The organism is Algoriphagus jejuensis, assembly GCF_039523455.1.
Taxonomy (GTDB): domain Bacteria; phylum Bacteroidota; class Bacteroidia; order Cytophagales; family Cyclobacteriaceae; genus Algoriphagus; species Algoriphagus jejuensis.
In genome coordinates this window covers 1-57,671 of the sequence record NZ_BAAAFI010000012.1, presented here as the reverse complement: position 1 = coordinate 57,671, position 57,671 = coordinate 1, and the positions used below count along the sequence as shown (strand labels likewise).

General features: G+C 48.0%; 43 protein-coding genes. 22 read left to right on the top strand and 21 right to left on the bottom strand.

Going from position 1 to position 57,671, the window contains the following annotated elements; translation table 11 throughout:
* Positions 1-32 precede the first annotated feature (32 nt).
* From ABD031_RS12295 to ABD031_RS12285, 3 genes are all read right to left on the bottom strand, one after another.
* The gene (locus ABD031_RS12295; protein ID WP_343851850.1) at positions 33-1,400 is read right to left on the bottom strand and encodes a cystathionine beta-synthase; all 1,368 of its coding nucleotides are present in this window, start codon (positions 1,398-1,400) and stop codon (positions 33-35) included.
* Positions 1,401-1,729: 329 nt separating this feature from the next.
* Positions 1,730-3,364 carry a putative ABC exporter domain-containing protein gene (locus ABD031_RS12290; protein WP_343851848.1) on the bottom strand — a complete coding sequence of 545 codons (1,635 nt, stop codon included), beginning with the start codon at positions 3,362-3,364 and terminating at the stop codon, positions 1,730-1,732.
* A complete protein-coding gene (locus ABD031_RS12285) occupies positions 3,357-4,073 on the bottom strand; it encodes an ABC transporter ATP-binding protein (RefSeq protein ID WP_343851847.1) in 717 nt (238 codons plus the stop codon). The genes ABD031_RS12290 and ABD031_RS12285 overlap by 8 nt, the downstream gene beginning before the upstream one ends.
* Positions 4,074-4,406: 333 nt before the next feature.
* Between ABD031_RS12285 and ABD031_RS12280 the strand changes: the two genes are divergently transcribed.
* The 4 genes from ABD031_RS12280 (at position 4,407) to ABD031_RS12265 (ending at position 8,015) form a co-directional block, all read left to right on the top strand.
* Positions 4,407-4,739 carry a hypothetical protein gene (locus ABD031_RS12280; RefSeq protein ID WP_343851845.1) on the top strand — a complete coding sequence of 111 codons (333 nt, stop codon included), beginning with the start codon at positions 4,407-4,409 and terminating at the stop codon, positions 4,737-4,739.
* 317 nt (positions 4,740-5,056) lie between these two features.
* The gene (locus tag ABD031_RS12275; RefSeq protein ID WP_343851842.1) at positions 5,057-6,472 is read left to right on the top strand and encodes an AAA family ATPase; all 1,416 of its coding nucleotides are present in this window, start codon (positions 5,057-5,059) and stop codon (positions 6,470-6,472) included.
* Positions 6,469-7,260, top strand: coding sequence for an HNH endonuclease (locus tag ABD031_RS12270; RefSeq protein ID WP_343851840.1), 792 nt, complete (start codon positions 6,469-6,471; stop codon positions 7,258-7,260). The genes ABD031_RS12275 and ABD031_RS12270 overlap by 4 nt, the downstream gene beginning before the upstream one ends.
* Positions 7,261-7,481: 221 nt before the next feature.
* Positions 7,482-8,015, top strand: coding sequence for a hypothetical protein (locus ABD031_RS12265; RefSeq protein WP_343851838.1), 534 nt, complete (start codon positions 7,482-7,484; stop codon positions 8,013-8,015).
* A 683-nt stretch (positions 8,016-8,698) separates the two neighbouring features.
* Here the strand turns inward: ABD031_RS12265 and ABD031_RS12260 are convergent.
* The 4 genes from ABD031_RS12260 to ABD031_RS12245 are packed head-to-tail and all read right to left on the bottom strand — an operon-like array spanning position 8,699 to position 12,222.
* A complete protein-coding gene (locus ABD031_RS12260; RefSeq protein WP_343851836.1) occupies positions 8,699-9,625 on the bottom strand; it encodes an aspartate carbamoyltransferase catalytic subunit in 927 nt (308 codons plus the stop codon).
* Positions 9,626-9,627: 2 nt separating this feature from the next.
* A complete protein-coding gene (pyrR, locus tag ABD031_RS12255; RefSeq protein ID WP_343851834.1) occupies positions 9,628-10,176 on the bottom strand; it encodes a bifunctional pyr operon transcriptional regulator/uracil phosphoribosyltransferase PyrR in 549 nt (182 codons plus the stop codon).
* A gap of 34 nt (positions 10,177-10,210) precedes the next feature.
* Entirely contained in the window at positions 10,211-11,827 is a 1,617-nt protein-coding gene (locus tag ABD031_RS12250; protein WP_343851832.1) for a transcriptional regulator, read from the bottom strand.
* On the bottom strand, positions 11,824-12,222 hold the full coding sequence (locus ABD031_RS12245) for an EVE domain-containing protein (protein ID WP_343851830.1): 399 nt from the start codon (positions 12,220-12,222) through the stop codon (positions 11,824-11,826). Before ABD031_RS12245 ends, ABD031_RS12250 begins: the two co-directional genes overlap by 4 nt.
* A gap of 236 nt (positions 12,223-12,458) precedes the next feature.
* Between ABD031_RS12245 and polX the strand changes: the two genes are divergently transcribed.
* The 7 genes from polX to ABD031_RS12210 all read left to right on the top strand — a co-directional run bounded on the left by polX (position 12,459) and on the right by ABD031_RS12210 (position 19,345).
* Positions 12,459-14,171 carry a DNA polymerase/3'-5' exonuclease PolX gene (polX, locus tag ABD031_RS12240; RefSeq protein ID WP_343851828.1) on the top strand — a complete coding sequence of 571 codons (1,713 nt, stop codon included), beginning with the start codon at positions 12,459-12,461 and terminating at the stop codon, positions 14,169-14,171.
* A gap of 170 nt (positions 14,172-14,341) precedes the next feature.
* On the top strand, positions 14,342-14,629 hold the full coding sequence (locus ABD031_RS12235; protein WP_343851826.1) for a hypothetical protein: 288 nt from the start codon (positions 14,342-14,344) through the stop codon (positions 14,627-14,629).
* A gap of 236 nt (positions 14,630-14,865) precedes the next feature.
* Positions 14,866-15,435, top strand: a complete 570-nt coding sequence (locus tag ABD031_RS12230; RefSeq protein WP_343851824.1) for an RNA polymerase sigma factor — start codon at positions 14,866-14,868, stop codon at positions 15,433-15,435.
* Entirely contained in the window at positions 15,428-16,216 is a 789-nt protein-coding gene (locus ABD031_RS12225) for a hypothetical protein (RefSeq protein WP_343851822.1), read from the top strand. The genes ABD031_RS12230 and ABD031_RS12225 overlap by 8 nt, the downstream gene beginning before the upstream one ends.
* A 157-nt stretch (positions 16,217-16,373) precedes the next feature.
* Positions 16,374-17,417 carry a hypothetical protein gene (locus ABD031_RS12220; RefSeq protein WP_343851866.1) on the top strand — a complete coding sequence of 348 codons (1,044 nt, stop codon included), beginning with the start codon at positions 16,374-16,376 and terminating at the stop codon, positions 17,415-17,417.
* A 163-nt stretch (positions 17,418-17,580) separates the two neighbouring features.
* Positions 17,581-18,399: a hypothetical protein gene (locus ABD031_RS12215; protein WP_343851820.1), complete on the top strand. Its 819-nt coding sequence runs from the start codon at positions 17,581-17,583 to the stop codon at positions 18,397-18,399.
* A 19-nt stretch (positions 18,400-18,418) separates the two neighbouring features.
* Positions 18,419-19,345: a DUF4097 family beta strand repeat-containing protein gene (locus ABD031_RS12210; protein WP_343851818.1), complete on the top strand. Its 927-nt coding sequence runs from the start codon at positions 18,419-18,421 to the stop codon at positions 19,343-19,345.
* A 68-nt stretch (positions 19,346-19,413) separates the two neighbouring features.
* Here ABD031_RS12210 and ABD031_RS12205 read toward each other — a convergent pair whose 3' ends face one another.
* Together ABD031_RS12205 and ABD031_RS12200 are read right to left on the bottom strand one after the other, a co-directional pair.
* Complete coding sequence (locus tag ABD031_RS12205) at positions 19,414-19,902, bottom strand: hypothetical protein (RefSeq protein ID WP_343851816.1); 489 nt, start codon at positions 19,900-19,902, stop codon at positions 19,414-19,416.
* A 12-nt stretch (positions 19,903-19,914) separates the two neighbouring features.
* Positions 19,915-21,018, bottom strand: coding sequence for a 2Fe-2S iron-sulfur cluster-binding protein (locus ABD031_RS12200; protein WP_343851814.1), 1,104 nt, complete (start codon positions 21,016-21,018; stop codon positions 19,915-19,917).
* A gap of 384 nt (positions 21,019-21,402) precedes the next feature.
* Between ABD031_RS12200 and purB the strand changes: the two genes are divergently transcribed.
* Together purB and ABD031_RS12190 are read left to right on the top strand one after the other, a co-directional pair.
* Positions 21,403-22,746 (top strand): adenylosuccinate lyase, encoded by a 1,344-nt coding sequence (gene purB / locus ABD031_RS12195; protein ID WP_343851812.1) that lies wholly within the window; start codon positions 21,403-21,405, stop codon positions 22,744-22,746.
* 205 nt (positions 22,747-22,951) lie between these two features.
* Positions 22,952-23,836 (top strand): energy transducer TonB, encoded by an 885-nt coding sequence (locus ABD031_RS12190; protein WP_343851810.1) that lies wholly within the window; start codon positions 22,952-22,954, stop codon positions 23,834-23,836.
* A gap of 112 nt (positions 23,837-23,948) precedes the next feature.
* On the opposite strand, the gene ABD031_RS12185 is transcribed toward ABD031_RS12190, so the two are convergent.
* Positions 23,949-24,392, bottom strand: a complete 444-nt coding sequence (locus ABD031_RS12185; protein ID WP_343851808.1) for an arginine deiminase-related protein — start codon at positions 24,390-24,392, stop codon at positions 23,949-23,951.
* 315 nt (positions 24,393-24,707) lie between these two features.
* A complete protein-coding gene (locus ABD031_RS12180) occupies positions 24,708-27,077 on the bottom strand; it encodes a TonB-dependent receptor (protein WP_343851806.1) in 2,370 nt (789 codons plus the stop codon).
* Between the two features lie 186 nt (positions 27,078-27,263).
* Here ABD031_RS12180 and ABD031_RS12175 point away from each other — a divergent pair, with 186 nt between their 5' ends.
* Positions 27,264-28,298 (top strand): sensor histidine kinase, encoded by a 1,035-nt coding sequence (locus tag ABD031_RS12175; RefSeq protein ID WP_343851804.1) that lies wholly within the window; start codon positions 27,264-27,266, stop codon positions 28,296-28,298.
* Complete coding sequence (locus ABD031_RS12170; RefSeq protein WP_343851802.1) at positions 28,295-28,984, top strand: LytR/AlgR family response regulator transcription factor; 690 nt, start codon at positions 28,295-28,297, stop codon at positions 28,982-28,984. The genes ABD031_RS12175 and ABD031_RS12170 overlap by 4 nt, the downstream gene beginning before the upstream one ends.
* Before the next feature lie 773 nt (positions 28,985-29,757).
* Here ABD031_RS12170 and ABD031_RS12165 read toward each other — a convergent pair.
* The 5 genes from ABD031_RS12165 to ABD031_RS12145 all read right to left on the bottom strand — a co-directional run bounded on the left by ABD031_RS12165 (position 29,758) and on the right by ABD031_RS12145 (position 35,394).
* Entirely contained in the window at positions 29,758-29,895 is a 138-nt protein-coding gene (locus tag ABD031_RS12165) for a hypothetical protein (protein ID WP_343851800.1), read from the bottom strand.
* A 596-nt stretch (positions 29,896-30,491) separates the two neighbouring features.
* The gene (locus tag ABD031_RS12160; RefSeq protein WP_343851798.1) at positions 30,492-31,658 is read right to left on the bottom strand and encodes a Gfo/Idh/MocA family protein; all 1,167 of its coding nucleotides are present in this window, start codon (positions 31,656-31,658) and stop codon (positions 30,492-30,494) included.
* A 195-nt stretch (positions 31,659-31,853) separates the two neighbouring features.
* Positions 31,854-32,876: a sugar phosphate isomerase/epimerase family protein gene (locus ABD031_RS12155; protein WP_343851796.1), complete on the bottom strand. Its 1,023-nt coding sequence runs from the start codon at positions 32,874-32,876 to the stop codon at positions 31,854-31,856.
* A 122-nt stretch (positions 32,877-32,998) separates the two neighbouring features.
* Positions 32,999-34,210: a hypothetical protein gene (locus ABD031_RS12150; RefSeq protein WP_343851793.1), complete on the bottom strand. Its 1,212-nt coding sequence runs from the start codon at positions 34,208-34,210 to the stop codon at positions 32,999-33,001.
* 122 nt (positions 34,211-34,332) lie between these two features.
* On the bottom strand, positions 34,333-35,394 hold the full coding sequence (locus ABD031_RS12145; protein ID WP_343851791.1) for an aldose 1-epimerase family protein: 1,062 nt from the start codon (positions 35,392-35,394) through the stop codon (positions 34,333-34,335).
* A 673-nt stretch (positions 35,395-36,067) separates the two neighbouring features.
* Here ABD031_RS12145 and ABD031_RS12140 point away from each other — a divergent pair.
* The 5 genes from ABD031_RS12140 to ABD031_RS12120 are packed head-to-tail and all read left to right on the top strand — an operon-like array spanning position 36,068 to position 43,869.
* Positions 36,068-39,538: a SusC/RagA family TonB-linked outer membrane protein gene (locus ABD031_RS12140; RefSeq protein ID WP_343851789.1), complete on the top strand. Its 3,471-nt coding sequence runs from the start codon at positions 36,068-36,070 to the stop codon at positions 39,536-39,538.
* A 27-nt stretch (positions 39,539-39,565) separates the two neighbouring features.
* A complete protein-coding gene (locus ABD031_RS12135) occupies positions 39,566-41,032 on the top strand; it encodes a SusD/RagB family nutrient-binding outer membrane lipoprotein (protein ID WP_343851787.1) in 1,467 nt (488 codons plus the stop codon).
* Between the two features lie 27 nt (positions 41,033-41,059).
* Positions 41,060-41,503, top strand: coding sequence for a hypothetical protein (locus ABD031_RS12130; protein ID WP_343851784.1), 444 nt, complete (start codon positions 41,060-41,062; stop codon positions 41,501-41,503).
* Positions 41,504-41,542: 39 nt separating this feature from the next.
* Positions 41,543-42,712, top strand: a complete 1,170-nt coding sequence (locus ABD031_RS12125) for a pyridoxal phosphate-dependent aminotransferase (RefSeq protein WP_343851782.1) — start codon at positions 41,543-41,545, stop codon at positions 42,710-42,712.
* 11 nt (positions 42,713-42,723) lie between these two features.
* Positions 42,724-43,869: an AEC family transporter gene (locus tag ABD031_RS12120; protein ID WP_343851780.1), complete on the top strand. Its 1,146-nt coding sequence runs from the start codon at positions 42,724-42,726 to the stop codon at positions 43,867-43,869.
* Between the two features lie 269 nt (positions 43,870-44,138).
* On the opposite strand, the gene ABD031_RS12115 is transcribed toward ABD031_RS12120, so the two are convergent.
* The 5 genes from ABD031_RS12115 to ABD031_RS12095 form a co-directional block, all read right to left on the bottom strand.
* Positions 44,139-47,111, bottom strand: a complete 2,973-nt coding sequence (locus ABD031_RS12115; protein WP_343851777.1) for a LamG-like jellyroll fold domain-containing protein — start codon at positions 47,109-47,111, stop codon at positions 44,139-44,141.
* 303 nt (positions 47,112-47,414) lie between these two features.
* On the bottom strand, positions 47,415-48,185 hold the full coding sequence (locus tag ABD031_RS12110) for a 3-keto-disaccharide hydrolase (RefSeq protein WP_343851775.1): 771 nt from the start codon (positions 48,183-48,185) through the stop codon (positions 47,415-47,417).
* A 7-nt stretch (positions 48,186-48,192) separates the two neighbouring features.
* Positions 48,193-50,877: a c-type cytochrome gene (locus ABD031_RS12105; RefSeq protein WP_343851773.1), complete on the bottom strand. Its 2,685-nt coding sequence runs from the start codon at positions 50,875-50,877 to the stop codon at positions 48,193-48,195.
* Positions 50,878-51,090: 213 nt separating this feature from the next.
* Positions 51,091-52,593: a RagB/SusD family nutrient uptake outer membrane protein gene (locus ABD031_RS12100; RefSeq protein ID WP_343851771.1), complete on the bottom strand. Its 1,503-nt coding sequence runs from the start codon at positions 52,591-52,593 to the stop codon at positions 51,091-51,093.
* A gap of 44 nt (positions 52,594-52,637) precedes the next feature.
* The gene (locus ABD031_RS12095; protein WP_343851864.1) at positions 52,638-55,676 is read right to left on the bottom strand and encodes a SusC/RagA family TonB-linked outer membrane protein; all 3,039 of its coding nucleotides are present in this window, start codon (positions 55,674-55,676) and stop codon (positions 52,638-52,640) included.
* Between the two features lie 1,005 nt (positions 55,677-56,681).
* Between ABD031_RS12095 and ABD031_RS12090 the strand changes: the two genes are divergently transcribed.
* Together ABD031_RS12090 and ABD031_RS12085 are read left to right on the top strand one after the other, a co-directional pair.
* Complete coding sequence (locus ABD031_RS12090) at positions 56,682-56,912, top strand: hypothetical protein (RefSeq protein WP_343851770.1); 231 nt, start codon at positions 56,682-56,684, stop codon at positions 56,910-56,912.
* A 270-nt stretch (positions 56,913-57,182) separates the two neighbouring features.
* A complete protein-coding gene (locus tag ABD031_RS12085) occupies positions 57,183-57,401 on the top strand; it encodes a hypothetical protein (protein ID WP_343851769.1) in 219 nt (72 codons plus the stop codon).
* The last annotated feature ends 270 nt before the right edge of the window (positions 57,402-57,671 follow it).

The following is a 57,671-nucleotide window of genomic DNA, read 5'->3' as shown; positions in this document are numbered from 1 at the left end:
CATCCTACATCCTACATCCAGACTTCATTCCCTTACTTCGTAAAAGCTTCCAGGATGTCGTGCTTGGTGATGATGTGGATCTTGTCCAGATTGTCCCGTACCAGCACGGCTTTCTCCTTCTCCACCATCGAGGACAGTACGTCCAGTGTGGAGTCCAGCGCGACAAACTTCATGGAGCTTTCCATCACCTCGGAAACGGCTCCGTCTTTGAGTGACGGATTTTCGATGATCTTGGAGAGCAGCTTGTTGTCGGTGAGGCAGCCCACCACTTCTTCGCCGTCGAGAACCGGGATCTGGGAGATGCTCCGCCCATTCATCAGGGCAATGGCTTCTTTGACCGAATCGCCCTTTTTCACCGAAAGAAGATGATAGCTTCCGCTGCGCTGCGCGATGATGTCCCGGGCAGTAGAGAAGATTTTGTCCTCAAGGAAACCGTGGTTTCTCATCCATTCGTCGTTGTACACTTTGCCCAGATAGCGGGTGCCGTGATCGGGAAGGATAATCACCATACGGTCACCTTCCTTAAGATTTTCCTTTGCCCACTCCAGCGCTCCATGCACAGCAGAGCCACAGGACCAACCCACGAAAAGCCCTTCTTCCTTCGCAAGGCGACGGGTCATGACCGCGGCGTCTTTATCCGTCACTTTGATGATGTGGTCAATCAAACTGAAATCCACATTCTTTGGCAGGATATCCTCCCCGATTCCCTCGGTGAGGTAGGGATAGATTTCCTTTTCGTCGAAGATGCCTGTCTCCTTGTACTTTTTGAAAACCGAGCCATAGGTATCGATTCCGACGGTAACGACGTCTGGATTTTGCTCTTTCAGATATTTGGCAGTTCCGCACATCGATCCGCCAGTGCCCACACCAGCTGCGTAATGCGTGATTTTTCCATTGGTATCTTTCCAAATCTCCGGACCGGTGGTCTCGTAGTGCGCCAGGGAATTGGACAGGTTGTCGTATTGGTTGGGATAGAAAGAGTTGGGGATATCGTGGTTGAGTTTCTTGGCTACGGAGTAGTAAGATCTCGGATCGTCTGGGGTGACGTTGGTCGGGCATACGACCACTTCGGCACCGACCGCTCGGAGAATATCGATCTTTTCCTTGGACTGCTTGTCAGCCATGGTGAAGATGCATTTGTAACCTTTGGCGACAGCTGCCAGGGCTAGGCCCATGCCGGTGTTACCGCTGGTACCTTCGATCAAAGTTCCGCCTGGCTTCAGGATCCCAGCTTTCTCCGCATCCTCCACCATCTTGATCGCCATCCGGTCTTTCATCGAGTTGCCCGGATTGAAATATTCGACTTTGACCAAGACCTCGCCTTTGATGTCTTTGGCGAGTTTGTTCAGGCGGATCATCGGGGTATTACCGATGGTGTCAATGATGGAATTATAGATCATGGTTAGTTATAATTGGTTGGTTCAAAATTAACCTAATTTTTGAGCACGCAGCGAAACTTGCTGCCTGAAGCCAAATAATATTTTGTGTATCGTTTCGGTTTTTTCCGCAACCAATGACAGGCACGTCTTTGCGAGGGGCGCTTAATCGAGAATAACATTGGGCTGGAGGTTACTGCCCCGACGCAATCTCATCATTAGATGCAGGTTTTTGACTAGCAGATTGCTTCGTTTGCGCCTCACTCGCAGTGACGTTCAGACTGGAGATCTGCCTAACTCCTAGTGACTGGCCTACGGCTGCCTCCTACTGAGACCGAATACCTATCACTGCCCTATACCTCCTTAAACTCAATCCGCTTCAGCACATCCATCGTCACATGCAGCAAGATCGCCGCGACGATAGACAACCCTAAAACCCCGGTGAGCATTGTCCAGACAAATTGCCGGGTAATTAAAAAAACAATCACGCTCAATATTACCGGTGGAATGACTCCGAAAAAGAATATCCCACCAATCATAAACGGCTTGACCAATTTCCGATCCCATCCTTCGTCCAAACCAACCTGAGGAATAAGGTTGATCGCAAAACCGATCAGGTAACAGACCAAGATTCCCAACAGAAACAGGGGAATCAAAAAGATGCTCACATGTGCCAAAAACACCGAAGGAACGATCAACACCGACGCGAAAAGCATAGTCTGCACGACATCCAATTTGATCATGTTCCAGAATTTTGAAGTCCAGGTCGCCGGAATCAGGATGAAAAAAGGCTTCTTCAGATCTCCGATATTTGCTCGTCCGATCCCAGCCATGAAGTAAAAAAAGAGCATGAAAAGCAGGTAGCCGTAGAGGACTTTGTGGGAAAACCAGTCAAAATTTGACAACCCGGCAAATACAATCCCGATTGCAGCCATGCTCATCGAATAAACTCCAAAGAGCGGATGAAAATCCTGACGGCTGGCGTGGATGTAATTCCTCCAATACAGCGCCTTCGCTCCCACTCCGAAATCAGGCAAAGCCAGTTGTTTCTTCGCGTTCAGGCTATAGCTGCCCTCGTCGACGCTTTGCTTATTTTTTACTTTTTCGAGCTTGTCCTCGTTGGTCTTGGTCGCTTCGAGTACGTCTTCGTAATAGTAGCCTGCAAATCGGATGACCAGCTTTACGACAGTAAAGTAGGCAAGTCCATACAGTCCCAAATATCCGCAGGCAAGCAGGAGATTTCCATGAGACGCATATCCTATAATGCCCCGGCTCCAACCTACCAAAGGAAATAAATCAAACCAGGGAGACACAATCCAAGTAGACATGCCCTGCCAGAACTTATCGGCTTGCAGTCCAGGGATCAAAATCAAAAGTCCTAAGGTAATTCCAAGTCCGATCACACCTCCACGGATATAGTCCATCACCCCGTATTTGGTATGAAGCGTGTAGATCAAAAAGCGAATTGGGAAGATCATGAATATAAACAGCGCAAATCCCAGGATAAGGAAAACCGCATTGCCTACGGTCAACTCAAATTGGTTTGTCAACTGACTGCCCCCATAGATCACGAACAGGATAGCACCACCCAAGGAAGGGATAATCGACCTAGCCATGTAGTAGAGCAGCAGATTTTCGGGTTTGACGGGCGCCGGGAAAAGCAGGTTGACATCAGCCATCTTGAAAAAGCTGACATTGTTCTTGGTGGCGCGATACAACTGAAAGACCAAGAAACCCAAAGCAAGGATCGTAATGCCTCCTACGATATTTTGCCATGCAAAATTCGGGGTAGGAATCCCGTCCACATCCATGCCCTCCAACCCTAGGTTTTCGGATTTGTTTCGTCCAACCCGTTGAGAATAGATAAACGTGAAATATCCCACCAATACAGCATAAGGAATCAACCGGAGTGGATTTCGCAGGATCAGCTTGAGGTTGTTGATCAGAATCCACAGGTCCTTTCTGAGCAGAAGTCTGATCTCACGCATCCTTGGTCATTTCTAAAAACAAATCCTCCAAGGTAGAACCTTCACTCTGTTCGGCTTGGTGCTTCAGATTGGCGATGCTGTCGTTACCGATAATGCGGCCATCTTTGAGGATCATAATCCGATCCGCGATCTGCTCCACGCTGTCGATCAGGTGGGTGCTGACCAAGATGGTCTTACCGGCCTCCTTTAGCGTTTTAAAGATCCCTTTGGTGTTTTTGATCGCCTTGGGATCCAGCCCGATCATGGGTTCGTCGAAAAAGAGCAGCTGCGGATCCGGCAGCAGCGCACAGCAGATGGAGACCTTTTGACGCATGCCCTTGGACAGGTCTCGCCCGAGTTTGTTCGCCTTGTCATCCAGCTCAAACAGCTCCATCAGCTCCTGGGCGCGGCTATGCCAATCTTTCACTCCATAGGCTTGGGCTACAAATTGCAGGTGTTCTTTGACCGTCAGCAGGTCATACACATAGGGAGTCTCGGGAATGTAGCTGAAAAAGCGCTTAGCCTCCACGCTGAGATGATCGTGCCCGCCTATGCTGATCTCGCCGGAGGTTTTGCGGAGCAAGCCGACGATGCACTTCATGGTGGTACTTTTTCCGGCTCCGTTCGGCCCAAGCAGGCCCACTACTTCTCCCCCCTCCAGGTGGAAACTAATGTCATCCACCGCATTTTGCTTGCCGTAGGTCTTAATCAGATTGGTAACTGTGAGCATCAAAAATTCCTTTTGCGATTTTCAGCATAATATCGGCACGCTCCAAGGAATCGGGGAGAAATGTGGGGAGGATGTCCGGTGTCGGGTCCACCGTCATTTCGACCTCAGGGAGAAATCTCATTATAGGAAGCAGTCATTTCGACCACAGGGAGAAATCTCAAGGGAATGCTCAAAATCCGGAAAGCTGGCTACTTCGGGCCAACTCCCCTTGGTCCCGAATCCCAATGTGGAATGCTCATCCTAGTCAAAGGGGGCAGGGGGATTTGAGATCGAGAGCCAGAAGAAACCGAAACAAGCCTCGCCACCTCAGAGCATAAAAAGTTAGCCTCTGAGATGAACTCTCTTACCTCCGAGCATAAAAAGTTATCCTCCGAGATTCAACTTCCTACCTCCGAGGTTCGACTTCCTACCTCCGAGGTTCGACTTCCTACCTCCGAGGTTCGACTTCCTACCTCCGAGGTTCGACTTCCTACCTCCGAAGTTCAACTTCCTACCTCCGAGGTTCAACTTCCTACCTCCGAGGTTCAACTTCCTACCTCCGAGGTTCAACTTCCTACCTCCGAGGTTCAACTTCCTACCTCCGAGGTTCAACTTCCTACCTCCGAGGTTCAATCTCCTACCTCCGGGGTTCAACTTCCTAGCTCAGAGGTTCGATCACTTACCTAAAAGGTTCAAATACTTACCTCGGAGGTACGATCACTTACCTCCGAGGTAAGATAAAGTACTTATATAAGTACGTATCACCCAAAACATGGAAGCAGCAACCACCCCGGGCTTGATCAAAATCCCAAACCAGAAAAATTACTTTCCAATGCAAAAGGACTGCTTCGTTTTCAGGAAGTCTGATATCTTTAGGGAAAAGATCCCAAGTGCCTTTAAAGGAAGTCTGCCCTTTCCCTCAAAACGGATAGACAGGACACTCGGCGACGGGGTAGGATTTATATGGATGTTGGCATTAATTGAACTGACAGAATATTAATAAAATGAAATTCTATTGCGACAATGCACAAATAAGGAGAAGGAGTATTCCATCAACCAAAGGGGGAGCACAATACCCTTGTGTGATGTTGGAAAAAGATAATTGGGATGATTATGGACGCCAGACTTCTTTTCGAGCTGCAGTTTATAAAACCTCCAGAGAACGAGTCCATGAGGGAACAATAAAAATTCTTAGAATTGATCGAAAAAGCACTTCGTTACCTGAAATTTTCGACAATCTTTCCGACGAATATTGCTCACTGTGGCAAAGCTTGGAGGATTACGAAATCATCAATAAGCTTGAGTTTGGCAATGAAATTCTTGCAGGATTAAATGATGTGAACTACAACGAAATTATCAGAGAGCGCTTCCAAAACGAATCTGGATTTGATGACTCTCTTTTAAGATTTAGTGATGCGGTAAGAGCCTTTCAAGAAGGTCTTAAATTGCTAACAAATGCGCAAGACACAAGTAATTTCTCGTTTCATTATATAGAAAACATAGAAAGTTCTACACCGTTTGGAACATTCTCATTTAAGTTTTCGAGGAAATTATTGGGTATGTTTAGAACAGTCGGAATCATTGGGAGAAACGGTGTAGGTAAAACAACTCTACTTGCTAACCTAGCAACAGCCCTCAGCGGCATTAAAAAAAGTTCGGTTAATCTTTCTCCGAGACCTCCATTTAGTAAGGTCATTGCTGTCTCATACAGCACTTTCGATGACTTCTACAGACCATCTAAAAATGAAAGAACTTTTAGCTATTCTTACTGCGGCATCAGGGGTGAGAAAGATTTGTTAACACGACAAGAAATAGAACGATTATTTGCATCAAGCTACAAACGAATTGTACGAAATGGAAGAGAATCGTTATGGCGAGATTGCATGGAAATTTTATATTTAAAACAATTAGACATTTATTTCCCTCCAGACATTGGGGTAATAGAGAACTATAAAAAGCTCAGTTCAGGACAAAAAATAATGACTTTGTCGTTTACGCAAATAATAAATACAATCGACTCAAATTCCTTGTTACTTTTTGATGAACCTGAAAATCATTTACATCCAAATGGACAAAACACACTCTTCAAATGTTTAGATTTTATTCTTAAGGAATTTGATTCGTTTGCAGTCTTATCGACACATTCTCCAATTTTCATTCAAAATATCCCACAAAAAAATGTCTTCAAAATTCAGTCTGTTAACGGCGTAAGGAATATCTCAAACCTTCAAATTGAATCTTTTGGTCAGCATTTCTCAAAGCTTACAGAAGAAATTTTCGGATTCTCGGAAAATAATTTATTTTATGTAGAGAAATTAAAAGAGCTGATAGCAGAAAAAGAGCAATTAGGAACCGAGCTTGAAGAGGTTTTTCAAATTGATACAGCTGGTGTCAGGTATAATTTAAATAATATTCAATGATTAACTTAAGATGCCCATCCAGAATAGAAATTGACGATATAGTACTTATTATTGGCGAAAAATACAATCCTCACAAAACCACATTATTAGGTCTAAAGACTAAAATTCTTGAAAGATATTCGAAATACATTGAATTAGAATTAAATGGTAGAATCAAACCAATAAAGTTTTCTATAAATGAAAAAAATGCATTGGCATCACTTTATAGTTCTAGGACAAAAACTGCAAAACTTTTATTCGATGAAGTTATCAATGTACTAAATCCAAATCATTCGGATTGTTGCCTGTACTGCGGGATAGGTGAAATTGACCAGATTGACCACTACTTACCGCAAGAACATTTCCCAGAATTTTCAATCTTACACAAAAATTTGATCCCAATATGCGGCACCTGCAATGAAATTAAAGGTTCAAATATCCCAGGAATTAATGGGAAAGATTATTTACATCTAATTTATGATATCCTTCCCATAGAAAATATTTTCGATTGCGCCATATCATTTATTGACAAAGTACCATCAATATCCTATACTATTTTACCAAAATTTAAAAATAGCGTTTTGAACACACATTTTTCAGAATTACGACTAAAGGAAAGAATAGAAAAAAAATCGGTCCAATACTGCCTTCAAATTAAAGCGTTAAAAGAACAGTTTGGTAGCCCATATGCAAAGGAAGAACTTACAAGGGATTTTAATAAATTAAGTGCCTTTTTTGGAATCTACTACTGGAAGACAAAGCTAATCTCAACAATGATTAACATAGACTTTGTTGATAATGTGAACTAAAACACCTGCTACCAACATAGGGTTTGCTATGCTGGCAGACGAATAAACCTTCATCTTTTTGTTCGCTATCAGCAGCGGGTCGTTCAGACGGAATTCTATTCAGTTTGTTCTTAACTTCATCATCAGTAATTTTGTTAGGCTTCAGTTGCCGGCTAGACGTTTCCAAATCCCAGCACAGCAGCAAGACCTGAACGTTGGCTGCAATGCAATAAAAACCTTCTATGGATCGGAATGAATTTAGAAAAGAGTTTATGTTAATGACGGTCGTTCAGGAAGTTCCGTTTGAACAATGGTCGAGAGCTGTATTTTTTCTTGCAAATAGACTTTCCAAGGACTATGACGATGTCTACCAAGAAGCTTTTTACATTCGACTGCATGATATTTTTTCAACTGGCCTTAATTATGCTAGAGGTGTGTTATTATCAATGAAGGGATCAGAGAATACAAGTAAAGTTCGATGGTTTGAAATCTTCATTCCAGGGATTGAAGCTATTCGAAACACGCTTACCGAACCCGAATATCAGTATATACAGTATCGTCGGCATTGCTCCTGCCATATGTTTCAAGATAAGTTTGAGCGGGTTCAGCGGGATACACTTAAAGTGAAATCGGTTCGAAATGGCATTGATCTGAAAGAACTGAATGCGGGATTACTTGGACTTTTGAGGGAATTTGGTTCAGATAAAGACTTAGATGCACATCTCAATTCAAAATTGGCTATACCGATCAATGACTTGTACAAGCAGCTTACTTAGCTCTGCAACCACAGGGTTTTGGCGCAAGCCGAAGCGTGTTGGCCTCGCCAAATGTTAAGTTGATGAGGTAGGTACGCCTACGTCATGACGCCCACTGTCCAAGAATGCCCAAAACAGTGCATTTGAACCTCGTCTTTAGTCCTTCTACTTATCCCTCTCTGAGTGTAGACTGAAGCTTCGAGGCTTGCGTAGGCGGAGTTTGCAACTCCGCCTTCCTATCCCTTCGAATTTGCAATTCGCGAGACATCCAAAAGCAGCCAGTCCGAGATTGCTTGGGATATTTGGGAGTCGTTACAAACCACTCCAAACCACTCACTTCGGGACTTAGGCAGAATCTTTAACGCCCCCACTATCCCTTCCAATTTGCGATTGGCCAGCTGTTCAAAATGCCTATAAGCCATTCTTCCCGTAGAGACGCAAACTAAATAGCCTGCACCTTAAGCCTTGGGCTAGTTAGATTCACACAAAATCCAGGAATGCCAACTAATTCCGGAGCTCAATCCCGAAGGGATTGCATGTTTATAGCAGAGACGGGCAATTCATCCGTACGACCCCTACGGGGTCGAATGAAATTTATATCTATCGATCCCTATAACATCTGACCCGTTCCGGGTCGTCCGCTAGCGTCGGCACCCAATAACTGATGTGTCGCTTCTCAGCTTTCGGCTTTCAGACTTCTTGCCTTAGCCCTTCACTCCAGCCAATAGATACAGCACCGCCATACGGACGGCGACGCCGTTCTCGACTTGGTTGAGGATGATGGAGTGCTCGGAGTCGGCTGCATCGGAGCTCAATTCCACGCCGCGGTTGATCGGGCCTGGGTGCATCACGACGATCTCCTTGTTCAGAGACTGGAGCATCTTCTTGTTGATGCCGTAGTAGAGGGAGTACTCTCTCAAGCTTGGGAAATACTTGATCTGCTGGCGCTCCAGCTGGATGCGGAGCACGTTGGCCACATCGCACCATTGCAGCGCTTTCATCACGTCCAGCTCCACCTTCACACCAAGGCTGGAGATGTATTTTGGCAGGAGCGTGATCGGTCCGCAGACCATCACCTCGGCACCCAACTTTTGCAGGCAAAAAATATTGGAAAGCGCAACCCTGGAGTGTAGGATATCGCCAATGATGGCAATTTTCTTTCCGGCAAGGTCACCGAGCTTTTCCTGCATCGAAAATGCATCAAGCAAGGCTTGGGTCGGATGCTCGTGGGTTCCGTCGCCGGCATTGACGATGTTGGCGGAGATATTTCTGGAGAGAAAGTGCGGCGCTCCCGGGCTGGCATGGCGCATGACGACCATATCCACTTTCATCGCCAGGATGTTGTTGACGGTGTCGACGAGGGTTTCGCCTTTTTTTACGGAACTGTTGGCTGAGGAGAAATTCACCACATCGGCGCTGAGTCGCTTCTCCGCCAGCTCAAAGGAGAGGCGGGTACGGGTGGAGTTTTCGAAGAAGATATTGGCAATGGTGATGTCGCGGAGGGAAGGTACTTTCTTGATCGGCCGGTTGATCACTTCTTTGAAATTGGCCGCTGTGTCGAGAATCAGGCGAATGTCTGTCTCGGTGACGTCTTTGATTCCTAGCAGGTGTTTGGTGCTGAGTTGCGACATGTTTAACTTTTAACTTTCTCTGTGATCCAAATTGCATCCTCCGAGTGATCCTGATCGGCCCACTCCACGACCACATACTGACTGTCCAGCGTGTTGACTTTCATCCCAAAATAGTCCGGCATGATCGGATAGTCTCGCGTCAGTCGGCGGTCGACCAACACCATGAGTTCTACTTTTTGGGGACGGCCAAAGGCGATCATCGCATCCATCGCAGCCCTGACCGAGCGCCCCTTGTACAGCACGTCGTCGATGAGGATGACCTTTTTGCCCTCCACCAAAAAATCAATCTTGGTCTCATTGGCTTTGAGAGGAAAGTCTCTCCTGCGAAAATCATCCCGATGGAATGTCGCGTCGAGGTAGCCAGATGGAACTTTGACTCCGGAGATTTCCTCCAACAGTGCGACCACCTTGTCTAAAAGTATGGGGCCACGAGGCTGAAGTCCAAGGAGTACAGTATTTTCGAAATCGTCGTGATTTTCGATGAGTTGGTAGCAAAATCGCTTCAGAGTGATGGCAATCTGCTGCTGATCGAGTACAAGCCGCTTTTGCATGGGTTGGATTTGGGCGTAAATATAGAAAATAAAACTAGTCCCTTGCTTCCTCCGGCTGGTACAAATCCCCGTCCACCAAAATTTTGCTGATAAAGAATACCTCCCGAATCGTCTCCTGATTTTGGGAATTGAGTGCGCGGATGGTCTGCAATCCGGTAAGGATAAAATAGCGATCATACCAGTGTACCAGCCGCAGTGTGCCATAATCGGTAGCCCTAATGCGCTCCTCTTCATTGGGCAACTCCAGCTCAAAATCCAGGTGATCAAACACTTTTTCCCCACCTCTGAAAAAACTGGCCTTAATCACATCATCTTCGGCATAGAGGTGATACAAATCTTCACCAACAATGGCGATTTCCCCGAAGGGCTCCGGATACGTGGTAGTAAAACCCCCATAGGTGGCCGAATTGTCCCAAAGCACCTGGCCCTCCTTAGAGACTTTCACAAAGTGCGCCGACTCATATTGATACTCAAAAGCTGAGGCGTAGGATTGAACGGGAGTGTTTGGCGCAAGGAAGGGATCCATGTAATACGGCGCATAGCCCATCCTGTTGATCCTATCGTACCGATAGGAATTCGTAGAAGACCAGCCTCCTGGGCGTCGCCCACCATTGTTCACGATATTGACCTGGTCAAAGTAAACGTAATAGGAATCGTTCACTTCCCGCACATCCCGCACGGCATAGGTATTTCGGATCAATGGTATCTTGGCCTTTTCCAGATCCTTCACCACCAGCTCATCCCGTTTCGTTTTTTGCTTTTCCGGTAGGTAATTGAAAAAATTAGGGAAATCTTCCAGCGTATAGAGTTTGAATTGATATTCACCAAACTCATTGATCTCCATAATATACATCCCCTGATAGGCACTTCTCCCATCTAGGCCATAGGAACCGATCATCACCTGCTGGTAGTCCTGATCGGCGAGTAGCAAGCCTTCCAGAATTTCCTGGTCAGGCTGCCCAAATTGATCCACCTTGATTTCCCGTATCAGGTTGCCCAACATGTCAAAGGTAATGATGGAGGTTTCTCTGTTTTTATACTGTCCTCTGCGGCTGATCACCACCTCCAATGCTTCGAATTCCGGCATCTTACGGATCTGAAGCACTTGGGTATTGTTGCCATAAACACCCTGCACAGTATGGATACTTTTGCTATCCAGATCGAAAATTTGCAACACCGGTCTGCTCTCCGAATTCCCCATGAATACCGCCTTGCGCTTTTGTACCAAAAACTCCACCAACTCTATGTTCAGGAGGTTTTCCGCAGGAAATTCAAAGCCCTGGCTGGATTCCAGATTCACATGCAAAATGTATTTTTCAGCACTCGTCGAATAGCCTTTTGCCATCAGGACAAACAGGTTGTTTCCATCCGTATCATAGCCGATCATGTCAAATCCGGGCTTCATGGGCATCTCGATCAGTCCGGGAGTTTTGAGTTCCAGGTCAGATACAAAAAATTGAAATGCCCTGTTGGCAGAAAATCCCTTCTGCTGAAACGTGCGAAAGGACACCAATCCATCCGGGATCCGCATCATTTCAAATGTCGGATCATTGGGCGATCCGGCTACTTCATACCGCTCAATAAACTTCACCTGGGCCTCCGACGCAAAACCCAAAAACACACAAACCACAAGTATCCAAAATGTTCTCATCTACCCATTGCTAAAATCAAGTTGAACTCCTCTTTGGTCACTGACATCACCGAAAGCCGGGACTGGCGCAACATCAACATTTCACTCAGCCGATCTTCGGCTTTGATCGCTTCCAAGTTCACGGACTTCACAAGGGGCTGCTTCGCCTTAAGGCTCACGGCCACCCATGCCGCATCTTTGGGATCGGGAAAAGCGGCCTGACTCACTTCTGCCACGCCCACCACCGCTTTGTCTTTGCCACTATGGTAAAAAAGCACCGGATCTCCCACCTGCATCTCTTTGAGAAAATTCCTCGCCTGATAGTTTCTCACTCCGTCCCACACATCCTCTCCTTTCGCCACAAAGTCTTCCCAGGAATACGAGCTCGGCTCCGTCTTGACCATCCAGTAGTTCATCGGTTTTGTTATTTGGTTATTTTTAAAGGGTAAGCAGTAAGTGATATATCCTAAGTTGTGTCGCGCTACTTACTCCTAACAACGTACGACTTTCAGAAAGTTTACTTAAACGGCTGACAACCGCGACTGCCCGCCGATCACTGACCAACTTCCCTCATAAGATACCCGATCAAGCTTTAAATTGAAACAATAATTAAAGACATTTGTCTGATTACTGACACGAAAAACTGACTGTTTTGGATCATAAAACGATTTTAAAAAAACTAAAGCTGTGCATTCAGCTGATGGAGCTTCACAATGAAAACCCATTCAAAATCCGCGGATACCAAAGTGCGCTCATCTCACTCGAGCGTGGCGATCAGGACATTATGGAGCTCAGCGATGCCGAACTGACGCAGATTAACAGTGTTGGAAAAAGCATCATAGAGGCAATTCAAAGCCTCAAAGCCACCGAAACTTTTCCCTTGCTGGTGCAGCTTCTGGACAAAACCCCGACGGGAATTCTCGAAATTCTTCAGATCAAAGGCCTTGGTCCGAAAAAGGTCAAAACCCTCTGGGAAGAGTTGGGGATCACCTCCACGCATGAACTCATGGAGGCCTGTCAGTCTGGAAAGGTCGCCCAGATCAAGGGTTTTGGTCAAAAGACACAAGATACCATCATCCAAAACTTAGAATTTAAAGCCTCCAACACCGGCAAATGGCTTTATGCCGATATAGAGGACACCCTTACTCAGCTCGTCACTTTAATCCAAAGTTTCATTGGAGACGCCCATCTAGCCGTGGTCGGAGATTTTGCCCGGAAGATGGAAATCATCTCTGCTGCGGAATTTGTAATTGGCTCGGACCAACTTTCGGAAGTTAAAGCACTTCTTAAAACTCAGTCGCTAATCGAGTGGGATTGGAAAATCGCCAGCCCAACCACCTGGACAGGTAAACTACAAGATCTCGATTTGGACGTTATTATTCACTTTTGTTCCATGGGAGATTTCTCTTGGAAAAAACTGGCCTTCACCGCTTCCAAGGCTCACTTAATGAGTTTGGTCGACGACACCGAAACAATTTCCCAGAAGCTCATCAAGAAAGACTACGACTCGGAGGAAGATTTTTTCTCCAAAAACCAACTTCAATTCATCCCCGCAGAGATGCGGGAAGGATTTGGAGAAGTCGAGCAAGCCAGGGAAAACAAGATTCCCGAGTTGCTGAGGGATGACGATCTAAAAGGCATCCTGCACAACCACTCCACCTACAGCGATGGTAAGCATAGCCTGCGACAGATGGCAGAACATTGCAAATCGCTTGGCTATGAGTATCTCGGGATCTCCGATCACAGCAGAACCGCCTTCTATGCAGGTGGACTCGAAATCGAAAAAGTCATGAAGCAGCATGTCGAAATCGAAGAACTGAACCGGGAAATGGCTCCCTTCAAGATCTTCAAAGGCATCGAAAGCGACATCCTCAGCGACGGCAGTCTGGATTATCCGGATGACGTGTTGGCCACCTTTGACTTTGTAGTAGCCTCAGTTCACTCCATCTTAAATATGGATATAAAGCGGGCGACTGACCGCTTGCTTAACGCCATTTCCAATCCCTACACCACAATGCTCGGCCATCCCACCGGCAGACTTTTGCTCCGTAGAGAAGGCTACCCTATCGATCACAAAACCATCATCGACGCCTGCGCCCTCCACAATGTCGTGATCGAGATCAACGCCAACCCTTGGCGGCTCGACCTCGATTGGAGATGGGTTCGCTATGCCATGGATCAGGGGGTAAAGCTCTCCATCAATCCGGATGCACACGAGATGGACGGCTATGCGGATATGAAATACGGTGTGCTTGTCGGCAGAAAAGGCGGCTTAACCAAGGAAATGACGCTCAATGCACTGAACGGGGAAGAAATTGGGGCTTACTTTGCGGAACGCAAAAAAGTACAAAGTGTCAAGTACTAAGTACCAAGTCGCTGGACTTGTGAGACTGCTCAATACTAGGAAGAGATTGCTTCGTGCCTACCAATGAAGCAATGACTTCTTGGTTTTAGCGTCTTGATGCTTTCGTCTAGCTACTCCCTTCTTGCCTCGAACCTCTCCCCCTTTTAATACTAAATACTAGCTACAAAAAAATGAAATGGTCTGATCTCCCCGAACCTGTCCTACTGCAACGCTCATTTCTTTTCGGAATCACCGGAATTGTCTTGGGCACGCTATCTCTACTCAATTCCAGCCTGCACTACATTGATGCGCCGATGGGCCCGCTGAACGGAGTCAGTTTTCTCCTCCAATTGGCGGCGCTCGGCACGGCGATCTTGGTTTTGAGAAAAAGAAAAGTCGCACCGGAATTCAAAGAGAAAGCCAAGATTCTGATCCTCGTACAGACTGTCGCGCTGCTGTTTTTCTTATTTTCTCTCTGAGCAAAAAAACCGTCACGCTACCCGAAGCCTGAAAACAACTGATTTTCATGTGCTTATAACTTTTTTCTAATAGTCCCATGGAATCTCGCGACTCACTGTAAACTCAGTGCGTGACATCTTCCTCGTGCTCGATTTCAGGCTTTTTATGTTACAGGAGAAAATATTTAACTTTTTTTCAGATTCCGAGGCAACCATTTTTTGCAGCCCCGCATCTACTTATTTGAAAACCAACCGGAATGTTTAACAGATCCAATTTTTCTACCGAGGAAGGAGTAATCAAAGGATGCCTCAAGGGTGAGCGGTCAGCCCAGCGTCATTTGTACGATTCCTATTCGGGGAAATTCCTGGCCATCTGCATGCGGTACCTCAAAGACCGCGAACATGCCGAGGACGTGATGATCGAGAGTTTCATGAAGATCTTCGAAAAGCTTTCTCAGTTTCAACACAAGGGAAGCTTTGAAGGCTGGATGAAACGAATCGTGGTGACCCAAGCGCTGATGACTTTGCGCAGCAATCGTCATCTCATGATGGAGGTCAACCTGGAGCCGGAGTCTGAGTACAGTACCCATCACTACGAGCTGACTCATCTGGAGGCGGCAGAACTCATGGAGCTTGTACAGGGATTACCTGTTGGATATCGGACAGTCTTCAATCTCTATGCGATCGAAGGCTATGCCCACCAGGAAATTGCCGATCTGCTGGGAATCTCCGAGAGCACCTCCAAGTCACAACTGAATCGGGCACGAACAGCGCTCAAAGAAAAAATTGCCAGTCTGCAACCAAAAACCAAGACGAATCATGGGTAATACAAACGAACAATTCGACCAGCACTTCAGAGAAAAGCTGGACGGACATCGGGAAAAACCAAGTGCACTCGCCTGGGAGCGGCTCGAAAGCCAACTGCCAAAGAAATCCAAACCCAGAATCGGAATCTGGTGGGCGGTGGCAGCTTCGGTGACTGCGTTGCTCGTCGCTGGGTACTCGTTTTGGCCAAGTGAGAACGCTGGCTCCGGAGAAATTCTCCTGGCGGAAAAGACCGAAATCCCCGCCCAGATTCAAACAGAAACGACTCGGGACACGCCTAAGCTCTCGCCGGAAATCGGCGAGACAGCGCTAAAAACTGAAGTTACAACTCCTGAATTAACACCTGAGAACAAACCCAAAACTATCCAGAAAACTAAACCAACTCCTACCCCGGCTATGTCCCAAGCTCCTCAAAACCTGATCGCACAGACAGAACCGAAATCCGAAGAGACTCCAATAGTTGTTTCTGTACCAGAGCTCAAGACCGATGAGCTGGTACTTGCCCTGCCCGAGTTGAAAACGCCGGAAGTAGAAAAAACCATTGCCCAAGCCTCCACCCCGTCTGAGGACGAGCCACTGTACCGCGTGAGCATCTACTCCAATGGGGTCAAAAAAGGCGAGGAGCCCGACAAAAACCTAATCACCGAACTTGGCAAGACCGTAGGCCAGGTGGAAGGTTTTCTCGGCAAGGTGGACGATGGACTGATCGGGCTTCAGGACAAAAAAGACAACCTCTTTACTGCGCTGACTTCTAAGAAAAACGTCGGAGAAGAACGACGCTAAAACTAAACCAACACACCTCTTTTAATTGAACCTTAGTATGAAATCAAGCAGGACGAAAACGTCACACAACGAGACGGAAATCAATCCCGCAAGATTCCTCCCGAAAATCCCGATAGCCTTCGCGATCGGAATGGCCTTAAAAAACAACTATACACACATGAAAAAATACCTGCTTTTGTTTTGCCTGTTGGCAGTGGTTCAGGTTGCGTTTGCTACCGACCTGACAGAAAATCCCGTCCTGACCGAATCCCGGATCATGTCGGACAGCGTAGTCGTCGAATTTGGCAAGTCCGGCAAAGTCCTCATCATCGTGGAATCCAAGGAAGACTTCGAAAAGCTAAAACTGATGAACATCAATCAGATCATCAGCGAACTGGATCTCGAAGAAAACAAAGAGACCGGTGAAATGACTATCGTCGAAATCAGAAAAAAAGACGGTACAATCAAGGAAGTCGTCAAAGTCTATGAAGACGGAGGAAACACCGAAGTCAATGTCGGAGGAGTCCGGGTCTATGTGGATGAATCCGGTGAAAATACCCGGGTAAAAGTCGAGACAGGTGCCAAAAAAAATTCGGATCCCCCGTTCAGATCCTTCTTTAATATGGACTTGGGTATCAACAACTACCTCGAAGACGGCGGATTCCCTACGTCTGACAAACCCTACGCGGTCAAAGGCTGGGGCAGCTGGATGGTTGGCCTCAACTGGATGGCTTCCCAGCGAATCTCCAAAGGCTTCCACTGGAATTTCGGCCTGGGCTTCCATTTCTACAATTTCAAATTCGAAAACAGAGACTATCAGGCGGTCCGCGGTGACGACTCGATCGAGTTTATCCAACGCACCGACGTGGACGGATTCAAAAGTAAAATCTCCTCTTCCTACCTCACTGCGATGACCTTGCTTGAGCTTGACTTTGGTAAGATGAACGACCAGGGCCGTAGAGGAATACGACTTGCGGCCGGCCCTTATGTGGGCTACCGACTGGGAGGACAATCCAAATATGTCTATGAAGAACTTGGCGGATCCGGCCGTCATAAAGACAAGGAAGCCACAGGCCTTTACCTAGAAAACCTCCGCTACGGTGTCCGTGGGGAGTTGGGAGTTGGACGGGTGAAATTCTTCACCACCTATGATCTCAACGAGCTCTTCCAGGAAGGAAAAGGCCCAGCGCTCAATCCGATCACGTTTGGGATAGTTTTCTGATAAACCAACAAAAAGAGGCTGTCCCGTGGCGTTGACGTCATTGGTAGGAGGAATGACGAAGCGATCTCTTTCTAGTGACCCAAAAGACTGCTTCGTACCTCGCAGTGGCGCGACACTTTACGAGACAGCCCCTTTTTCAAGTCATTTTTAAAACAAACCAACTATGAAAATCCTAAATCTAACCACGGCTTTGCTGCTGCTTTTTTCCCTAGGGGCATTTGCTCAAAGCACGGATTCGACCAAAACCGTTTCCAAAGAAAAACAATACACGGTCATGGGGAAATCCTGGAAGGTCGTCGTATTCGAAGACGGCTCCAAATCCTATGAATGGGAAATTGACGAGGAAGATTACACTAACTACCATTCCGAAAAATCCTCCAAATTCGACTACAATTTCCTTGAGACCGAGGTAGGCATCAATATCTGGCCAGAGGATAAAGGCGCGCCGCAGGTCAAGCCCTGGGGCAGCTGGTTTGTTTCCTTACAGTCTGCTGGAATTTGGAAAGCCAGCAAAAACTTCCACCTCAGATCTACGCTTGGAGTGAGCTGGTACAATTTCAAATTTGAAGATGAAAATATCTACGCGCTCAAGACTGCAGACGGACTGGAGTTTGTAGACTACACCGAGGTCATCGACGACCCAAACGCTGATCCGATCAAGTCCAAGATCTCAGCATCCTATGCCACACTCACCGTTATACCGACGGTGCTTACCAGCAACCGCAAGATGCGTTTCGGAGCAGGCGCCTATGCAGGCTTCCGACTGGGTGGAAGAGGCAAGTTTGTCTATGAATCCGAGGGCGAAAAGGAAAAAGACTTCACCAAATCCAACATGTACGTGGAGAACTTTCGCTATGGTCTCCGATCCGAAATCGGCATCGGCGACGTGACGTTGTTTTTCAACTATGATCTTAACGACCTTTTCCAAGCTGGACTGGGCCCAGAACTTCAAGCCATGAGCTTTGGCATCAGAGTAAACTAAACTTAGAAAACTTTACGATATGAAAATCTTCTACACCAAATTATCGCTGGCTCTTGCGCTGCTGCTCTTTGCTTCCGCCGCTTTTGCCCAAAATGTCATCGTCGACACCAACAAATCCTATCCGGGCATCAAGAAAATCGAGGTGGAGAGCGGATGGCTCAATGTCTCCTACAAAGGTGGCTCCGGCTCCGAGGTCAATGTCGAAGCCTATCTCGAATCCAATGACGACGAGCAGGATATCGTCTTCGTCACTGTCGGAGATGTGCTGAAGATCAGCCACGCCAAAAAACAAAACAACTACAACTGGAACTCTAAAAACAAAGGTCACATCCATATCACCGGCCCTGAAAACATCGCACTTGAACTGAGCGGAAGTTCTGGAAAGATCTCCGTGGAAAATGTCAAAAATGAAAACACCTATCTGAAAGTCTCTTCCGGAAGCCTGTCAGCTACAAACCTGGCTGGAAATCTTTCGATTCGTGCGAGTTCTGGAAATCTCAATGTGAGTAATATCGCTGGAAACGTAGAGGCAGGCGTCACTTCAGGCAATGCCAATTTCAACTCGATCGATGGAGATGTCTCCTACCAGTCGACCAGTGGATCGCTGGATGCCAACGATATCACCGGAGAGCTCAGCGTCAAACTCACCTCTGGCAATGCTAAGATGAACAATATCGGCAGCTTGGGTTACCTTCAATTCACTTCAGGAAATATGAGGGCCAACAATGCCGGCTTGGGAGAAAACACCAAGTTCAGCGGCACGTCCGGCAACTTCAACATTCAGACGCCATCCAACTTGAAGGAATTTAATTTTTCGCTGAAAGCCTCCTCTGGCAATCTTAAAGTTGGCGGTATCAATACCGGAAAAACGCTCGAAATCGAAAACGGTAGTGGTCCTTGGGTACGTGGTAGTATCAGCTCCGGCAACATCAGCATCGTGAATTGAAAACTGATCTGAAATTTGAGGCTTGAAATTTGAGATTCAGCCCAACATTCAAACATCGAATTACGAATTTATTCCGGCCGGGAAGCTTCTCTGATAGTTTCCCGGTCTTCTTTTTTCAGCTTCATCAAGCGAGCCATCCGATCGGGACTGGGTTTCCCTAGGGAAAAAAAGACCATCGTCACGGCGAAGATCAAGGTGAAAACGGGATTTTGACTCAGAAGCAATCCCAACGTAGCCAACAGCGACACAAAAAAAAGAATCCAAAAGCGTTGTCGGGTTGCTTGACAATAGGTCTTTACTTTTTCAAGAAGCTCTGACTGCGTAAGTGTTGTCTTGATTTCCCGCTGGAAAATCATGTAATGAACAATCAAGATCATCGTAGCAAGCCCGGCCAAAGCCCATTCCACACCGCCAGTCAATTGAGGCAAACCCCAATCGACCTGCCCGGCATCTTGATAGAGATATATCACCGCAAATGCTGGCAGCGCAAACAGCAGCAGCAACACGGTGAGCCTTTCAGTACTTCGGTAAACAGTTCGTATTTCCTGTAATTCCAAGATTGGGGAGGTTTATTCGATGTTGATTTTAATATCGTCGGTGAGTGGCCGAGACACGCAGCAGAGCACATAGCCGGCGGCGATTTCCTTCTCGCTCAATCCCGCATCCTCGTCCATCTTCACCTGACCACTCAGCAATTTACCGCGACAAGCGGTGCAAAGTCCGCTTTGACAGCTATATGGCATATTCAGACCTGCTGCAAGTCCAGCTTCCAACACCGTCCTCGAAGGGTCAACAGTGACCTGATGCTCCTCATCCTCCAGGACAATAGTCACATCTCGGGAAAGAATCCCATGGCTAATCCCCGCAATAGCCTCCTCGTGGGCGATGTGTGCCGCCGCCGAATAAAAACTCTCTTGGTGGATGCGTTCTTTATCAACGCCAAGTTCATTCAAGATTTCCTTGGCTATGTTCATAATCCCATCAGGTCCGCACATGAAATAGACTTCTTCGTAGCGCTGCTCATATTCGGCGTTTGCAAAAAGCTCCCTTAGCACATTTGCCGAAAGCCTCCCTTTCAGGCCAGTCCAGGATTCGGAAGGCTGGCTAAGGTTGTGAATGACTTTCAGTCGTTCGGAATTGGCTTTTTCGAGTAGGCCAAGTTGATCTTTGAAGATGATCTGTTCTTCGTTTCTACTGCAGTAGATCAGCGTAATTATCGAATTGGGCTCATTGACCAAGACAGACTTGAGAATCCCCATGATGGGGGTGACTCCGCTCCCTGCGGCGATCAGGAAGAAATGCCGACGATTTTTGGAATGAAAATCCGTGGTGAAATGCCCCAGTGGCTTTAAGACATTGATGGTTTTTCCCGGAAAGATTTTCTCATTGAGAAAGTTGGAAAAAAGGCCGTCTTGTACTCGCTTGATAGAGATCCCCGGAAAGGGATCTACAAAGGGAGAGGTACATAGGGAATAGGATCTACGTTGCTCTTTGCCCTCAAACTCCATCACCAAGGTCAAAAACTGTCCGGGCTTATACTCCAAAAACGGCTCAGGCTGCTCAAAATACAAGGTAATGGTATCAGCGGTTTCTCTGACGACTTCTCTGACTTTAAGCGGCAAATAGGGATTGACTTTTACCTCTTCTTTCTTTTTTTTGAAGAAATTGAACATTCTGATTGCTGGTAATTTGGCTGCAAAATTAAGCCCAAAACTGGGAAAACCGGCATCCGCGCCGGAATTTCCATTTCAAATTTGGACATCGCATTAGGTTTCGTTTGGGACTAAATGACAAAGAAATCAGGCTTTTTGGAGATTGAGGTATTGCAACGCTATGGTAAACTAGTGGACAAAAGCGAAGCACCTGATTTTAAAGCAATTTTAGGTCATAAAAGAAATTCTAATGCATAATGCGGTTTAAACCCCAAAAGAGAAAAGTAAGTTTGTCCGGCTCCGATAATAATTCCGCCGAAATCCCGATTTTGAGGGTAATGGCTTAACTTTGCCGCTTCCGAAAATCGGACCCAAAATATCTTTGCCTTGCCAAATCAACCCAGAATGGAATTAAATGCTCTGACAGCCGTCTCTTCGGTAGATGGACGCTACGCCGACAAAACGGCCTCCTTGCGCGCTTTTTTCTCCGAATTTGCCCTGATCAAAAACCGCGTACACGTGGAAGTGGAATACTTCGTCGCACTCTGCCAGTTGCCTCTGCCGCAACTTGCGGACTTTGATCATGCCCTGTTTCCCAAGCTTCGCGAGTTCGTCAAGAAGTTTAGCCTGGCCGATGCGGAGTGGATTAAAACCACCGAGCGCACCACCAACCATGACGTAAAGGCGGTGGAATACTTCCTGAAAGAAAAGTTTGACCAATTGGGATTGGAGCCTTACAAGGAATTCATTCACTTCGGATTGACCTCTCAAGACATCAACAATACGGCAACTCCGTTGATGTTGAAAAACGGACTTCAAGAGGTCATTTTACCACTTTTAGGGGAGGTAATCGAGCGATTGACCGACCTCGCTGAGGAGTGGAGCGATATCCCCATGCTGGCAAAAACCCACGGCCAACCCGCCTCCCCTACCCGATTGGGAAAAGAAATCCAGGTCTTTGTGGTCCGACTAAAAAACCAACTCGAACTATTGGAGCAGATTCCCCATTCCGCCAAATTCGGCGGAGCCACGGGAAACATGAATGCGCATCAAGTTGCCTATCCCGACATGGACTGGAACGAGTTTGCGTTCACCTTCGTAGAAAATTTCCTCGGATTGGAACGCTCCTATCCTACCACACAAATCGAGCACTACGACAATCTTGCCGCGACTTTTGACGGACTCAAGCGAATCAATACCATCTTGCTTGACCTTTCCAAGGACGTGTGGCAGTACGTGGCAATGAATTATTTCAAACAAAAAATCAAAGAGGGTGAGGTCGGTTCCTCCGCGATGCCGCACAAGGTCAACCCGATTGACTTCGAAAATGCAGAGGGGAATCTCGGCATAGCGAATGCGCTTTTGGAGCACTTGGCAGCCAAACTTCCGATCTCCAGACTGCAACGCGACCTCACAGACAGCACGGTTTTGCGCGTGATCGGAGTTCCTTTGGCACATATGCTGATTTCCTTGGAATCGCTGCAAAAAGGTCTGGGCAAGCTCGAACTTAACCGCGCCGCGATCGATGCCGACCTAGAGGACAACTGGGCCGTAGTCGCAGAGGCAATACAGACTATCCTGAGAAGGGAAGCCTTCCCTAAGCCGTACGAAGCCCTCAAGGATCTGACCCGAACCAATACAAAAATCACCGAAACTTCGATCCGCGAATTTATCGCAAACCTGCCGATCTCCGATGCTTTGAAACTAGAGTTGGATCAGATTACTCCGTTTAACTACACAGGGATCTAATTTGCCAACTTGGCATACCACCCCAAGCTGATCCTATCATCTTCTAAAATGGCTATAAACCAATCTCGTGTCTATGGCCATTTTTGCGTTGACACATTTGAGTCTATAGATCTATAAAAAACCGGAAATCAACTCTCCTATTTTTACCAATAATAAGCCAAGAAAACCGAAATCGCTTCCAAGCCCAAGATGAAAATTCGATTCAATGAAAACACCGTACTATCTGGCAACGGCCATCCTTCTAATATCACATCTCTCTTATAGTCAAACTCAGAATAAAAAAAGAAGCAATATCACTGATCACTTTAGCGAAAGATATGAAGTAATAAAGTCGGATAAATCCATCAAAGACGGCCCATATGAACTATTCTACAAAGACCAAGTAATTATACAAGGGCAATTTGATCATTCGAAAGCATCTGGAAAATGGAGTTATTTCAACTCCATGGGAGATCTCGAATTTGAATATGACTTTACCAAAGACAGTGTAATCTCATGGAATTCCGCCACACTGCGGGATGCGATAAGGTGGGAAAAAGGAACTTTGATCAACGGTCCTTTCGAAACAAAATCCTATCACGTAATTCCATTTGATGACTTATCTGCAACAAACTATCCCATAGTCAAGGGGAGCGACACGATCGATTCAAAATTGGACACGCCTCCACTTTGCCTGAGCAGCAATTTAGTCTATCAATTCACCTTGTTTGACGTTTTGAGACAATCTCTCCAATCCGCTCCATCGGACTCATACAGTCTCATAAGCTTCACCATTGATGAAAATGGAGAAACAGATGACTATGTAGTAGAGGTTAGTTCGGGTCATGATTTTGAGATTGATCTCATAACCGAGCTAACGAGCAAAAACATACGATGGACACCGGCAATAAAAAACGGAAAGCGCGAAAGTGTGAGAATGTACATTCCTATCATCATCAAAACTTACCACAACGACCCTGAGTTTATTTATACCAAAACCGTATTTTCAAATCTAAAATTGATGGATATAAAAGCTAACAAGGGGCCAAAAGAAAAGTACCTTCTTTCTTGGAACTACAAGCTATTTGAAACACTATATAATCTTCGATAACGCCATATTGAGTCAAACACGCGAGAGAAGTTGAATCCCCACGAAGTAGGCAGCCGATGAGCTGCCTTCTTTGTCAACTAAATCTTCGCAAAAAAATCTCCGCCATCATGCATCATGCGCTGCCACCACCTGATTTTTCGATGGTGGAAATGGAGGTACTAATGATCGTGCTGTGCTTTCCGATTTGCTGGATTTGCCCCAGGCCGAGTGAATAAAGCGCCGCCTGCGACATCACGGCAAAGCGCTCCCCACCGTCATTTGTCACTTCCAGCATATTTCCGGCAAAGTTGAGTTTCTGCATCAGGGAGATGGGAATGAGCTTTTTGCCAGATTGGGTGAGGGATTCCTGACGTCTCTGGCGCTCAGCCGCCCTGCGGTCGATATTCGGAGTCTTGATCGTCGGGTGGCCAAAAGTCCCCAGGTATCCATAGCCCTGATCATCGGTGAAGATGATGATAAAGTTTGGGCGATCCAGGCTGCTCTGTTGAACTTGGGAAACCAAGAGCGTGGCAAAAAACAGGAGAAAAATCGTAAGGCTAACCAAAGGATTTTTCATGATTATGGTTTTTTGGGGAAGCGATGTAGCTAGGGAAAATTACCCAAATCGGCGTACTGGACAGCCGCGAAGATTTCACTACGAAGACGAGCGGAGGGACTTTGCTAGAAATGAATCGCCGAAGTCGGGATAAGGTTCGGTCTTGGACAAGTACGGTCGCACGAAGGAAAAATCACTATCCCATCAGTTTCAGCCCTCCAGAGATGCCAGAATGTAGGCAACGGCGGCGGTATGGCTGGGGCCCTCTACCATGATTCTAGAGCAAAACCCCGGAAATCTCAAGGACCAACTCCCTGGCTAACTTGATTGGCTGTATTAACGTCTTTTTGTCCCGCTAAACTCCATGGCCTCGCCCTTGCCAAAGCCGTAGCTGATGCCAAAGGTCACAAAGCGGCCACGCTGCCTGAAGCTGTATTGGTTGAAGTCCGGGGAATAGCTCTCGCTCTCCGTCACCCGCGAAGCAAACACGTCCCGCACGCTCAGGTTGACGATGACCTTACCGTTGATGATCTTCTTGCGGATGCCAAGGTCGGCCATGCCATAGCCCTTGTTGGTACGCTGAAAAGTCTGGTAAGACGATCGGTAGTCAGCCACTACTTCCAGCGTAAAGTCCGCCGGCAGCTCAAACTTGTTAGTCACGCGACCTGACCATTGGTTGGAGGTAAAGTCAAAGGGAGTGGATTCCCAGGTACCGTTTCGGTCGAAGTAATTGTAGTTGAAGTCGGCATTGATCGACCACCAGTCGCTTGGGGCCACCTTTCCGTTCACTTCCAAACCAGTCACATTATTGGTACCGATGTTCATGGGCTTGGTGATGTTGACACCATTTTCCACAGTGGTCACATCCTCGATGGTCTGGGTGATGTAGCGGTGATAGATGGAGCCGCTGAGCGAAAACAGGCTATGGTCATAGATCGTCGTCACCTCGTAGCTGTCCGTGTACTCCGGCAGCAGGTTGGGATTACCGGTGCTGACATTGTAGGGGTTTCGGATGTTGTAGAAGGGATTCAGGTCAAAGAACCTCGGTCTGGAGATCCTCCTCGAGTAGCCTCCCTGCAGGGAGAAGTTTTTGGCAACCTTGTAGGAAGCATGCACGGTGGGAAAGGCATTGGTAAAGTTCTGCTTGTTGACCTCTCCTGTCTGTTCCAGTTCCGTCTCCAGGTCGGTATTTTCCAGTCTCAGGCCCAGCTTCAACCCAAACTTATCCGCCTCATAGGCACCAGTCCCGTAGAGGCCCAAGACATTTTGGGAATAGTAAAAGTCGTTCGTGAGATTGGGTATGACCACCCAGTTGCCATCCTCAAAATCGGAGATCGAATAGTTGTTTTTCACGGTACTCATGAAGTACTGCCCTCCTGTTTCCAAGGTGAATTTTTCCCCGAAAGGCTGGGTATAGTCCGCCTGGAAGGTGTACTCCGCCTGAGCGAAGTCATTGTCGGCTTGCTGCCGCTGCGTCTGGGCGCCGTCACCGAAAGTCGGCGAGTTGTCAAAGTCCGACAGCTGGTCTTTGGCAAAGGAGCTCCCCATGGCGCTGAGCAGGAGAAAATGGTCGTCCTTGTCGGAAAAGTCGCTTTTGTATTGCAACTCATATTGCCATTTGGGATTGGTGGCCTCGGTGGTCTCGAGCCGGTTCCAGCCCGAGGTCATCACCTGGGAGGCATCAAAGGAGCTATAGGCCCCATTGGAGTATTCCGTCTCGCCTTCAAAGGCATAGTTACCCGAAAGCGTGACCACATTTCGGTCATTGATGTAGTAGTCGGTACCGAGGATAAGGTTGAAAAACTTCTCATTCTTCTCCGCCTCACCAAGGCTGTGCACCTCGGTTCCGTCGATGAGATTTTGGTTGAGCGTCTCAAAGTCCTCTGGCATGGTCCTGTAGCCCACACCCAGTTGGCTGAAGAGGTTAAACCTGTCCGTTCGTTTGTTTAGGGAAAAGCCCAAGCTGTGGTTGTTGGGCACGCCGGTGTTCAGCGTCACCGATCCGTTGACCCCGCGCTTTTCGGTTTTTTTCAGGATGATGTTGATGATGCCCGAGGTTCCTTCTGCATTGTATTTGGCCGAGGGATTGGTCAGCACTTCCACCCGATCGATCATGTCGGCGGTCACCGTTCCGAGGGCATTACCCCCGTCGCTGGTCAGCACAGAAGGCTTCCCGTTGATTAGGACTTGCACCCCGCCGGTACCCCGGAGCAGGATTTGACCTTCGATATTGACATTGACCGAAGGGATATTGTTGAGCACATCCAGAGCGCTGGCCCCGGTGCTGCTGAGGTCTTGACCTACGTTGAAAACCCGCTTGTCCAGCTGAAATTCCGTGGTGGATTTTTCTCCCCGCACGACCACTTCTTCCATGAGTTTGGTGTCTTCCTCCAAGGCGATGGTACCAAGATCCACTTGGTTTCTTTGAATTTCAAAATCAGAAAACTCCTGAGTAATAAAGCCCATGAAGCTGACCTCCATGGTAAAGTTGCGGTTTTCGGTCGCTACCAAGAGCGTGCCATCCGGCTGGGTGGTGGTGCCGGCCAGCATCTCTCCGCTGCTTTTGTCCAGCAGCTTGATGGTAGCAAACTCGATGGGGGATTGGGTCTTTGCATGGACCACCTTGCCGGTGATCTCTACGCGCTGCGAAAAGGCAGTGCCCAGCCCCAAACCAAAAAATAGGATACATATCAGTGAAAATCTCATTACGGAGGGTTTTGATTACATCCCGAAATTGGAGAGGAATACCTACCTTAAAAAATATAATCGACGAACGACGGGACTTTCCTGACAAACAACAGCGCTGGGCCTCTTGGGTCGTTTGACCCGAAAAAGCAGTCGTTCGTCCGCAGGATTAGTACCGATGCCGCTTTCTCCTTTATTTTTAAGCCCATGGATTCCAAGTCCCGCAGCCTTACTTCCGCCAAACAAGAGTGGATCTTCCAGATCATTCTCCATTTGACCGTATTTCACTTTGTCATCATCGATCACAAAGACGGACAGATGATCTACGAGCTGGAATGGTTCCAGCTGGCATTCTTCGCCAATTACGTCTGCGCCAACCTGCTCATTGGCTATGTGCTGCTGCCCCGCTTCCTTTACAGAAAAAGATATCTGGAGTTTGGCATCTACTGCCTGCTGATCGTGGTGGCCGTGATCCTGATCGAAGAGTTTGTCCTGGAAAAGATCTTCTTCCCCGACACCCGAGGCTCGGACTTTCAGGGCGCCATCCTGAGCCTAGGCGAGGTGCTGTCTGTGCTGGGAGCCCTCACGGGAGTGAAATTTGCCTGGGACTCCATCCACCGACAGCGGGAGATCGACGAGCTCAAGCTCATGGTCAAGGACAGCGAGCTCTCCTTCCTCAACTCTCAGATCAACCCGCACTTCCTCTTCAACAACCTCAACAACCTCTATTCCCACGCCGTGGAGCAGTCGCCCAAGACCCCGGAACTCATCCTCGGACTCAGCGGCATGCTTCGCTACATGCTCTACGAGTGCCGGGAGCCTTTCGTCCCCCTGCTCAAGGAGGTCGAGCAGCTCCGCAACTTCATCCAGCTCTACGAACTCCAGATCGAGGAACGTGGTGCGGTGGATTTCACCACCAGCAAGGTCAGCGACAACTACCAGATCGCCCCGCTGATCCTCAACGTCTTTGTGGAAAATGCCTTCAAACACAGCCAGTCGGGCCAGTCTGACGAAATCCGAATCTCCGTGTCCCTCTCCGTGGATGAGTCTGGAAAGCTCCATTTCAGCTGTGTCAACAACTTTGAGCCCAATGAATTTCCCGAAGGGGAAAGCAACGGCATAGGCCTCGAAAACGTCAAAAAAAGGCTGACCCTCCTCTATCCCGAGCGACATCAGCTACACATCGAAAAAAGCAACCAGGAATACCGCGTCTCACTTCAAATCCAACTCCAAACGCAATGAACTGCCTGATCATCGAAGACCAGCCACCTGCCCAGCGCATCCTCCGCAAGTACATCGAGGATCAGGGCATGCTGCAGCTCTTGGAGGTCTTTGGAGATCCGATGAAAGCAATGGCCTACGTGGAGCAACATCCCGTGGACCTGATCTTTCTGGACATCAATCTGCCCAAACTGAGCGGCATCGCCCTGCTGAAAACCCTGACCAAAAAGCCCCAAGTGATCCTCACCACAGCTTATTCCGATTATGCCCTCGAAGGCTATGAGCTTGACGTGGTGGATTATCTCCTCAAGCCTTTTTCCTTTGAGCGCTTCCTGAAGGCCGTATCCAAAGTCCGCCGTCCCCGGCCAGAAAGCCCTTCTCCATCCACTCCCGCCCGCAAGGAGCATTTTGTGAAGATCGGGTATGAGCATATCCGCATCGCCTTTGAGGACATCCTCTACCTGGCGGCGGACGGGGACTACTGCGAAATCTATCTTGAGGACAAAAAACACCTCTCCTCCGAATCCCTGAAAAAGTGGATCGAACTGCTGGAGGGCTGGGATTTTTTCCGCGTCCACAAGTCCTACCTGGTCAATATCCACCAGATCGAGAAGGTCAGCGGCAACACGCTCTACCTCCACGACGGCACCCAACTTCCCCTCGGCCGGGCGTATAAGGATGACTTTATGGAGAAGTATCTGAGGTAGGACCCTTCGCGCTCTTGGGGAATTTGACAGACATTCTTCTAGCCGTGGGTTGCGACCCACGGCTATTCAAGGTTTGACCCCTTTCGGGGTCGGATTTCAGACAGATCCGAGATAAAATCAAGACTCGTTTCCTATTAATGGTCGGTTACAATCAAAAGACCACGAAGTGGTCAAACTTTTCAATAACCCTCGGTGAAACCGGGGGAATCAAACAACACATTATTCCCCGACCCCAATGGGGTCGAATTGGTGAGAAGCAGACGATAATAGAAGAAAGGATAGCAGAATCATTCTTGACACAAACCTTTGGGTTAGCTTTTCAATCATCAGAGACTTTTCAAAATTAGATTGACTGCTTTATACCTGTAGTCTTGAGACACTCACCGCGGCAAAGAAATCAATAGGTTATCGAAAAACCAAGTCCGGTACGGGCGACACCTTTGTAGAAAACACCAATCTACCAAATGCCTCAGAGCTCCATCGGAGCGACACATTATCAATCCAAAAATCTATCGTACCTACGGCACTTGCCTGAAACAACACCTTCTTTTCTATCGATCTTCCGTGCCGATGGCACTAGCTCGGACGACAAAAAATCCAACCGAATTAGTTTCCTACTTGCGAAAATCTCCGTCTGAGCGTAGTCGTACCTCAACTCCAATAAGGGAGGTGCCTAGGGGCAGATTGCATCTACGGCTTTCTATCCTAATGAATCACAGTAGTTGGGAGTAATTCGCGACCGATTGCAAATCGGCTCTGATAGGAGGGTGGAATTACTCCCGACAAGTGTCGAGGATTCCGCCCAGCGCCCTACCGAACAATCGCGTTTTCTCCGAACCCAGTCGAGTCGCAAAGGAACGCAAAGAGGTGTAACCAGAGAGAAAAGGAGAATTGGCTTTGAATAAATCCATCTTTCTTAAATTTTCACCGCCCGAGTAAATTTCTGCACTCACTTGAATCTGTGTGTATTGCCCCTAACAAATCCGGGAAGGGAGACACTCATGGCGACCGAAGGTCGGAATGTCGCGCGTCTCAGACTGAGTGGAGTCGAAGTATTTAATTTATTCTACCTCCTTCGCTCAAGCAACGTAATCCTGTACGTGCGCTACTTTGTAGAAACCCCAAGCTACCATAAGTTTTTAGAGCTCCGTCGGCGCGACACATTACCAATCCAAAAATCTATCGTACCTACGGTACTCTCCTGAAATCGGTGCCTTCTTTCTACCGATCTTACGTGCGGATGGCACTAGCTCGGAAGACAAAAAATCCAGCCAAATCAGTTATCCTGCTTGTGAAAATCACCGAATTGATTAATTTGAAATACCCCTCCCCGTCTGAACGTAGTCGTACCTTAACTCTGATAAGGGCGGCGCCTAGGCGTACATTGCATCTACGTCTTTCTATCCTCATGAATGTATAATTCGCCTAAAAAACTGCATATCAGAAATTCCATAAAAAAAGTCCAAATCTTTCGACTTGGACTTCTTCAAATTTCTAACCCGAAACTCTAAACCTTCTCCACCCACTCTACACCGGTGTCTTTCCAGGTGCGGTCATTGGCTGAGTCGATGACGGCTTCGCAAACCTTTTGGGTTTCGAAGGCATCTCTGAAGGTCGGATGGCAAGGTTCGCCAGTCTGCAGGCTAAGGAAGAAATCCGCCACCTGATGGATGAATGAATGCTCGTATCCGATCGATGTCCCCGGAATCCACCAGCGGTGCATGTATGGATGATCTCCGTCGGTGACGTGGATCGATCTCCAGCCGCGAACTTTCCCTTCGTCGCTGTGATCGAAGTACTCCAAACGGGTCAGATCGTGTAAATCCCAGCGAATTGATGCATGCTCGCCGTTGATCTCCAGCGTGTAAAGCGCCTTGTGACCGCGGGCATAGCGAGTCGCTTCAAAAAGCCCCAAGGAACCGTTGTCAAAGTGACAATGGAAGATACAGGCATCGTCGATGCCGACTTTTTGCTTCTCACCGGTCGTGGTATGCACCCGCTCTTTGATGAAGGTTTCGGTCACAGCCGAGACGTCTTTGATGCCCCCGTTGATCCACATCGCCGTATCCACGCAGTGCGCAAGCAAGTCACCGGTCACCCCGGAACCGGCAGCGTCCACATCCAATCTCCAAGTGCCATCCCCCCCTTGAGGGAGGTCAGGATTGATCGTCCAGTCTTGCAGGAAGTTAGCTCGGTAGTGGAAAATCTGACCCAGCTTGCCGGAAGCCACGATATTTTTGGCCAAGGTGACGGCCGGAATTCTCCGATAGTTGTACCAAACGGTGTTTTTCACACCGGCTTCCTCGACCGCTTTCAGCATCCCTTCGGCTTCGGCAACGGTTCTTGCCAGCGGCTTTTCGCAGAGAATCATCTTGCCTGCTTTCGCTGCGGCGATGGCGATCTCGGCATGAGAATCGTTAGGCGTACAGATGTCCACCGCGTCGATGTCGTCCCGCTCGATGATTCGCTTCCAGTCGGTTTCGTAGGAGGCATAGCCCCATTGCTCAGCAAAGGCTTTCGCCTTTTCTTCACGTCGGGAACAGCAAGCCTGCAGGACGGGTTGATATTCTTGTTCGGAGAAAAAATCAGGCACACGCTTGTACCCGTTAGTATGGATGCGCCCCATCAGCCCTGTGCCGATTAGACCAACTCGAATTAGTTTTTTATTGCTCATAATTGGAAAATTTTAAAATTGAAAGTAATTGTCCGCCGTGGCGGATTGGAAAATTGGACGGAGGCTTGGAAAGTAGCAAAACTTCAAGATCGTTGGATTGTCAGGCTGAGCGGAGTCGACGCCCTTAAGAGAAAGATCTCTTCCCCGACTCATCAGGGCAGGCTGTGCCTCGCGACGACCGCAACTTTTCACCTCTCACCCTTTCCAGCCATGCGCCTCTCTTACTTTGACCATCGCAGCGAGAATGTCATTCCAGGTTTGTTGGTTGTTCATCACCTGGTTGGGGAACATGCAGCCATCCCAGCAGAGGTGCTGGAAAGCTTTGGTCAATTGCCCGTTTTCATCCCGCAACCAGTAACCTGCATCATGAGCGATGTCCAAAACGCCATTTGGATCAGTGGCCTGGCAGTGACGTCCTGTCTTGTCGTGAGAACCTGAACCGAATACCGATCCGTCGTTTTGCGCGACATGGAAGTCAATAGTCCAAGGACGAAGTGCGTCTGTGACAGTTTTCAACGCAGCTTTCACCGCATCGCGATCTTTTAGATCTGCATCTCCGGGGAGGATTCTATGCTCGGGAGCATTGTAGCCCATCGTATACAAGAAGGTATGCGACATGTCGGCTTGGAAGCCTACGTTTTTGCGATCTACCATCTCCAGCAGCTCCACCATGTGTTTCCAGCTATGCATGGCACCCCAGCAGATTTCACCTTCGGCGGCCAACTTTTCTCCAAAACCCGCTGCTAAATCGGCCGCTTCGCGGAAAGTTTCAGCAATCAGCTTGGTATTTCCCACCGGGTCTTTGGCCCAGTCATGTACACCGGCAGCCGAATCGATCCGAACGACGCCGTAATCCCGAACTCCCAGCTCTTTCAGCTTTTGGCCAAATTCACAGGATTTGCGGACCATGTCAACGAAAGTTGCACGTTGTTCTGCAGTACCCATGGCATTTCCTGCCCAGATCGGAGCCACGAGGGAGCCAACTTTTAGGTTATACTTGGAAACTTTGTCCGCCAGCCTTTTGGGATCGTCAGGATTGTTCAGGTCAAAATGTGGTTCCAAAAGACCGACATCAATCCCGTCGAATTTAACCCCGCCGACTTCGGCCGCAGCTGTCATTTCTAGCAAGGTGTCAAATGGAATCACGGGTTCAGAATCCGGTCCTTTTCCGACCAAGCCCGGCCAGGTGGCGTTATGCAGTTTTGGGAAATTGTTCATAGTTAGAGGTTATTAAGTTATAGGGTTGTTTTGTTAGATGTGGGGTGTCAGATGACCGATGTTTTGAGACGGAAGACCGGACATCAGTCTTTCCTTCCGTCTCCGGTCTTCCGTCTTCAATCTTATTTGCCAACGACCAAATCCGGATTGTCAGGTCCAAAGTGCTTCAGCATAACGATCGGATCGGTTTTGGAAAGGTTGGTAATCTTCACCCCCGCCTGAGCAGCGGCTTCGCTCACGAAATATTCGTCATGTGTCAACTGACCAAAACGGATCAGCGCAGGAGTCTCTATGTCCCACACGCCCATCTTGCCGTAGCCCTGCATCATGATCATCCCGTAAGCCGCACTGTCGGTGATAGTCACCGTCTGACCTGGGAAAATCGTCAGTTCCTTTGCCGAATAATCACGGGAACGATAGCAGATCCAAGCATCATGATAGCCCGCCGCATGCATTTTCTCCTGAGATTCTACCGGCCTTGGCTCCATGTAGTGGTTGTCCATCAAGTTCGGATTCACATTCAGATCCCAGTCGATCATCTCGACCAGGAGATCATGGTCACCCCACCGCTCTTTCGGGCATGCGTTCCAAAGGAGTTCTTCAGGAATAATCGCTTCATTCACCAGTGATTGATACATGGCGAATATATCTGAAGCCTTTTGAGGCTCATAAGTACATAGGGAACCCGGCGCATGAAGCATCCCAGGAGGGACATCCCAACCCGTGCCGGGCTGCAAGCGGAACGCCTGAGAATAGTTTGTGATCTTGTTGTCGCCCTTTTTGAAGTCTTTCAGACATTGAAGAATAGTCTCTTTGCTCGTTCCCGGAGCAATACCAAAGAAGGTGTAAGGAAAATCTCCGCCGTGATTGTTGACTTGCGGAGGGAAATAGTAGGCTTCGGGCTTGCCGTTTTGTCCGGTCAGCTTGCCAAACTCGTCGCTTGGATGAATGTGATGCGGCAGCGGTCCCATGTTGTCAAAAAACTTGGAGTACATCGGCCAAGACTTGTACTTGTCCCAAAGTCTGGATCCAATGATCTCCGCGCCGATTTCGTTGATGGCATCCTTCAAAAGGAAGGTTTCTGTCTTTCCGCCCTCTTCGAAAGCCACGTGAGAAAGCCCTTCATTCTTCGAAGTCAGTGGGCCATTTTCGGCCGGAGTGGTGGATGAAAACCAACGTTCGTCAATCCCGCCACGCATGCCACCGAGGGCATAATAGTCGTCAGGATGTAGTTTGATCCGTCTTCCTGGTACGCAAAAAGAACGCGGTACCCAGGTCGGAGTCAATCTCAGTATTCCTTCGCCCTGCTCCAGGGCCTTTTTAGCTAAACTCATGGTATTGTTAGGTTATTTGATATTCGAAATTCGCTAGTCAAAATTCGGTGTTCGATGTTGACAATTACTATCGTAGTCGGGCTCACCTTACTTGATACTTAGTACTTGACACCCCCTACTTTTTACCCTTTAAACTCCTTTACTTTCTCCCCAGTCATTACTTCCAGCTTCAGATCATACGTCCTGCTTTCTCCAGGTTTCAGGAGGATCAATGTCCCGTTTTCACGGACTGTTGCTTGTCCAACCGGTGGATGGGTCGCCGGCTCCAATGCAGTCACGTACTCGTTTTTCCCCCAATGCTGCCAGTTGATCAGCCAAGGCATTTGAGTTTTGGAGAAGGTGATTTTTAGTCCCAATCCCAGTTCATCGTTGGCATAGCCACAAACGACCTCGTCCGATTCAGGAACAATGCATGCTACATCCTCACCAAATCCGCTATGCTCATCCAGCGGCGGCGCGCAGCGGGTAAACTTGTGTTCGCGATTGAAATCCGTCCCGACATGCGTGCAGGTGCCAGGATTCCCCTCTGGCATTATGTTGCCTTTCCAGACAATCCTCGTTCCATCGTCTATCAGCGGCCAGCCGCAATTGATGTGATAGAGAATCATGTGTGGCGCAGATGAGTTTCCGCGATTTGTCACCGTGTCTTTGATACGTATCTCTGCGCTTCCAATAGTCCCCGAGATCGAACGAAGCATCTCCAAACTCGGACCGAATGTCGTCGTCTCTCGGACTCTGGCCACTAGCTCAAAGCTCAGGTCTCCACTATGAATATCCGGCTGACGGATAGAGATAAGTTCAGCAGGGGAATTGGAATAGTTGCCATGCAGTCCTCGAGAACCGCTCTCGTCGGTATTTGGTCCTCCGGCATTAGAAAGTCCGCAGGTAGTCAGCAGTCCGCCTCCGAACGTGCGAAGCCAGTCGATCCCTTGGTTGGAAAACGGCTGTGGGGCAGTCATCCCTGCGTGCGATATCCAGGCTAGGCTGTAGTGGTTGTGAAACGCATCCAAAATGTCCATTCCCCGATCCAAAACTAGCCGGTAGCGAAGGCCAGTCCCGGTATTAACCCAGGCAATCCGAGCTCCCCTCCCCGCTCCGTTGTCTACTGTGGACGTTTCTATACCACCAAGTTGGTGGGAATTGGACAGTTTATGCTTCCAGTTTACCTGGTCGGAAAGATTCATTTCAGGGAATTTAAGAATAGGGTTAAACCTATAAAAAAGGCCTTCTGAGACTATCCTGCTGTATATGGGTAATCCTTGAAAGCTTGCGAGTAAGTTAAAAAAATTGAGTAAGGACCTCATGCCATTAATCAAAAAATAGCGGGATTTCAGATCAAAATCAGTTTTTAGCGGAATTCCACATTGTTCTGAGGAGGAGCCGAATATTCCGAAAGTCAATACCGATCGCCACCCAATCGATAAACCATACTTTACACTTTTTACATTTATTTTATCATTTTCATTAAATTTTCAAACCAATATTTGTCAATATGATATTTTTTAATTCTATTCAAGAAAGTTTTTACCCCTGTTTAAAATTTCTTCGCAAAACGAAGATCTACCATTTTCACCACATCTTAACGTCCGTCATTGAGCGTAATGAGAAAAGGATATTCAACAATTCAGGGAACTCCATACACGAATCGACTGCAATGCAATCAAAAGATGCGATCGAATTAAACCCCTCCCTTCGCAAGAAATAATCAACAGTAAATTAAGTAGAGAGAATGCCCCGAACAGACGGTTTGGGAAAAGATATAGTGCGACAAGTCAGGTCCTAACGGACGAGGCAGAATGATTAACAATACTCCCAAAACCTTTCAAATAATCATTCTAACCACTAACCAATCGATCTATGCTCTCAAAATTTACCCACTACATGCTGGTGGCTGGTCTGGCAGGGGCCTTTGTGCTCCCACCCTCCGCCCACGGTCAAGCAGCCCACCATCTGGCCAAAGGCAGCAGCCTCAACCAGCCATTAGATTCTAGGACACTGGAATCCGCACTCAGAGATCTGGAGGAACTCTATTCGATCTCCAACGCATATCCGTCCGACTTGACGGACGCGCAAAAAGCGCCGCCCGCTACTGTCAAAGCTCAGCTGACTGTAGAGGAAAATCTAGAACGAATTCTCAAAGGAAGTCAGGTTCATAACAAAAAAGGCTCTGGAAACTTTGAGCTTCCCGAAAAACGAACCGCACCGCAGACCGCTTCCAGACCGAGCAGTCAGGCTTCCCGTGCGGTAGCCAACGTGGTCGCAGCTGCAGAGCGAACAGTTCAGGGGATCGTATTTGATGACACTGAGATGGGAATTCCTGGCACGAGTGTCATCATCAAAGGCACCAACATCGGGGTGGTGACTGACCTCGACGGAAAGTTCTCCCTGAGTTTTGACGAATCAATTCCCAATCCCGTCTTGGTTGTTTCATTTATCGGATTCACTACCCAGGAGATCAGTATCGGCTCCCAATCTGAATACAGCATCTTTCTGGCTCCCTCCGATTTGGCACTGAGCGAAGTAGTGGTCACGGCATTTGGTCTTGCTAGAGACAAGAAAGCGCTCGGCTATACGACCCAAAGCGTCAATGGCGATGCGTTGGCAGAGGCAAGATCCGCGAATGTGGCCAACTCACTTTCCGGTCGGGTAGCAGGCGTGCAGATCACGGGGAACTCCAGTCCCGGTAGTGGATCTCACATTGTCATTCGGGGTTCTTCCTCCGTGGCGGGCAACAACGAACCGCTGGTAGTTGTTGATGGGGTGCCTTTGGAGCAAAGTTCCTCCAAGAAATATGGCAGCGGGCTCTCCGAACTCAATCCTGACAATATCAAAGAAATCAACGTCCTGAAAGGCGCTACGGCTGCTGCACTTTACGGGTCTAGAGCCGCCAACGGCGTCATCATGGTTACCACCAAAAATGGAGAAGGCGCCAAAGGTATCGGTCTGGAATTCAACACCAACATGACTTGGGACAACCCACTGATCAAGCCAGACTTCCAAAACACCTACGGTGGTGGGGCTGGCTATAGTACCTGGTACGTCGACGGGCGAAATGGATTTGATGCGGACGGTATCCGGGGTACTGCGGGTGTAGATGAAAGCTGGGGTGCTCCTATGGATGGGCGAATGGTGCCGCTCTGGTACTCTGCGCCAGAAAAGGTCGCTCTTACTCCTCAACCTGACAACTGGGAGGATTTTTGGGAAACCGGCGGCACGCAAACCTTCAATGTCGCATTGTCTGGTGGAAACGAGCAGGGAAGCTTCCGACTGTCAGTTGGTAAAATGGATCAGACCAGCATCATGCTGAACAATGACTATTGGAGAAACAACTTCAAACTTAACACCTCCTATAAGTTTACGCCTAAGCTGCAGTTGATGGTAAACGCCGAATACATCAAGTCCGGATCTGACAACAGAAACTTCTCCAGCAGCCAGGATTTCATCTGGGCGCATCGCCACTCTGACTACACCAAACTGAAAAACTGGGAAGACTACTATGAGACGCAGGCAGCGACCTTCCGACCAGGAGACTCTTACCCCTATGCCAACTGGCAGCACGAATACTTCTCCAACCCCTTCTTCTATCAGGAAAACTATACCAATGCAAACGAGAAGGATCGCCTCGTCGGCAACATCGCTTTGAACTACGAAATCAATGAGAACTTCAGCGTGTTGCTGCGAAGCGGTACGGATTTTTGGTCTGACCTCAGAGAAAACGTAACGGGCGTGGAATTGACCAAAAACAATGTCCGAAGATTGGGTTCCTACCAGGAGATTGCGCTTCGTAGTCAGGAAACCAACAATGACGTGATTCTTACCTATGACAAAAAAATCTCCCCGGATTTCTCGATCAAAGTACAAACAGGCGCCATCAACCGGGTCAACAGCTATAAGAGAACTCAGGTCAACGTCGGCGAGCTGACCATCGATGGGCTGTACAACCTCGGCAATTATGCCAGTCCGACTACACCATCCAGCGAAACCAGCGAGCAAGTCGTGAACAGTGTGTTTGGCTCCGCTCAACTTGGATTCAAAAACTACCTCTTCTTGGATATCACTGGGCGAAATGACTGGTCGAGTACGCTGCCTGTGGACAACAACTCCTTCTTCTACCCATCCATGGCGCTCAGCGCAGTGATCACCGACATGTTCAACATTTCTTCCGATGTATTGTCTTTTGCAAAAATCAGAGGAAGCATAGCGCAGGTTGGAAACTCAGCAGACCCGTATAAGCTCAACCAAGTCTATACCTCTATGGGACTTTGGGCAGGAACAACTCCTACCTACACGGAATCAAAGGAAATAGCGAACCGAAACTTGAAGCCGGAAATCACCACTGGGAAAGAACTCGGAATGGACCTGCGGTTTTTCCAAGGCAGACTGGGACTGGATATGACCTACTATCACCAGTCCACGGTCAACCAAATCCTAGCCGTCTCCATCTCTACCGCATCAGGCTACAACAGTCAGATCCTAAACGCCGGTGAAATTACCAACCAAGGCATCGAGTTGATGCTCACCGCTCGTCCGCTACAGCTTCCTTCAGGACTGAAATGGGATCTTGCACTGAACTTTGCCCGAAACAGAAACCAGGTAGTAGAGCTGGCTGAGGGACTGGAAAACTACATCCTGGGCACACAAAACAGTCTAACCTCCGAAGCGAGAGTCGGTCAACCGTACGGTACGCTTTACGGCCGCAGATACCTCAGAAGTCCAGCCGGTGACCTTATCTACAAGAACGGACTACCTGTTTTGGAAGAAGGCACCTACGCACTGGGAAACATTCAGCCTGACTGGATCGGAGGATTTTCTAACACCTTCAGCCTCAAAGGCTTTTCAATCTCTACACTGATTGATGTCAAAATGGGCGGTGACATCTTTGATGTCGGTACCGGCTTGGCGCGCAAAACCGGCCAATATGCAGAAACTGCCGCTGGACGTGAGGAAGGTGTAATCGGAGCTGGTGTTATGAATGTCGGATCAGATGAAGAGCCGGTATACGTCACAAACGACGTGGTCGTCAATGCTACTACCTTTTGGAACTCGCAAAATCCGAGAACCTACCACGAAGCAGGGGTCTTTGATGGCACCTACGTGAAGCTCCGGGAGCTCACTTTAGGATACAGCTTCCCGCAGCGTTTCCTCGGAAACAACTTCATTCAGTCGATGAAGCTGACGTTCATCGCCAGAAACCTAGCCATCCTGTATAAAAACCATCCACACATGGATCCTGAAGTGGACAACAAAGGTGGCAATGGACAGGGCTTTGCCTACGGCGAGATGCCTTCCACCAGAAATATGGGCTTCAATCTGAATGTCACTTTCTAATCGTCTCCTCCCTAAACATCCTCAGTCATGAAAAAAACTTACCAAAAGTTCCTTTCTGCTTTGATTGCCTTCATGGCAGTTTGGACGATACAGTCTTGCACCGGTGAATTCGAAGAACTCAACACCGATCCGAACAATCCGGTTGAAATTGCACCGGCGCTACTTCTCCCCAACGCCATCCAGACCGTGGTGGATCGCTATTGGGGGCACAGCACGCGCTATGAGCGCCTGAATATCGATGCGGCCATGTGCTGGGTTCAGCACCTATCCCGAAACATCTACATCAACGCAGAGGGAGACAGCTATGAAATTCCACTGACCATTTCTTCTGGCACTTGGAACAAAATCTTCACCGAATCCCTGGTCAACTTCGAACGCGTCGAAACACTTGCGGCACCTGGTGCTCCCTATGCCAATAGCAATTATGTAGGAGTGGCATTGGTCATGAAAGCATTCGCATTCTCCTACCTCACAGACGTATTTGGACCGATCCCTTACTCTGAGGCCCTAAAAGGCACTGCGGAAAACTCGATCAACTCTCCCAAATACGACTCCATGGAGGAAATCTACGCCGGCCTGCTGGCAGACCTCGAAGAAGCAAACACGCTCTTGACCGTCGGCGGTCCGGCTATTTCGGGAGACATCCTCTTCGGCGGGAATATCCTGAAATGGAAAATGTTTGCCAACTCACTGACACTGAGAATCGCCAACAGGCAGGCAGCCAAAAAGTCCACGGAGTCCCGCGCCATTATGGCCAAGATCCTCGCTGACCCGGCTAAATACCCGGTATTCACCAAGCAGTCAGAGTCTGCCCAACTGCAACATTTCGATGTGATCGGTAGCCGAAACAAGATGTTTGATGTCTTCTCCACTCGCTCCGACTGGAACGTCAGCTCGACCCTGATTGACAAACTCCTGGCGCTGGACGACGACAGAATCAAAGTATATGCTCAACCCCTGGCTGACGGCAGCTATGCTGGTCTCCCCAATGGTCTGACAGATGCCGCTGCCGGTACCTTCAACGCGTCCCGTATCGGCACCAAATACCTGAGCCCGATTGCACCAAGTCTGCTGTTGACTTACACTGAACTGCTCTTTATCAAAGCAGAGGCGGCGTTTGACGGGGACATTGCCGGTGATCCAAGCGCCTTGCTCAAAGAAGCGATTTCCGCGAGTTTCTCCGAACACGGCCTATCTATGCCCGCAGACTACATGAGCAGAATCGGAGCTGTCTCTAAGGAGGCTATCATGACTCAAAAATGGCTGGCATTGTTTGGTCAAGGCGTAGAAGCTTGGGTTGAATTTCGCAGAACCGGCTACCCGGTGATGCCTCCGCCACATCCGAGTGCGGTCTTCTCCAACGATGGTGTACTGCCTACCCGGATCGAGTATCCCACATCGGAATACTCACTCAACCTGACAAACCTGTCAGAAGGTGTCAGCAAGCTTGGCGGACCAGACAACATGAGAACTCCACTTTGGTGGGTCGAATAAACATGATTTACATCTCAAAGATATCCCATGAAAAACTTCATAAAAAATCCTTCGCTCCTCATCGCGCTTCTACTTCTGCTGTCTTTTCAAGCCTGCGTAGAGTCAGAAGACCTCGTCACTCCAAATGTCGCATCGCCGGTATTGATGGTCTTGCAGGGAACAACTTTCGCAGCTACCGCTCCGGTCACTGTCAATTCAACGACGCTTGAGCTGGACAAGACTCACATCCTCGACCACAACATCGGAATCGACTCCATCCCGGTTGCCAATCTTGCACTGACGGTTTTTGTAGACAACACCCGTCAGGTTGCGGCCCTTACCACCGATGCAGCAGGGATCGCTGCCTTAGAAATCAGCTGGGCAGATCTTGGTCTAAGCGAACCAAAAAGCGGCACCCAGGTTCGTCTGGAATTTGCCGGCACCTACAAAAACATCGCCTTCAGAAAGTATCACAATGTTCGAGTTCAATAGACCATCCTTAAAAATTTACACCTCCAAAATCACAACACCATGAAACAAGCAATCAGCAGAAGAACCTGGCTCAAATCCGGCTTTATGGCCATGGGAGCCATGAGTCTGGCTCCTTCTCTCGCCTTAGCAGGAAAAGAAAATCTCCGTGCCTATCAGCCCGCAAGCCGATTAAAGGAGTTCCTCCCAGCCTTCAACTACGACGAGGCAAGAATCGTAGCGAAGCTAAATGCCAACGAAAATCCCTACGGCCCATCTCCAAAGGTGATCAAAGCCATCTCAGACTCTGTGTCCATGGGCAACCGCTATGGCCACGGTGACGCAGCCATTTTGATAAAAATGATCGCCGAAAAAGAAGGCGTGACCCCAGACCATATCATGATGGGCCCTGGCTCTTCCGATCTATTGGAGAAAACAGCCTTTGTTCAGTTCAGAAACGGTGGAAATATTGTGTCTGCAGATCCTGCTTACATGTCGATCATGAGTTCCGCCATTGCCATGGGAGCTGCTTGGAAGCCGACTTCATTGACTTCGGACTTCCAGCACGATCTGGATGCCATGGCCAAGGAAGTAGACGCTGAGACCAAGCTGGTGTACGTCTGCAATCCCAACAACCCAACCGGCTCGACTACAGATGCCGCCAAACTCAAGGCGTTCTGCGCCAAAACCTCTGAAAAAGTCCCCGTCTTTGTAGACGAAGCTTATTTGGAATTCATGGACAATCCAGAAGCCAACACCATGGTAGGTCTGGTAGCCGAGGGCAAAGACGTCATCGTAGCGCGGACTTTCTCCAAAATTCACGGAATGGCGGGACTGCGAATCGGCTATATGGTGGCTCAGCCTGAGCGAATCGAGACGATCACTTCCCTGGTCAGAAGTACCATGGGACTATGTGCCACCTCGCTCAAAGGTGCCATTGCCAGCATGAACGAGCAGGAGTTTCTCGCCAATTGCAGATCGATGAACACTGAGTGCCGAGAATATACGGCCTCTGAGATCACTTCTCTGGGATACGACATCATTCCTTCCGTCACCTCCTTTATGATTTTCCCTCTCGCCATGGAAGGCCCTGCCTTCATGAAGGGCATGTATGACAGCGGTGTCGGCATCCGGGTATTCAAGATTGACGACAAGCCATGGTGCCGGGTCAGCATGGGGACGATGGACGAAATGGAACTCTTCGTCAGCTCATTCAAGAAAGTAACTACCTGATTCCCTCTCCTATGGATACCGCTTTAGAAAAAACCATTTCACTAATCCTTCTGATTGGAATTGGCGTTTGGCTCCAGCAAAAATTCCAGAATGAGGATCAAAAAAAAGGGCTAAAGAATCTAATTCTTACCATCGCATTGCCGGCGATGATATTTGTCGCATTGATGAAGATCGAAATCAATCCTGATTTGCTGATCCTCCCCATTATGGCTTTGGGATTCAACTTGGTGATGATGTACATCACCAAGTTTTCCATGCCCATGTTTGGAGTTCAAAAGGACTCTTCCGAGATGAGGACATTGGCGCTACTGATCCCTTCCTTAGCTCCCGGGTTGACTTGTTTTCCATTTATTGCGGAGTATCTCGGCGACGATCTTTTGGCTTGGGGCGCGTTGGCAGACTTGGGAAATAAGATCTTCGTCTTGATCCTTGCCTACATGTTGGCAATGTCTTGGTACTACAAGACGCAGCAGCTGAAGGCCCGATCAAACACCGAAAAGATCAAGGAGCTGATCGTGGCTATGATCAGCGAACCGATCAACATGGTCATTGCCGTGGCTATCATTTTGTTGTGTTTTGGCATCAACATGGACAGTCTTCCGGGATTTCTCTCCACTTCGATTGTGATGCTCAAAGACGTGATGACTCCGCTGGTGCTGCTCTTTATCGGGATTTCTGTCGTGTTTAAATGGAAGCAATTGTCAACCATCTTTTCACTGTTGGTATTCCGGGCAGGTTTCACCTTCCTGATCAGCGGCTTGTTTCTATGGCTGGTTCCGGGATTGACCCCTGCGGTTGCGCTTTTGGCTATCGCATTCCCGCAAAGTGCCGTGAGTTTCTGGCCCTTTGCACACATGGCAGCGATCCGCAAGATGGAGGTGGATGCCAATGCCCACAAAGCAACCTTTGATTTAGAGCTCGGGATCAACGTACTCGCTGTATCCATGCCAATGAGCACACTATTGATCTTGGGCGTATTCACCACAGGCAATCTCTGGGTCGTACCTACCAATGTCCTGATCCTTGGTGCGTCACTGGTCGGAGTTTCTTTGGCCCCAAGAGCGATTAAGCTGTTGGCTGACTACAGGAAAAGTCTGGCAAGCAAGGAAGAGGAACCCTCGTTTAGTGAACTGGATTTTAGGAAGATGGAAAAGTGACAATGAATCAAGCGCCTAGAATCAAAAACTAAGAAGAAAGTATCAAGACGTTGGTATCAAGACCAACCCGCATTTAGCCCAATAGACTAGCGGTTGATTCCGCGATTTGCCGAACAAAAATCACCCTGCCTGGTCAGATCACTACATCAGGCAGGGCTTTTTATTAGAAACCGAAGCGAACTAAAACTTTATTGTTTTAGCTTTATTTTTAAAGTCCCATTAAAAAAGAGTGGCGGTGGTCATTAGTCTGTCGACTGTTGACCAAACTCTTATTTCAACAAATACCAGGCAACTCCACCCGGCTTGATCTTGACCGTTAAGCTTAATTCCTGTTTTTCATTTAAGGAAAAATCCTGGCGCAGCTCCTCATTAGAAACCTCCACGCTATTTTTCAAACCCGTGTAATACAGGGGCAACTCAAGTACTTTCTTGATTTCCCTGTTCGTTGGGTTAAAGACGACCACCATTCCCTTGTCTTCTATAAATGGATTGACATGCATCATGATATCCAAATCCCTTCCCGTCGGACGGCTGACATGGATAATCTCGGAGGTGAGAATCTCCCGATGAGCTTTGAACCAATTGATCCACTTACCAGCCATGGCTTTCGTCTCGGGTGTATCATACAGCCGATTTCCCCGGATTGTAAACTGGCATCCGCTCGCCAAGTATTGGACCAACTGCGCCTCGTAACGATCTAGATTTTCATTCAAGGGCTCCAGGCCTACCCGTGGGTCGTGGGTATAAAATCCAACCAACTGCATCGTCATCCAGCCCATCGTCGGAAGCTTGTGCCAAGTACCATCATAGATATATTGGCGACCTAGCAGAAGTTGCTGTTGTGGGGTCAGGTTGGCACTGGCTTCCCGATAGCCCATTCCGGTGGCTGACTGTCCGTTGAGAAAATACCAATCCGGAATCGGCACATACATGTCTCGCCGCTGAAGTTCGTGGATGATACCAACTTGAGTTTTCCACTGCTGCCACTGCGAGTCCTCCAGTCCGCTGTGGTGTGTGTGGCTATGAGAGGCGCAGGGATCTCCGTGATAGGGTCCATCCATATTATAGGTCATCATTCCAGTTTGGTCAAAAAACTCCCACATCTTTGGATAGTAGCTATCCTTCCAGGCGCTGGCGATGCAGACACTTTGGCCAAAAAGACTCCCCGGCTTTCCTGTAGCTGGATCGACGCAATCCACCTCGGCACCTCTTCCCCGCGACGCGACTTGCAGTTCGTATCCTCCCATGACGATGCCTTTGCTTCGGGCATACGAAGCGATATCCTTCCAAAGTGCGACATACTCAGAATCCAGGTTGTCGTGACTGATCCCCGGCCAGGCCTGAATGTCCAGCCGCTCCAATCCCAGCTCTCCCATCTGATCGATAAATGACTTGAGCTGGACTGGATCGTGGCTGGTGATTCCTCCGGCAATCAGTGATTCGGTCGTCTGAGGCGCCAATTTTTTGTACATCCTGCGATGCCCGAGCGACTTTCGCTCCTCGTCGTCGCTATCCTGCAGCAGCTCAAAAGTGATGTAGGATTTGAAGGGATTTTCTTTGGTCACAGGAGTGTTCGGCCCCATCGGAAGCGTACTCACCAGAAGATTGCGGTGGCGAAAACCCAGGAAATTATCCTCGGCCTGATTGTGTGTCGCCCAGGTGTGGTAGTCGGGGTCCACACGCCACTTGGTCGTCCCCTCACCCGCCTGATAGGGCTTGGGCTCGCCGACGAAATGGAGCAGGGCACTTCCTTTGGTGTTACCATTGACCAAGGCGAAAGAAAAATCGCTTTCCACATGAATCCGGTTGAGCTGATCTTGGTTCACTGCCAGTACTTCGGTCTCGATCTGCTGGATGATCGTCGCCTCCGACCCGGAGTTTTTCACCTCCACCCATTTAGCCATCACCGGCAGTCCTTGGTAGATCTCATAATTGACCTGAACTTCGATATCCTTCAGCGCAGGAATCGCCTCACCCGCAGCGTAAGTCATGATCACGCGGAGCCCTTTGGCAGGCCAGTCGGTTTGGATGGAGTTAAACTTGGGAGTCCAGGGGTAGCGCTGCACCGGAGCCGCTGTTTCTATCTTTTTCAACACAAAAGAACTCGGGCTATTCTCCATTTCGGGGAGCCAGGATTCCAACAAATAAGATAGCTCAGGCTGGCCTTTCAACCCTCCGACTTCGTACCAGGTGCTGTCGATCAACAGTCGCGCCTCTGGTTTTACAGCCCGGAGAAACTCCGCCTGATTGGAGTGGTTTTTATAGCTGACACAGGCGAGATTGTCCGATATGTAAAAGCTCCGGCTAACCAGTCCATTGGTGATTCTAAATTCGGAGGTGATTTGGTCGGCTGATTTTTTGACTTCCAAACGGCAAGCCTCTCCTACCGAAGTGATCAGCCAATCTCTGGGAAATTTGGAATCAGAGAAGTCCGACACCAACTTTTTGCCCATGCCTTCTGCCTCTAGGATTTTTACAAATGCTTGGCGCTCTTCCAATTGCTTGCCAGACTTCTCCGCGATCTTTTCGTAGTCCAGGAGAAAACTGGCATTGGAGTCGAAATGACCTGAGTCAAAAGTGCCAACTCGTACCTCATAGATTTCCCCATAGAAATTAGACTTCCCCTCCGCATCGCAAGCAATGGAAAATGAGTTCGAAATATCCTGTGTCGGCTCAAAAGTCCCCGACTTTTTGCCATTGAACCAGACCGTGCCTTCCCCATTTTCGACGACTGCCGCGAGGTGAACCCATTGATCTTTGATGACTTCGCCAATCTGTACCGATCCCTTTCCGCCGGAATTGAAGCTCCAGCTTTTTCCGTTCTGCACGAATTGATATCCCGACGATTCGCTCCCGGTGGAAGCCACGACCCATTTGGGAGTGATGTTACCGTCCGCGTTGTTTTCCACGCGGCCTTTCACCCAAACTTCGAAAAGGAGATTTTCACCCGCCTTTCCGAAGGGAGTCGCTGCCAAATATCCATCGCCTTTGCCGCTAAACAGGATGGATCCCTCGCCGTTCCCGGCTTTGTCACCGGGAGCATCCGCATAGAAAACAGGAGTACCGATCACGGTCAAGGGAGTTCCTGCTTTGCCAACCGGCTTCAAAACCTCTGGAGCTATTGCGTAGGTGACATTTCCCGAGCGCCCCATATTGTAGTGAGCCAGCGTGCGAACTTGCGCCTGAGCAAAAGCCACCAAAAAAAAGAGCAGTATTAAGGCAAAAGTATTCTTGGAGATCATCGGTTTATAGCTCAATTATTCCTTAACATTTATTTTTCGAAGTTTCACTCCCACCGACACTTAAATTTTTGTGTGTCATCAGCAGGTCGAGTTCAAATCCGGGTATCCCTGCGATTGTAAACGAATCTCAATATTAGTCCAATAGACCTAGAAATATGGCGCTAATCAAAGGTGATTTGCAACTACTGACTCACAGATTACATTCATTATCGTGTTCCATCATATACTTTAAGAATCAGCAGGAGTAAAAAAATGGTCCAAGCCTTTCGACCTGGACCTGTTAAACTATCAAAAAATCGGTTGTTACAGTTTTTTCAACTCGATATTTTTGAACATCACTTTCATAGGCGGGCCTACGTGAACCTGAAATCCCATCATGCCTTTGGTCATCCGGTTTTTGGCGTCTTCGTCGTGAACCTCGCTCATCAAGGTCCCATTAACGTAGTGCTGCAAAACGTTACCTTTGGCTACGATACGAATGGCGTTCCAGTCATTTGCTTTTATCATTTTCCCCAACTCCTCTCGATCGCCGAGTTCTGAAACTACATTGAGTCCTTTCCAGGCATTTCTTTCAACAAACGCACGCGTCTCTGTGATACTGTCTGGCTGTGAAGTAATCTGGGTCTTTTGCCCTCGGTAGGCCAAGGTCGTACGCTTTCGTTCCTCGTAGTTTTGTCCTGTGTAGCGATTGGCTCCATCGATGTCGGCCTGATAGCCACGAAGTGCAAAAGGCACCTCAGCCACGCGGTCGCTCCGGTATTGCACGCCGGAGTTCCCCTTTTCGGAAATCCAGTAATCCAGCTTCAACTCAAAATCAGCAGGCTCTCCACCTTTCCAGATGATGAAGGTGTTAGCTTTCAAAACCGTCTCGGGGGTGATTTCTCCGACGATCGCCCCGTCTTTGACAGACCAATAGACGGGATCAAATTCCCAACCTTCAAGATTTTTTCCATTGAAGATGGATTCGAAACCTTTTCCCTGACTCTCTGGAGTCTGAGAAGATCCGAGGAAAACGGCCAGCAGACAAGCTGCCAGTCCGATCCCTGCAAGTTTTAACTTATGAATGTTCATCATCATAGTGTTATTGTGCCGGTGCTGCCTGATATACCGCATGCTCAGGATTGCCGCCTGAGATCAGGTACGCCATTAGATCTTTCAGTTCTTCTGCATTGAGTCGATTGATCAGACCCGGCATCATGATAGATACTTCTGCGTTTTTCTTCAAAATCACGTCTGATTTCGGCACCGTTTTTATCACGTCTGGAGCAAATGGATTTTGGGAGATGTAGTAATTTGTCGCATCCTCGTCGTTAAGCTTACCCACGATGGATCCTCCTGCTTTCAGTTCCAAAACCGTTGCGTGATACTGGTCAGAGATCGTGGCATTTGGATCGATGGTAGCCACCAAAATGTCTTTGGGAGAAAATCGAGATCCCAGCTGAGTCAGGTCAGGACCGATAAAACCACCCTCGCCTTGAATTGTATGACAGGACTGACACATCACAGCACCGAACATTGCTTTGCCTTTGACCAGGTCTCTGCCGCTTAGGTTTTGTACGAGAGTATCGGCCATATCTACCGTCCATCGTCTGCCAGGTCCTTCTGGCTGCACCCCTGTTTCAATGATATCATTGCCGCTGGAACTAAGCAGTTTACCACCTGACATCTCGTCGTACTTCGCAAATTCCGCTTCAGCCACATTGCTCAACGCCATCTTTCTGGCGCGGTCAATGAAACCAACATAGCTCCGTCCCCCTTTATAAGCGGTGAGTGCATTGTGAATCCAACCGAAATATTCCTCTCTCAATTCCGGAGTCCAGCCCTTGTCAGCGCCACCCAAAACCGTTGCGTAATAGGTTTGCTGGGCCGGCGGCACGTTTGCGAGCATGTTGGCGATGTCCATTCCGTACTGGGGATTTCTGAAGATCAAGTCGGAGGAAGCCGTGAACGTCTTTTGGTAATTGGGATCGTCTTTGGCATTTTTCAGCAAAGCCAGTGTCTTTTCCACTGCACTTGGAGCATCCAACTGGGTCAGCAATACCGACAGGGATCTGTCAAGCATGTTGTCGTTGGCTGGGAAGTGCGGATCGAGGTAGTCGGCTAGTTGAGTTTTAACGGATGCTGAGCCCTTATCGTAGCGATACAGGATGACTTCAATGGTTCTCAACAGGTCTTGCTTGTCCTTGTCGGAAAGTGCCTTATAGTCCACTTCCATGAGGCTTTTCAGCATACCCGCTGCGTCAGCGTCGCTTGCATGGTGCGCCAAAGCCAAGTTGGCATGGATCTTTTTGACGGGATCGGCTTCTGCGATCGCTTTAGCTTTCCAAGTAGCTACCGGTTGATGCTCCAATACTAATCTTGCAGCATATTGCACGTATCGGTCTTTGTTGCTGAGTTCTGCCCAGGCTTTTTCCAAGCCATCGGCAGGAGCGCCATCGTGGTGGTATTTCTCCAATTCTCGTCTAGTCTTCGCTTCCTGCGGCAGATCAGCCTCGGTCATCGGCGAATAAGAATCCAAGTCTCCAGTGTAGGTGACACGATAGAGGTCAGACTCTAATCTTCTTCCTCCCGTGGCAAAATAGAACGCTCCATCTGGACCGATGGCTCCGTCTGTCAATGGCAGCGGAGAACCTGAAATAAACTCTTCGGCTTCGGCGTCATAGGTCGCCCCGTTTGGAGTTAGATGAATCGCATAGATCATCCCAAAGCTCCAGTCAAATGCGTAAAGCGCCTTTTTGTACTTGCTTGGAAAATTTGCCTCATAGCCAAACATCGCGTTGGTCGGTGATCCTTGCCCGATATTGAGGATCGCAGGCAAATTGTCTGGATAGTTAGGTGACCACTTAGAATTGCCTGTTCTCCAGCCAAACTCTGCTCCACTGGTCACGTGGTTGATTCGGTTTGGACGATACCAAGGCATTCCAAAATCCCACTCCATATCCGCATCGTAGGCGAAAATATCGCCGACCTCGTTGTAGTCGAAATCAAACGCATTTCTAAAACCAGCGGCGATCAGTTCCCATTCAGTTCCCTCAGGATTGATTCGAGCGATCCACCCACCCGGCGCCATCCGGTTGTTGGCGTGGCCTCTTGGATCTTTGATCAAGGGGAACAGGTTGTCTTCTTGCCACACATTTGGCAATCTATAGGCATCCATCTCCGGGACATCGACATGGTTACCGGCAATCAGATAGATGCCTTTTCCATCTGGCGTGACTTTCATGCTGTGGGGACCGTGTTCACCTGGACTGCCTTTGAGTTCTCTGATCTGGGTTACCGTTTCGAACTGGTCATCGCCATCCAAATCCTGGATGCGATATAGGCCGGTTGGTTGGCTAAAGGTCTCATTCGGATTGTGGTTGACCATCACGTAGAGCGAATTGAACGCATAGAGCAGGCCCTGTCCATAGCCCATTCCGACTTGAGGCTCGGCCACATTTCCAACATGCAGTCGCTCTACTTTGGCTTTGACCGTGGAGTCAGATCCGATCGGTGGCAATTCAAGCCGATAGAGAAAGCCATACTGATCCGAGGTGATCATCCGACCTTTGTCATCAAAGGTCATCGCAACCCAAGAACCCTGGTCATTTTCTCCCGGGCTATACAGCAGCTCAGCCACGAATCCATCCGGTAGTTTGAGCTTATCAATTTTAGGATTGCCGGTTAGCTTCCGGGCCGATTCCTCTTCCTTTTGGGAGCAGGCAAATGAAATTGCCACTATCCCCGCAAGGACGAAAAGATTCTTAATAGTGATTTTGTGGAACATATTTATTGGGATTATTAAATGCTGTTGAATAAAATTTCTTTGAGTTGAAGTTGGGTATAAATCAGTAAGGCAAAAAGCCATTCAAGCAGGCTATTTACTTCCTGTCATTTAATTCACTGTCCTGTTATTTCCGGTACGGAAGAAAATAACCCAACATCATTTCTCTTACTCAGCAGAGAGGATGTCGGGCTATTTGAATTAAAGAAAACCAACTTAGAAATAAGGACTCAAATTAGATTCATCCGCAGGATAAGGGTAGAATTTGCTCAGATTAGTAAACACATTTGGTCTAGGCACAGCCCCTTCCGGATAGTAGTAGGCTAAAGGATTGGCAACGATTCGCTGACCATAAGGGATGATAATCTCATCAATTCGGTCTGTTCTCTGAATATCAAACCAGCGTTTGTTTTCGAACGCAAGTTCAACACGTCTTTCCTTGAAGATTGCCTCTCTCAAATTAGCCTGTCCGGATGCGGTAGTCGGGGCGAGTTTTGCTCTAACTCTTACCATATTAAGGTAGGTATCAGCACCTGCTTTGCCCTGCTCGTTTAGCGCTTCTGCCATAAACAACAGCACTTCCGCATAACGGTAAACCGGCCAATTCATCCCATGGTTGTTGTGCTGGGAGTGACTGCTCTGAAACTTCTTGATGTAAGGATAGTTTTTATTGGACCTGGCACTCCCCGAAAGGAATACATTGCCGATAGAGAAGTCTTTTCTCACATCACCCGGCTCATAGGCCGCAATGATATCCGGAGTAGGAATATTGTTTCCTTCCCCGTCAATGTTCTGAGGATTGTTTGTTCCCATGATCGGCTGCAGTTCGGCGGCGGAGATAGGGCGGGGCATGAACTGATACATGAAATTACCCTGCAGTCCTGCAGCACCTTCTAAATACTGCACCTCAAACACCGACTCCATATTGTTTTTATTTGAAGCATTTTCAGAAAACGCCATATCGTAGCTCGGCATAAGCATATACTTACCACCGGTAATTACCGGCATCAATACCTGCTCTGCCTCCGACCATTTTTTCTGGTTGATGTACACATTTGCCAGAAGCGTACGGGCAGCGCCGGAAGTAACGCGGCCGGGCTGTTGAGTCGCCTTGTCAAGCAATATCGGAATAGCGGCCGTCAGGTCACTCTCAATCTGCGCATAAACCTCCGCCTCTGGCGCAAGTGGCAATGCAGCCTCTGATCTCACCGCAACAGGGGTCAAGTGCAGGGGCACGCTCGAAAAATACCGAACTAACTCAAAATAGGCATAAGCCCGCAGAAACAGCGCCTGTCCCTTGATGTTTCCCTTTGCAGTTGCATCAAAGTCTACATCATCAATCAAAGCCAAAATTTGGTTTACCCGTGCAATGATCAGATAGTCCTGTCTCCATTGGTTCAGTATATGCGTGTTTGGTGCTGTACCACTGGAAACCAGGATAGAAAAGTCTGCCAGGTCCTCCTGTGGATCCACCGCCCCGAAGAGCGGGTTGCGTGCGTAGTAGGTATTGTCAGAGTGCATCTCTCCCAACAGCCAAGCGCGGTCATTGTTGATCGTCCGAAGCGGAACATAAGCGGCATTGACAGCCTGCTCAAAATCCGTTTGCGTTTTGTAGAAGGTAGCAGAACTCAACTGAGTCTCTGGCACCACCGTGAGAAAGTCCTCACAGCTCGTAAGCATCATACTCGCTGCGATTAATCCTATGATATATTTTTTCATTTTCGTTTCGTTTGTAGGTGTGTTATACTGGCAGGTTCTGCCGATTAAAAAGTGATGTTGGCACCGATGGTGATCGTACGAGGTACAGGATAGGCTGACAAGTCAACCCCAGGGCTCAAGTTTCCACCATCGCCATTTCCATCGTTTTGCATACTCACCTCTGGATTGGAACCTCCCCAATAAGGAGTAAAGACCCACATGTTCTGGCCCGAAGCATAAACACGGGCAGATTTGACTGATTTGCCAAGGTTTTTAAAGGAATATCCAATCGTGATATTTCGGATGGTGAAATAATTAGCATCCCAAACGAAGTTGCTGTTGTTCCAGTCTCGCTCTACTCCAGTGACATTACCACCACCTACGGTCGTGCCAAAGATGCCTTCTCCAGGATCCTCTGGTGAGCGAAATCGATCGGCTGCCTTCGCCACCATATTGAATACACCGTCAAGATTAGCAGTACTGTAAAGGTGTCTCATATAAAGCTGATTGCCTTCTGACCCTGATGCTGTGATGCTCGCATCCCAATTTTTAAAGGTGAAAGTATTGACGAGACCATAGACAAAATCCGGGAACGGATTTCCGATAATGGCTCGATCATCGTTGTCTCCACCATAAGTGATTACGCCGTCACCGTTCACATCCTTCAATTTGATACTTCCCACAGTAGAACGGCCGGGGATGATTGGTGAGTTGGCCAAATCCTCAGCATTCATGTAGTTCCCTTCTTTGACCATCCCGTAGAACTGTCCAAATGGTTGGCCTACTTGGGTGATGTGGTAAGATCCATAGACCCGGTCGATGCCGTCAGCAAGGGAAATAACTTCATTTCTGTTGAAGGAGATGTTGGCATTTACATTCCAGCGGAAGTTGGAAGTATTCACCGCAATCGCATTCACAGCAAACTCATGACCCCAGAATTTGATCTCACCGATGTTATCATTGAAATTGGAAAAACCTGATTCCTGTGGAATCTGCACCGCATAGAGCAGGTTGGTGGTGTTTTTGGTATAAAAATCATACACAAAAGACACACGATCATCCCAGAATCCCAAGTCCAGCCCTAAATCAAACTGAGCGGTAGTCTCCCAACCCAAGTTATTATTGCTCAGCGAAGTAACTGCTGCGCCTGGAACTACAGCTTCCCCAAAGGCAGCATTGATGGTATTATTCACTAGGGCATATTGGGTATAATTACCGATGTTGTTGTTACCGGTGACTCCGTAACTCGCTCTCAGCTTTGTAAAAGAAATCGTAGAACCGGCACTCATAAATTCCTCATCAGACAGCACCCAACCTGCAGACACGGAAGGGAATACCCCCCATCTATTTTCGGATCCAAAACGCGAAGATCCGTCGCCTCTGATCGAGCCGGTTAGCAGGTATTTACCTTTGTAATTGTATGTCAGTCTGGAGAAAACAGAAGTAAGCGTCCATTCATTCACTCCGTTGTTCGTGCCGCCTCGGTTGATGTTCAGTGCCCCTTGGATGGTTGGAAGTCGGTCATCCGCATAGGTATCCGCCTGAATCCGAGTACGATCGCTTCTATATCTTTGGTTGGAAAAACCTCCCAAAATCTGAAAACTGTGGTTGTTTACACTTTTATCGTAGGTGACAATGTTCTCATTCAGCCAGGAAATATCTTGATAATCTTCTCTTATCGACACCGCGACCGTTGGTATCGCTACGTTTATTGAGGCAGTCGCCGTAGACGGGTTAAACCAAAAATAATTTGAATTTCTGATCTCGGTATTGAAAGTCGTCTTGAACGACAGTCCTTTCACCGGCTTCCATTCAGCATAGGTGTTTGCGAGGATGTTAAACTCTTTGGTCTCATTGGTGATCTCTTCGGCAGATCGCACCCAGTTTGGGTAAGCGAAGATATTACCGGTATTTGCAGGGAATCGATTGAAGTAGGTCAATTCACCACTTTCATCGTAGATCGGCATGACCGGCCACGTGTGAAGCGCATTGAACAAAATCCCGGTACCTCGAGTACCATCAGTTCTCGGCGTGTTATCAACCACATAATTTGGCGCCACATTTACGCCGATGCTTACTTTGTCTGAGACCGCATAGTCTGTATTCAATCTCAGGGAGAACCTTTTGTAGTCCGAATTGACCACGACTCCTTTTTGATCAAAAACACCGGCAATCACTGCTGTATTGACACGCTCTTTGTTCGAGGTGATGGTCAGATTGTAGCTTGTAATTGGTGCAGTCTGTAGCATCGCGTCATACCAGTCGTTGTTTTTATCGCGGTATTCGGATGGATTTTGAAATGCCTCAGGCACTGGCTGGCCAGCATCGGTATAATATTCGTTTTTGAACTGGGCAAATTCCTCAGCGTTCATCATCTCCAACCTTCCCTGTTCCGGTACTTGCTGGAATCCCGTGTACACATTGAGATTGACGTTAGTCATTCCTTTCGCACCTTTCTTGGTTGTAATCAATACGACACCATTGGCAGCTCTCGAACCATAAAGAGAGGTTGATGCAGCATCCTTCAACACCGTGATGTCCTGAATTTCATCAGGATTGATCGCATTGATATCTCCGGAGATCGGAAATCCATCGACCACGTACAGCGGCTGACTACCGCCTGATACGGAGAGTTGGCCTCTGATTCGGACGTTCATCCCCTGCCCCGGCTTGCCGGTAGTCTGGTTGATTTGAACGCCTGCGAGACGGCCCTGCAGCTTTTGAGCTACTGAGGACACAGGCATATCCTGCAGGTCCTTACCCGAAACGGACTGAATGGCTCCAGTCACCTCCTTTTTAATTTGGCTACCGTAGCCGACGACTACGACTTCCGAAAGGTCAGAGGTGGAAAGGTTCAAAGTGACGTTGATGGTCGTCTGCCCTCCCACCACGGTCACTTCTCGGGTAGTATAGCCAACAAAGCTGACTACCAAAATTTCCCCAGCTGCCGCATTGATGGAATAGTTGCCATCGATGTCGGTCACAGTTCCTCGTTGGGTTCCTTTGACTAATACAAGAGCCCCGGGGACGGGCTCACCTTCGGATGTGACTACACCCTGGACAGCCTGAGTCTGCCCAAAACTGGTGATACTTATGCAAAACATAAGCAGTAAAAATCCTACAAATCGGATTCTCACCCTAGATAGATAATAGTTATTCATAAAGACGGGTTTTTGTTATATAGATAGCTGAAAGTAAAACCCCTCAGAATCTTTTCCATCCTGCGCTATCCTGAATTGCAAGCAAATGTTTTTCTTTCATCGCGATGAAAAAACCCGTCACTACAGGATAGAAAACCGGCTTTCCAGCACGGAAGTGTCAGGTGAAACCGCCAAAAAATCAAAATGCAACTCAACCGAACACAGCTTGTTAAACTCGCTAAAAACCTCTTTATCCGAAAATCTATTTTCGCAGTGTTTCGTGTATATTTTTTTTAACCAAAGGAAAAACAAAAAAGTAAATTCAAAGAATAAATTGCATTAAGGAAAAACTGCCCACGCTTGTTTTTCGATTGCAAATTACGGCCAGACTTCCGAATTATTTTCTATTAAATACCCCTTAAAAAGCACATTCAACTATTGTTGAAATCGGCTTAATTCACCCCGATTCAAGCAGCCTAGCGAAATAATTAAATATCAAAATATTACCGATAGTCAAAATTAAAATCTATCCGATACCAAACCGACGACTATTTATATTCATCTTTTTTAAAAACCCTGATGACCCCCTCCTAAAATTTAATGCAAATTTTCCCAATAAATAAGCTGGTAGAGGGTACAAAATTGTCGACAAAAACGGAATTGCATTGGAGAAAAAAAATCCGAGGGATAGCATATAGGTTACATCAAAAAATCGGATCAAGTACATCAGAAGCATCGCATCACGCAACAACAGCCGATCTCAAACTGAATAATGCTAAAAAATAGAAAAAAAAAAAAGGCTTTAGCTTAGCATACAAATCCCCAAGCCGACCCCATTGAAATAACACAAAATAGAACACCTATCCAACAAAGTCTTAATAAAATCAACATACAATATTATTAATACTTTAAAGGATATCATTCCTAATATACAAAGTCAAATTGCGACATCAATAAACCAATATATACATGCAAAAAAATCAAAAGAGGAACTTGGTGGATGGTCTTATTATTGCTTTGTTTCGAAAAAAAACTCTCATCCTTTTGTTTTCAACTGCTTTTAAACCTGACATACATTTAAAAGTAAAAAAAAAATACAACTCAATATTGGTAGAAGCTATCCAGACCGGGCCTTTAGGATTATTTCAATACATTCCAAAGAAAACACTCGAACTAAATCCGAATACCAAAATTGTGTAGCCGATCGTTTAACGTACCCATATTGACCTTTGGTGGCACCTGTCTGGATCGACCGCACAAGAATCCCGGGATTGCTGGAAAACCCGACGCTACCAGGGTACAGAACCCACAGAGAACTTCAGAACTATGACAAAAGGGAAGTATGTGCTGCCGTGCAGACTTCGGTGAAAAATTTGAACTAAGCCAATCCTAACTAAGGAGCACAGGATCTTTTGAAATAACAAACTAAAAACCAAAGACTAGAGAGCTAGAGCGGCTGAGAATACTGAGATGGATCAATGGATCGGCCCAACTTACAAGGCAGCTGACGCACATATTTCCGAAAAGAATGTAAAAGAAAAAAACGGCAGGGACATCAAATCCGCCATGACTGGATCTGACCGAGAGCTATTCAAACTAGGCAAAGAGATTGCAGCACTTGTCTCCAGCTTGACGGGGGTGGATTGGGCGCCTCAGGATTTCCGACTCGTACTGACAAATTTTTGGTGACTGTGGGTCCGGATTCTTCGGGCCTATCAATGTCGGCGACAAAAACTATCCTGGACAGGTGTCGATGCCTCCGTTCGAAGGTATGCTCAACGACAGCGAGTGTAGCTGCGGTATTGAACTATAACGTAGCCCTTTCGGACACAAACCTCTCTGATCTCACCTGATCTTGTCAGACAGATATGAGATGAAAGTATCCCTCCGATGAACTGCATCTTGATAGGCCGTGATTTAAGAGCTAAAGTTGCGGGATGAAAAAGTGGAGTGTCGAAA

What these genes read in the sequence shown, in the direction of transcription:
- ABD031_RS12295 (WP_343851850.1), bottom strand. Translation starts at nt 1,400, where the DNA reads ATGATCTATAATTCCATCATTGACACCATCGGTAATACCCCGATGATC.
- ABD031_RS12290 (WP_343851848.1), bottom strand. Translation starts at nt 3,364, where the DNA reads ATGCGTGAGATCAGACTTCTGCTCAGAAAGGACCTGTGGATTCTGATC.
- ABD031_RS12285 (WP_343851847.1), bottom strand. Translation starts at nt 4,073, where the DNA reads ATGCTCACAGTTACCAATCTGATTAAGACCTACGGCAAGCAAAATGCG.
- ABD031_RS12280 (WP_343851845.1), top strand. Translation starts at nt 4,407, where the DNA reads ATGAACTCTCTTACCTCCGAGCATAAAAAGTTATCCTCCGAGATTCAA.
- ABD031_RS12275 (WP_343851842.1), top strand. Translation starts at nt 5,057, where the DNA reads ATGAAATTCTATTGCGACAATGCACAAATAAGGAGAAGGAGTATTCCA.
- ABD031_RS12270 (WP_343851840.1), top strand. Translation starts at nt 6,469, where the DNA reads ATGATTAACTTAAGATGCCCATCCAGAATAGAAATTGACGATATAGTA.
- ABD031_RS12265 (WP_343851838.1), top strand. Translation starts at nt 7,482, where the DNA reads ATGGATCGGAATGAATTTAGAAAAGAGTTTATGTTAATGACGGTCGTT.
- ABD031_RS12260 (WP_343851836.1), bottom strand. Translation starts at nt 9,625, where the DNA reads ATGTCGCAACTCAGCACCAAACACCTGCTAGGAATCAAAGACGTCACC.
- pyrR (WP_343851834.1), bottom strand. Translation starts at nt 10,176, where the DNA reads ATGCAAAAGCGGCTTGTACTCGATCAGCAGCAGATTGCCATCACTCTG.
- ABD031_RS12250 (WP_343851832.1), bottom strand. Translation starts at nt 11,827, where the DNA reads ATGAGAACATTTTGGATACTTGTGGTTTGTGTGTTTTTGGGTTTTGCG.
- ABD031_RS12245 (WP_343851830.1), bottom strand. Translation starts at nt 12,222, where the DNA reads ATGAACTACTGGATGGTCAAGACGGAGCCGAGCTCGTATTCCTGGGAA.
- ABD031_RS12235 (WP_343851826.1), top strand. Translation starts at nt 14,342, where the DNA reads ATGAAATGGTCTGATCTCCCCGAACCTGTCCTACTGCAACGCTCATTT.
- ABD031_RS12230 (WP_343851824.1), top strand. Translation starts at nt 14,866, where the DNA reads ATGTTTAACAGATCCAATTTTTCTACCGAGGAAGGAGTAATCAAAGGA.
- ABD031_RS12225 (WP_343851822.1), top strand. Translation starts at nt 15,428, where the DNA reads ATGGGTAATACAAACGAACAATTCGACCAGCACTTCAGAGAAAAGCTG.
- ABD031_RS12220 (WP_343851866.1), top strand. Translation starts at nt 16,374, where the DNA reads ATGAAAAAATACCTGCTTTTGTTTTGCCTGTTGGCAGTGGTTCAGGTT.
- ABD031_RS12215 (WP_343851820.1), top strand. Translation starts at nt 17,581, where the DNA reads ATGAAAATCCTAAATCTAACCACGGCTTTGCTGCTGCTTTTTTCCCTA.
- ABD031_RS12210 (WP_343851818.1), top strand. Translation starts at nt 18,419, where the DNA reads ATGAAAATCTTCTACACCAAATTATCGCTGGCTCTTGCGCTGCTGCTC.
- ABD031_RS12200 (WP_343851814.1), bottom strand. Translation starts at nt 21,018, where the DNA reads ATGTTCAATTTCTTCAAAAAAAAGAAAGAAGAGGTAAAAGTCAATCCC.
- purB (WP_343851812.1), top strand. Translation starts at nt 21,403, where the DNA reads ATGGAATTAAATGCTCTGACAGCCGTCTCTTCGGTAGATGGACGCTAC.
- ABD031_RS12190 (WP_343851810.1), top strand. Translation starts at nt 22,952, where the DNA reads ATGAAAACACCGTACTATCTGGCAACGGCCATCCTTCTAATATCACAT.
- ABD031_RS12185 (WP_343851808.1), bottom strand. Translation starts at nt 24,392, where the DNA reads ATGAAAAATCCTTTGGTTAGCCTTACGATTTTTCTCCTGTTTTTTGCC.
- ABD031_RS12180 (WP_343851806.1), bottom strand. Translation starts at nt 27,077, where the DNA reads ATGAGATTTTCACTGATATGTATCCTATTTTTTGGTTTGGGGCTGGGC.
- ABD031_RS12175 (WP_343851804.1), top strand. Translation starts at nt 27,264, where the DNA reads ATGGATTCCAAGTCCCGCAGCCTTACTTCCGCCAAACAAGAGTGGATC.
- ABD031_RS12170 (WP_343851802.1), top strand. Translation starts at nt 28,295, where the DNA reads ATGAACTGCCTGATCATCGAAGACCAGCCACCTGCCCAGCGCATCCTC.
- ABD031_RS12165 (WP_343851800.1), bottom strand. Translation starts at nt 29,895, where the DNA reads ATGGATTTATTCAAAGCCAATTCTCCTTTTCTCTCTGGTTACACCTCT.
- ABD031_RS12160 (WP_343851798.1), bottom strand. Translation starts at nt 31,658, where the DNA reads ATGAGCAATAAAAAACTAATTCGAGTTGGTCTAATCGGCACAGGGCTG.
- ABD031_RS12155 (WP_343851796.1), bottom strand. Translation starts at nt 32,876, where the DNA reads ATGAACAATTTCCCAAAACTGCATAACGCCACCTGGCCGGGCTTGGTC.
- ABD031_RS12150 (WP_343851793.1), bottom strand. Translation starts at nt 34,210, where the DNA reads ATGAGTTTAGCTAAAAAGGCCCTGGAGCAGGGCGAAGGAATACTGAGA.
- ABD031_RS12145 (WP_343851791.1), bottom strand. Translation starts at nt 35,394, where the DNA reads ATGAATCTTTCCGACCAGGTAAACTGGAAGCATAAACTGTCCAATTCC.
- ABD031_RS12140 (WP_343851789.1), top strand. Translation starts at nt 36,068, where the DNA reads ATGCTCTCAAAATTTACCCACTACATGCTGGTGGCTGGTCTGGCAGGG.
- ABD031_RS12135 (WP_343851787.1), top strand. Translation starts at nt 39,566, where the DNA reads ATGAAAAAAACTTACCAAAAGTTCCTTTCTGCTTTGATTGCCTTCATG.
- ABD031_RS12130 (WP_343851784.1), top strand. Translation starts at nt 41,060, where the DNA reads ATGAAAAACTTCATAAAAAATCCTTCGCTCCTCATCGCGCTTCTACTT.
- ABD031_RS12125 (WP_343851782.1), top strand. Translation starts at nt 41,543, where the DNA reads ATGAAACAAGCAATCAGCAGAAGAACCTGGCTCAAATCCGGCTTTATG.
- ABD031_RS12120 (WP_343851780.1), top strand. Translation starts at nt 42,724, where the DNA reads ATGGATACCGCTTTAGAAAAAACCATTTCACTAATCCTTCTGATTGGA.
- ABD031_RS12115 (WP_343851777.1), bottom strand. Translation starts at nt 47,111, where the DNA reads ATGATCTCCAAGAATACTTTTGCCTTAATACTGCTCTTTTTTTTGGTG.
- ABD031_RS12110 (WP_343851775.1), bottom strand. Translation starts at nt 48,185, where the DNA reads ATGATGAACATTCATAAGTTAAAACTTGCAGGGATCGGACTGGCAGCT.
- ABD031_RS12105 (WP_343851773.1), bottom strand. Translation starts at nt 50,877, where the DNA reads ATGTTCCACAAAATCACTATTAAGAATCTTTTCGTCCTTGCGGGGATA.
- ABD031_RS12100 (WP_343851771.1), bottom strand. Translation starts at nt 52,593, where the DNA reads ATGAAAAAATATATCATAGGATTAATCGCAGCGAGTATGATGCTTACG.
- ABD031_RS12095 (WP_343851864.1), bottom strand. Translation starts at nt 55,676, where the DNA reads ATGTTTTGCATAAGTATCACCAGTTTTGGGCAGACTCAGGCTGTCCAG.
- ABD031_RS12090 (WP_343851770.1), top strand. Translation starts at nt 56,682, where the DNA reads ATGCAAAAAAATCAAAAGAGGAACTTGGTGGATGGTCTTATTATTGCT.
- ABD031_RS12085 (WP_343851769.1), top strand. Translation starts at nt 57,183, where the DNA reads ATGGATCAATGGATCGGCCCAACTTACAAGGCAGCTGACGCACATATT.